Raw genomic sequence first — 57,187 nt, 5'->3', positions numbered from 1 at the left:
GAGCCTCAAGGACGTGCGCGAGATCTATCATCTGCGTGCGATGCTTTACGCGCAGGTGTCGCTCGCGATCGTCGAGCACGCGACCGACGACGACATCGCATCGCTCTGGCGCGCGCACGGCGTGCTGGCGGAGGCCGCCGCGAAAGGCGACGTCGATGCGTATTTCTGGGCCAATGTCGCGTTTCGCGACGAGGAACTGCGCGTGAGCCGCAACGCGATCTTCAAGGAAGTGCTCGACTCCATGCGTATGCGCACGAACCGGATGCGCCATCTGAGCACGTCATTGCCGGGCCGCATGCAGCGTTCGTGCACCGATCATCAGCGGCTGTGCGAAGCGTATGCGGAGCGCGACGGCACGCTCGCCGCCGCGCTCAACCGTTCGATCGTGATGGGCGCGTTGAAGTCGATCGAAAATATCTGGGTGGCTTGACCGATCTGGCGGATCGGCAACTCACTTTGGTGGCGAGGACATCGGGATGAACGTCTGGATCGAACGCACGCTCTTGATCATGCTGGCGCCCGTGCTCGCGATACAGGGCGTTTACACGCGGAAGGTGACACCAAAATTGCCAGAACCGCCGGGCCCGCGCGAAGGTCGAGCGGGGCAGGGTTCTGTGCTGAAACTCCTGATCGTGGGTGATTCGGCAGCCGCAGGTGTCGGCGTGGAGCATCAACACAATGCGTTAGCGGGGCAGCTTGTGGCCGCGCTAGCGCCGCAATTCGAATTGCACTGGAAGGTGATCGCACAAACAGGCTATACGACGCGCGATGTGTTGAGGCGGCTCGAACATGAACCCGGGCAGGCATTCGACCTGGTCGTGCTCTCGCTCGGCGTCAATGACGTCACCAGCGCGGTCCGTACCGGCAAGTGGCTCGCTCAGCAACGGGACTTGCTGGCGCTCCTGCAACAACGCTTCCTTGCGCAGCATGTGATCGTGAATGCCGTCCCGCCGATGGAGCGATTTACCGCGCTTGCGCAACCGCTGCGCGCGATCCTCGGCGCGCGCGCCCATCGCTTCAATGCAAGTCTGGCAAGTGTCGTGGATCAATGGCCTGGCTGCGAGCTGGTGCGCCCAACGCTACCGTCAGGGCGCGAGGCGCTGGCGGACGATGGGTTTCACCCAGGGCGATCGGCGTACCGCGAATGGGCGCGCCACCTCGCCGAAAGAATCGCTGCCTGGGAGCGTGGCAGGCGGGTAACCGATTTGTGACGGGTGCGTTGCCGTCACGGTTAATCGACGATGCCGTCTGCTTGAACCAGCATAACGCGGCAGCCTGCTTCGATGCGATCGAACGCCAGGCTCATGCCGTGCATCGCGGCGACTGCGTTCGCGAGACTCAGACCAAGACCGTTTCCGGGAGTATGGCGGCTAGCCTCACCCCGATAAAATCGTCGCAACACCGCTTGATGCTCGGCTTCAGGAATGCCTGGACCATTGTCATGAACGGATAAATGAACGCGACCTTGAAGACGGATGAGACTGACCGTAACCGTCCCACCGATCGGCGAAAATTTGATCGCATTCTCAATCAGATTCGCCAGCGCTTCAAACAACAGGTTCGGATCTCCTTCCAAAGCGAATTCACCACCGCCTTCAATTTCGCATCGGTAAATCAGTGCTTTTTCTTCAGCCGATGCTTCGTAGTATTCGTACACATCCTTTACGATACCGGCGAGATCGACCGGCACGAACGACTGGCGGCGCACACCGCTTTCGACTTCCGAAATTCGAAGCAGGGCGTTGAACGTGTGACGCATGCCGGTCGCTTCGACGAGCGTATCGTCGAGCGCCTGACGATAATCGTCAATTGTCTGGCCACGCCGCTGCACCCGTTCGAGTCCGGCGATCATCGACGTCAGCGGCGTGCGCAGATCGTGTGCAATGGCATCGCAAACGCCTTTTACCTCATTCATCAAGCGCTCGATTTCGTCGAGCATGCCGTTGACCACGCGTACCAGACTCTCCAGATCGTCGTGCCGCCGATGCGTCGGCAGACGTTGCGAGAGATCGCCTCCCACGATTTGCCTGATTGTCGCCGTGACCGCATCCAGACGCCGAAGCGAACCCAGTCCGATCGCGGCGGCTCCGATCAAGCCAATCGCGAGGGCGAAAAGCGCGCCAATGAGCAGCACCTTGACGAGGCCGATGTTAAAGCTGTCGAGTTCGAGTGTGTTTTGGCATCGCAGGGCGATTTGATCGCCCGGCAGTTTTGCGGCAATACAGCGCGCAGTCTGATTGATCGGCCCGTCGTGCAAGCGGATGGCGAATGGCTTTCCCACATAAGGAATATCGCGCGGCAATGTTGTCAGAGAGCCGGCAATATAGTGGCCGCCGTTTCCGAACAGGCCGTTTGGCCGTTGCTGGTCGGGATCGCTTTGACGAAGCACGTCGAAGAGCGCGGACAGCCGTTGCGGTGAACTGCGCTGCATGGCGACGTATTCGCGACCTAACCAGTCATCCACACGCTGTGTTTCGAAACCGGAGATCGAAAAATACAGATAGGCAAACAGCGGCACCGAAATGCCGCCGAAAATGCCGAGGAATAACACCGAAAGCCGAAAGCTCGTGGTCCGTCGAAGATCAATCAGGCGAACGAAGCACATAGCCGGACCCACGAACGGTATGAATGATGGGCACCGATCCCGTCGGGTCGAGCTTTCTTCTCAGGCGACTGATATGCACGTCGATCACATTGGTGCGCTCGCCGACGCGGTAATTCCAGACCGCTTCAAACAGCATCGTGCGGCTGACCACTTGTCCTTCGCGACGGATCATATATTCCAGAATCCGGTACTCGCGCGGCAACAGTTCGACCTCTTTGCCTGCATAGACCACGGTGCGGTTGACGAGATCGACGTTCAGCTCGCCGATGCGATACGCCGTCTCGTGCGCGGAGGTCTGCGAGCGGCGAACCAGGGAATCGAGCCGCGCTGTCAATTCGATGTATTCAAATGGCTTCACGAGATAGTCGTCGCCGCCCGCGCGCAATCCCTTCACGCGCTCGTCGACCGTCGACAATGCGCTGAGGATCAACACGGGCGTCGTCGTCGCCGCCTCGCGAAGCGCGCTCAGCACGTCGAGGCCTTCCATACCGCCGGGCAGCATGCGGTCGAGAATGATCGCATCGAGCGGGCGCGAAGTCGCCTGCGCGATGCCTTCCGCGCCTGTGGCTGCGGTTTCGACCATGTAGCCGTGGTCCTCCAGCGCGACCTTGATTTCGCGAAGTGTTTTTGCGTCGTCTTCGACGACGAGTACTGTTGGCATAGCGATCGCTCTTCAAAAATCCTGCAGGAAGGCCCGAAAAGCCCCCGTCAAACATTAAATAAAGTTCATTAAACGCAGTTCATGTCATTGATTTTTCGAAGGAATTGCCAAATCTGAATTTTTAAAGTATAAATACGAACCATTCTCATTTTAGCAGCGAGCACGCCTCCATGACAGTTCGTGCAGAGGCGCGCGACCAGAACACGGGGTACCACGCCCGGTCATGTCGTCGCGCATGCGTACCTATGTCGGCAGACATGATGATTAGCATTCCTATTGTGTCAGGTCACATCTCCGCAGTGGAGATCGACCGGAATATTCGCGAGTTGGCCGATAAGCGGGCCGCTCTCCGCGCGGTGCTTTCCGTCATGCACGCTTCCGGCTAATCCGCTACACGCCCGGCCGATATTCGCCTTCGCGCCTGCCTGGGCGGACGTGTCTCCAGTCCTGGCCGAATCCATTTTCTCAATGTGTCGCCCAGTTCGAATGCCCGGCATTCGATGGCGCAGCTTTGCGCGTTACTTTCTCTTCTCTCCGTCATGAATCGATCTTCTCGCCAAATTCGTCGTGCCGCCTCGGTCCGGCAACGCTCCGCCTTGAAACGACGCCGATCCATCGCCGTTGCGCTGACCGTGGTCGCTTACGGTGGTTTCGCCGATGGCCGCGCTTTCGCGGACGAACCTGTCGCGACGCCTGGCGTGGCCGCGTCGTCGCCCGCTGCCGCGAGCGAGCCGGAAGAGGGCGCGACATTGGCGCCGGTTGTGATCAAGACGGCGAAGGAGCCAGCAGCCAGCACGTACGCGCCGAAAACGGTTCAGACGGGCCAATATCGCGGACTCGACGCGCTCGACGTTCCCGCCACCGTGAGCGTCGTCACGAGCGAGGTGCTGAAAGCACAGGCCGCGACGGGCCTGTACGACGCGCTGCGCAATGTCGCGGGCGTCACACGTCAGCAGCTGAGCGGCATTTCGTATGACCAGCTTTCTATTCGTGGCATTGCACTGGACAACCGCCAAAGCTATTACATCGACGGCGTGCTGCCCATCGACAACAACATCTGGATGCCGATGGAGGATAAGGAGCGCGTCGAAGTGCTGAAAGGGGCCTCGGCGTTGTACTACGGCTTCGCGGTGCCGGCCGGGATCGTCAACATGGTGATGAAGCGCGCGGGCGATACGCCGGTGACGTCGGTATCGACGCTGGTCGACTCGCATGGTTCGGTCGGCGCGCACGTCGATATTGCGCGGCGCTTTGGTGTGGACAAGCAGTTCGGTATTCGCGTCAATGCGATGGCCGAGCACGTCGAGACGCCAATCGACGGCGACCGCGGTTATCGCATGTTCGAGAGCGTCGCGCTCGACTGGAAGCCGACGAATCGGTTGACGCTCAAGTACGACCTTGAGCACATCGATCAGCGCGTGGTCGAGCAGGCCGGTATTACGCCGCTCACTGCCGTCAACGGCGTGATCACGCTGCCCTCGCTGCCCGACGCGTCGAAATTGCTGGTGCCGAACGACAAGCCCACCACGTCGACCGCGATCGCACAGATTCTGCGCGCCGATTATCTAATCAACGACAACTGGAGCGCCAACGTTTCGATTGGTCAGTCGATCACGCAACGCAATCGCTGGCTCTGGATTTTCCAGAAGTACAACGTCGATACGGGGACGGGCCAATTGCAGGGCAGCCAGCAGAACGGTCAGTTCTACGAGAACAAGAACGTGCGCGCGGAAATCAACGGCCTTTTCGACACCGGGCCTTTCACGCACGACGTGACGTTCGGCGTCAACGAGAACTGGCTATTCCAGCCTGATTTCACGACTTACTATTACACGGCCACGCAAAGCCTGTATGACCCGGTCAGTATCACGAGTTTGACGCGAGGTTCGTCGAAGGCCTTTTACGCGCAACATATCAGTAACCAGGGCGTCTACCTTTTCGATCGCATCGGACTGACGAAGAACCTCGATTTCACAGCGGGCGTGCGCTATTCGTCGTATCACGCGACGCAAGCGAAAACCGTGACGCAGGATGTGAATCACACGTCGCCGTCGGCGAGCATCGTGTACAAGATCACGCCGCAAACGAGCGTCTATACGAGCTATATCGAAGGTCTGGAGTCGGCTGGCAGCGCACCGGCGACGGCGACCAACGCGTATCAGGTGTTGCCTGCGGCGGTGAGCAAACAAGTAGAAGTCGGACTGAGGCATCGCTTCAACAACGGCGCGCTGGCGTCGATCGCCGCGTTCCAGATTCGTCAGCCCTCGGCGAGCACGGATGCAGACGGCGTCTACGCGCTGAATGGCGTCGGCCGCTATCGCGGCATCGAGTTTTCGTTTCAGGGTGACATCACGCGCGATCTCTCGATCGTCACGACCGGCATGTGGCTCGATGCGACGCTCGTCGACAGCACGGATGCCACGACGCTCGGCAAGCGCCCGGAAAATACGCCGCGTTATACCGGCAGCGTATTTCTGAATTATCGCGTCCCGCATCTTTATGGTTTTTCGATTAACGGCGGCGCGTATTTCGTGGGTCAGCGGCCGATCAACGATGCGAATCAGGCCTATATCCCCGGCTATACGCTGTTTTCGGCGGGCGCTCGCTACGAGACGAGTCTGTTTGGACGCAACGCCACGTTCCAGTTGAATGTCGAGAATGCATTCAATAAACACTACTGGGCATCGGCGGGATCGAGCCAATTGGGCATTGGGCTCGAACGGACCATTTCGCTGACCTCGACAATCGATTTCTGATAGGAAAACCACCATGAATATGAATCTGTCATTGCGTTCGGTCCTCGCGCCGTCGCGCGTGCCGCGTCGCGCACTGCTGTGCATGGCGTCCTTGCTGGCCGCATCCATCGCATTGGGCGGGGCGAGCACCGCCCGCGCGGCTACGCCACGCGTGCAGGATGCGAGCAGCGACGCGGTCACGGCCAGCAAGCATGTGCTGTACGTCACCCGGCTCAAACATCGCGATCGCGAAGAGGACGACAAGGTCGTCGCACATCTGGAACAACGCGGGATGGTCGTCAAACTGGTCGACGAAGATGCGCCGGTTTCGGCGGCGAAGGGTGAAGACCTCGTCATCATCTCGTCGGTGGTGAGTGCGCGCGATATGGTCGGGACGCCGTTTCGCGATGTGCCGGTGCCGCTTTTGACGTGGGAATCGGATCTGTTCGATTCGTTGCGCTTCACCGGTCAGAAAAAGGGCGAGGACTTCGGCGAGATCGCGAAAGAACACTACGTGAACGTTGTGAATGCACCGAGTCCGCTGGCGGGCGGCGTGCCTGCCGGAAAGCGTTGGGTTTATCCGCGAGACGACGAAATGGGTTGGGGCAAACCGGGGCCGGGAGCGACGATCATCGCGACTGTCGCGGGCGAACCGACGCATGCGGTCGTGTTCGCTTACGAGAAGGGCGCGACGATGGACTACGATTTCATTGCGCCGGCACGTCGCGTCGCGCTGTTTCTGGGCAATCGTTCGTTCGAAAATCTGAGCGCCGACGGCAGCGCGATATTCGATGCAGCAGTGAACTGGGCGGTCAGTGAACCCACTGGCGGCGCTCGCTAATCTGGCATCGACGTTTCGCTTGCAGAATTAAAACATTTCGATGCGCTGCCCGGTGCCGCTGACGTGTTCGCCGGCGCCGAGCATCGATCACCGAGCATCGATCGTCGATCGTCGATCGTCGATCGCGCGCATCAGTCGGCATCAAGACGGCTGCCTTTCGTCAGGTCCTGCATGGACCTGTCGCCCATTCCGCGAGCTTGTTCTAGCTCGCCTCCGCCTTTACCGCAACGGACTCTCCCGCTGAGTTCTTGTCGGTTCCCGAATAGAGCCTTGCTGAGCCAGCAAGCGGAAATCATTCACATCCAGTCCCCGGAACATCTGCGCGAATTTCGCTGAGCGCGTCAGGACGTCAAGCGAAGCCGTGAATCCGCGCGGCGGCCCTGCATGGGCTCGTCTCCCCATCATGATGGTTTCGCCGCGCGATACCCGATCGAGCGACAAACGTTCGCATTCGTCTTTTTGTAAGGTGACAATTCGTAGATGGCGGGCTAGCCAGCAGAAAAAAGGGCGGGAAGTAGTGAAAACCCTTGTTTTTGCCGCGCGTTTCGACGATTGGCTCGCGTTATGCCGGCGATCCGAAGCGTATCGGGCCGCGCGCGTCCCGATTGAATAACGCAGCCTTATAAAGAGGGTAACTGGCACTGATGGTGCGTGCCGGGCTTTTTTGCCTCCTTATCGTTCAAACCACAGAGCGTCATTTACATCTTTCGGCGACCCAGGCCGGATCACTATCAAAGAGCGGATCGATGAGCACGTTGCATCCCTATGCAGGCATTTTGACGGCAGTTCCCACCCCTCTCGACGAGAACGGCCGCTTCGTCGGCGCGCCGCTCGCCGCGCTGATCAAACGGCTCGCCGAAGCCGGCGCGGACGGCGTCGTGCCGCTCGGCGGCACGGGCGAGTACACGGCGCTGTCGTTCGCGGAGCGCGTGCGCGTCGTCGAGACCTCCCTCGAAGCCGCGGCGGGCGCGCTGCCGGTCGTGCCGGGCATTCTCTCGCCGGGACTCGGCGACGCCATCGACAACGCCAAGGCCTTCGTCGCGGCCGGTGCCAAAGCGCTGATGGTCGTCACGCCGTATTACTTCCGCCCGACCCAGGAAGGCATCGTCGACTACTACCAGCGTTTCGCCGACGAAGTCGACGCCGACATCATCCTCTACGAGATCCCGTATCGCACGGGCGTCTCGCTCCATTACGAAACGGTCGCGAAACTCGCGGCGCTCACGCGCGTGGTGGGCATCAAGGCCTGCAACCCGGATCTCGCTACGCAGATGCGCGCCGCCGAACTCTGCGCTTCGAAGATCGCGATCCTGAGCGGCGAGGAAGACGTTCTGCCGCTGCACGTTGCGATGGGCGCGGTGGGCGGCATCATCTCCAGCTCGAACCTCGTGCCGAAGCAGTGGGCGCGCGTGCTGGCGCTCGCGTCGAGCGGCCAGCTCGATCAGGCCGTCGCGCTGCACGCGACGCTGCGTCCGCTGATCGACGCCGTTTTCGCCGAGCCGAATCCCGCGCCGATCAAGGCCGCGCTCTCGCTTCAGGGCTTGCCGTTCGGCGACGTGCTGCCGCCGCTCAAGCCGGCTTCGGCGGCGCTGCGTCAGCGTCTGGCCGACGTCATGGCGCCGCTCGTCGCGCGCGAGGACGCGTATTCCCCCGCCGCCGCAGGCGTTTGAGCCGCACAGAGACCATCGCTACCCACCAGAGGATCCCATGTCATCCGATAACAATATCATCCTTCCGCGCCGCCGCTTTCTTCAGGCGGCCGGCGCCACGCTCCTGTCGGGCGCCGTTGCCGCGCCGATGATCGTCACCTCGCGCAAGGCGGCGGCGGCGAGCAATCTCACGGTCGTGAGCTGGGGCGGCAACTATCACCAGGGCGTGGAAGAGGCGCTGGCGAAGCCGTTCGAGAAGGAGTTCGGCGTTCACGTGACGCTCGTCGATACGCCCGATCTCGCCCGCGTCAAGGCGCAGGTGATGACGAACAACGTGCAATGGGACGTGTTCGACGCGGTCGGCCCGATGGCGATGACGGGTGCGAAGAACGGCTATTGGGAACCGCTCGATCCCGCGCTGTTCGACCAGAGCGACCTGATCGCGCCGATGACGAAGTTCGCCGTGCCGTTCTACGGCTTCACCGGCGGCATCTGCTGGGACAACAGCAAGTATCCGGCCGGCAAGCACCCGGAAACCTTCGCCGATTATTTCGATGTGAAGAAATTTCCCGGCCAGCGCACGCTGCGCAATCGTGCGAGCGAGACGCTCGAAATCGCCTTGCTCGCCGACGGCGTGCCGCCGGAAAAGATCTATCCTCTCGACGTGCCGCGTGCATTCCGCGCGCTCGACCGCATCAAGCCGTTTATCGGCAAGTGGGTCGACCAGACGCCGCAAACCGTCTCGCTCGTGGAAACGGGCCAGGTCGATTTCAGCTACACGTATTCGACGCGCGTGAAGGCCGCGCAGGAAGCGGGCAAGCCGATTAACTTCTCGTTCAAGCAGACGCTCACGGGCCTCGAATATCTGGTTGTTCTGAAGAATGCGCCGAACAAGGCGAACGCGATGAAGTTCGTGCAGTTCGCCATGCGCCCCGATCGCCAGGCCGCGCTCATGGACTATCTCGGCAACACGCCGGCCAGCAAGAAGGCGCTGCCGCTCGTCAAGCCGGACGTGCGCAAGTGGCTCTCGGACCCGGGCAACAAGATGAACCTCATCAGCAACGACGTCTGGTGGGCGGAGCACTACGACGAACTCACGCTGCGCTTCAAGGAGTGGGTGCTGTCGTAATGGAGTGTTGAAGATGGCCGTCGCGCAAGCGGCGGCCGTGTGGTTCGCGGTTGCGCATGTCAGTAGTGGGGAGGAGTGATGAAAGGCAGAAAAGAGGGCTTGCTGTACGTCGGCCCAGCAACGGTATTTTTATTTCTCGTGGTGTTCGTACCGCTGATGTACGTGGTCTACACGAGTGTCTGGGTGAATGACGGCCTGTCGCTTTCGGCCTATGAACGCCTGTTCGGCAGCGCACTCTTCCTGCGCACGTTGTGGTCGACGTTCCAGATCAGCATTTGCGCCTCGGTGTGCAGTCTGCTGCTCGGTTATCCCATCGCCATGCATCTCGCGAAGCAGACGCCGAAGAAGCGCGCGCTGTATATGGTGCTCGTGCTGGTGCCGTTCTGGACCAGCATTCTGGTGAAGAGTTACGCGTTCACGGTGCTGCTCGGCCGCGACGGGCTCGTCAATCAACTGCTGTCGTTTGTGTTCAGCACGCAGGTGCAATTGCCGATGCTGTTCAACCGGTTCGGCGTGATGGTCGGCATGACGAACTATCTGATTCCGTTCATTGTGTTCCCGGTGCTCGCGAGCCTGCTCGCCATCGACCCGTCGCTGTATCGCGCCTCGGAGATCATGGGCGCGAAGCCGCCGCGCATCTTCTTTCGCATCACGCTGCCGTTGTCCATGCCCGGCGTGGCGGCGGCGGCGCTGAGCACCACGGTGATGTCGATGGGTTTCTTCGTGATTCCGGCGCTGCTGGGCGGCCGCAAGGACGCGATGATGTCCAACCTCGTGGACTTCTACACACGCGAAACGATGGACTGGAACATGGCCTCGGCCATCGGCGTGATTCTGCTCGGCATTGTCACGCTCGCGGCGCTCGGTGCGGAACGCTTCCAGAAGCGCGATTCGAAAAAGGTGATGGCATGAGCACGTCTGTATCGAGTATGCCGGCAGTCCGGCGCGGTGTCGTCGTCGATGGTCTGGCGCGCCGCTATGCGCGCTTGCGCAACGTCGTCGCGATTCTGGTGTACGCCTTCATTCTGGTGCCGTCGCTGATCGTCATTCCGATTTCGTTCGGCGGCGACGGCGAGCTGACGTTCCCGCCGCGCGTGTGGTCGATGTCGCTTTACGTGCATCTCTTCACCTCGACCAGCTGGGTCGCCCCGATCTTGCAGAGCGTGAAGGTCGCGACGCTCACGATGGTGGTGGCGGTCGTGCTGGGCGTACCCGCCGCGTATGGGCTCGTGCGCCATGAGTTTCCCGGCAAGCGCCTCGTGATGCTGCTGCTCATGAGCCCGATTCTGGTGCCGGTGATCGTGATGTCGCTCGGTCTCTATCTGTATTTTTCGCGGCTGCATCTGGTGGGCTCGACGCTCGGCCTCGTCGTGAGCCACGTCGCCTACGTCACGCCGTTCATGATGATGACGGTAATGGCCGGTGTGAAGAAGCTCGATCCTGCGCTCGAATTCGCGACCACGATCATGGGCGCGAAGCGCAGCACCGTGTTCGTGAAAGTCGTGTTGCCGCAGCTTCGTCCGTCGATTCTCGCCGGTGCCTTGTTCGCGTTTCTGGTGTCGTTCGACGAAGTCGTCATCGCCTGGTTTCTCACGAGCCCGTCAACGACCACGTTGCCGGTGCGGATGTACAGCAGCATTCAATGGGATATTTCGCCCGTCATCGCGGCGGTTTCCGCGTTGCTTACGCTGCTTTCGCTGATTTTCTGTTGCGTGTCGGTTTGGCTTCAGCCGGCTGCGCCCGAGTCGTCGCATTGAGGTTGGAGAAAAACATGTCACACGTTCTACTGGATAACGACGGCCGTCCACAGGCCACCGCCGCGCAGTCAGGCAAGCACGCGAGCCGCGACGCAGCGGGCAGCGCCGCCGCCGCGCAGCGCAGCGCCGACGACATGATCGTCTTTCGCGGCGTGAGCAAGCAATACGGCAGCGCGGTGGCGCTGCACAGCACCGATTTTTCGATCCGCAAGGGCGAATTCCTGAGCCTGCTCGGACCGAGCGGCTCGGGCAAGAGCACGATCCTCAACATCATCGCGGGCGCCGTCGCGCCGAGCGAAGGCACCATCGTGCTCGACGGCAAGGACGTGTCGACCGTGCCGCCGCGCGAGCGCGGTCTCGGCATGGTGTTCCAGAACTACGCGTTGCTGCCGCATCTGAATGTGTTCGACAACGTGGCGTTTCCGCTGCGCATTCGCGGCGTCGCGAAGTCGGAAATTCAGCAGCGCGTGCGTAACGCGCTGGAGCGCGTCGGCCTCACGGGTTATGAGCATCGCAAGCCGCGCGAGATGTCGGGCGGTCAGCAGCAGCGCGTGGGCATCGCGCGCTGCATCGTCTATTCGCCTTCGGTGATCCTGATGGACGAGCCGCTCGGCGCGCTCGACAAGAAGCTGCGCGACCAGTTGCAGGGTGAGATCAAGCGGCTGCATCGCGATCTCGGCACCACGCTCGTCTACGTGACGCACGATCAGGAAGAGGCGCTGAATCTTTCGGATCGCGTGTGTCTGATGAACGGCGGGCGTATCGCCCAGCTCGGCACACCCGACGAACTGTACTTCGAGCCTGTGAACGAGTTCGTCGCGGACTTCGTCGGCGAGTCGAACCTGATCGAAGGCGTGGTGCAGGCCGACGGTGTCGTGCGCGTGTCGGCGAATCGCGTGCTCAAGGTGCGCAGCACGGAAGGTCACGCACTGGGCGCGAAAGTGAAGGTGCTCGTGCGGCCGGAAAAGATCGACGTTGTCGAAGCGATGAATGCCGACGACGACAACACCTGCACGGGCACGATCTCGCAGGTGTCGTTCGTGGGCGGCATGACGCGTTTCGAACTGACGCTCGCCGACGGCGCGACGCTGCTCGTGAAGGGCATTTCGGCGTGTGCATCGGAGCGCGCGAATGTGGGACAGCAGCAGGCCGTGCGCTGGTCGGCGCGCGACGCCGTCGTTTTGAGGAACTGATCGAATCATGAATTCCACCCTGATTGTCGAGGCGATGCACGAACTGGTGGGCGCAACCGGCGTCCTGGACAGCGCTCCCGACATGGCGCCGCATCTGATCGACTGGCGCAAGCGTCATACGGGCCGCGCGGCCTGCGTGGTGCTGCCGCGCGACACCGCGCAGGTATCGAAGGTGCTCGCATGGTGCAACGCGCATGACGTGAAGGTGTTTCCGCAAGGCGGCAACACGAGCGTGTGCGGCGGCTCGGTGCCGGACGCGTCGGGCAACAGCATCCTGCTGCATCTCGCGAAGATGAACCGCATCGTCGAGGTGAATGCCGATAACAATTCGATGACCGTCGAGGCCGGCTGCATTCTCGCTGATATCCAGCAGGCCGCGCTCGACGCGGACCGCATCTTTCCGCTCACGCTCGGCGCGGAAGGCTCGTGCCAGATCGGCGGCAATATCGCGACGAATGCGGGCGGCACCAACGTGCTGCGCTTCGGCAACACGCGCGATCTCGTGCTCGGCCTGGAAGTTGTGCTCGCCGACGGGCGCGTGTGGAACGGCATTCGCACGCTGCGCAAGAACAACAGCGGCTACGACCTGAAGAATCTGTTCGTCGGCTCGGAGGGCACGCTCGGTGTGGTCACGCAGGCGTCGCTGAAGCTGTATCCGCGTCCGCGCGCGACGGCCACCGCCATGATCGGCGTGGACACCGTGCACGCCGCCGTGCAGGAAGGGTTGAAGCTCCAGGCGGCTTTTCCGGGCGAACTGGTCGGGCTCGAACTGATCTCGCGCAGCGAATTCGAGATCTCGCTGCGTCACGCCGCGAAGGGGCGCAATCCGTTCGACGCCACGCCGGAGTGGATGGTGCTCGTCGAACTCGCGGCATCGTCGGGCGACGACGAGGCCATCGCCACGCGCTTGACGGACGCGCTCGCGCCGTCGTTCGAGGCGGGCGTGATCGTCGACGCGGTGGTGGCCGCGAGCGCACAGCAGCGCGCGGATCTCTGGCACATCCGCCATCACGTGACCGAGGCGAACGGCCGCGAGGGCATGGGCCTCACGCACGACATCGCCGTGCCCACGTACCGCATTCCCGATTTCATGGACGCCGCCAACCAGACGCTCGCCGAGCATTATCCGGCGGCCACGCAGGTCGTGGTCGGCCATATGGGCGACGGCAATCTCCACTACATCGCCATGTTTTCGCACGAATACTGGGCGAGCGTGGAGGACAAGGCCGGTACACAGCTCGCGCTGAGCCATCGGCTTTACGACATCGCGGCGGGCATGGGCGGCACGTTCAGTGCGGAGCATGGCATCGGTTCGCTGCATGTGCCCGAAATGTCGCTCTACAAGGACGCCAACGAGATCGCGCTGATGCAGCAGATGAAGCAACTGCTCGATCCGAACGACACGATGAATCCGGGGCGTGTGCTGCCGGCGCGCGCGCCGGTGGCTTCGGCTTCCGCTGCGCACTGATCGCGACGATGGTGCATTCCAACGTTGCCGACTATCGCGAGTCGGCCCGGCGCTATCTGCCGGACTTCGCCTGGTCGTATCTCGAAGGCGGCGCCGAAGACGCGGTCACGATGCGCCGCAATCGCGCCGCCTACGAGGCGATCGCGTTCGCGCCGCAAGTGCTGGTCGACGTCTCGCGCATCAGTACGCAAACGACGCTCGCGGGCAATCCGGCGGCGTGGCCCGCCGTGGTCGGGCCGACGGGTCTGAACGGGCTGTACCGCCGTGGCGCCGAAGAGACGCTCGCGCGTGCGGCGCACGCGGCGGGGCTGCCGTTCGCGCTCTCGACGGCGTCGACGAGTCTGCTCGAAGACGTGCGCGCGGCGTCGGACGGCGATCTCTGGCTGCAACTCTATGTGCAGCAGGATCGCCGTATCGCCGAGGACATCATGGCGCGCGCGCAGGCCGCGCGCTTTTCGACGCTGCTGCTCACGGTGGACACGCCCGTCACCGGGCAGCGCGATCATTACGCGCGCACGGGCTTCACCTTGCCGCTGCGCTGGACGCGGACGCTGCTCTGGGATATCGCCCGGCATCCGCGCTGGCTCGCGACGGTCGGCGTTCACGGCGTGCCGCAACTCGTGAATCTGGCGCGCAGCGCGCAACTCGGCCCCGGCATCGAGGCGCAGGCGGCGGCGCTCGGCAGGCAGATGGATACGTCGCTGGACTGGCGCGATATCGCCTGGCTGCGCCGCCACTGGCGCGGCAAGATCTTCATCAAGGGCATCCAGACCGCTGAGGATGCCGCGCGCGCGTTCGCGCACGAAGCCGATGGCGTCGTGCTCTCGAATCACGGCGGGCGGCAACTCGATGGCGCGCAAAGTCCGCTCGATATCCTCGCGCACACGGCGTCGATTGCGCCGCGCGGCGCGGACATTCTCGTCGACGGCGGCATCCGGCGCGGCAGCGACATTGCCAAAGCCGTGGCGCTGGGCGCGCGCGGCGTGCTGCTCGGCCGCGCGCCGCTCTACGGACTCGCGGCCAACGGCGGCGACGGCGTACGCGGCGTGCTCGCGCTGCTGCGCAACGAACTCGACATCTGCATGCGTTTGCTCGGCTGCACGAGCATGGCCGCGCTGACCGCGGACCGGCTCGCCACGCATGCGGCCTCTCTCAACGTCACCACGACGACTCCCGCATGACTGCTCCGATCTTCGATTTCCGGCCCGGCACGGTGCCGCTGCTCGTTTCCATTCCGCACCTCGGCACCGCGATTCCCGACGAGGTGCGCGCGCAATTGACCGATGTCGCGGGCGAAGTCGCCGATACCGACTGGCATCTCGACCGTCTCTACGCATTCGCGCACAAGCTGGGCGCGTCGGTGCTGGGCGCGCGCGTGTCGCGCTACGTGATCGACCTGAACCGGCCGCCCTCGGGCGAAAGCCTTTATCCCGGACAGACGACCACGGGCCTGTGCCCGACCGAAACGTTTCGCGGCGAGCCGCTTTATCGTCACGGCAGCGGCCCGGACGCCGCCGAGATCGCGCGACGTCTCGACCATTACTGGCACCCGTATCACGCGCAGTTGCGCGCGGAACTCGATCGCTTGAAGGCCGAATTCGGCGCCGTGCTGCTGTGGGAAGCGCATTCGATCGCGAGCGTGCTGCCGCGTCTGTTCGACGGCAAGCTGCCGGACCTGAACCTCGGCACGAACAGCGGGCTCAGTTGCGACGCGAGCGTGCTCGACGCGATCACCGCGACGCTCGGCGATCAGCCGTTCACGTGGATCGCCAACGGGCGCTTCAAGGGCGGTTACAACACGCGTGCGTACGGCGAGCCGCAACAGGGCGTGCACGCGGTGCAGCTCGAAATGTGTCAGTCGACGTATATGAGCGAGACGTCGCCGTTCGCTTACCTGCCCGAAGCGGCGGACGCGGTGGAGCCTGTGGTCGAGCGCATGGTGACAGCGGGATTCGAAGCGGTGCGCAAGCTGGGGCGCTGAACGCGAGCCTTCCTTCAGGTTTCGAAACACAAGCGGGCATGGCCCGCTTTTTTATTGCACCGGGCGATCGCGCATAAAAAAGCCGTCTTCGCGATGACATCGCGAAGACGGCAATCCTGCTTCTGCGTGAGGCAGAGAAACGGAGAAAGAGAAACGGAGAACGAGAAACGCGGCGCGCGGGCCGCGTGATATCAGAGCGCTTGCGCGAGCGCGGGAACGGCTTCGAACAGATCGGCGACGAGGCCGTAATCGGCCACACCGAAGATCGGCGCATCGGCGTCCTTGTTGATGGCGACGATGACCTTCGAGTCCTTCATGCCCGCGAGGTGCTGGATCGCGCCCGAAATGCCGACCGCCACGTACAGTTCCGGCGCGACGATCTTGCCGGTCTGGCCCACTTGCAGATCGTTGGGCGCGTAGCCCGAGTCGACGGCCGCGCGCGACGCACCGATGGCCGCGCCGAGCTTTTCGGCGAGCGGATCAAGGCGTGCGAAGTCCTCGGCGCTGCCGAGTCCGCGTCCGCCTGCCACCACGACGCGCGCCGAGGTCAGGTCGGGCCGGTCGCTCGTGGCGATCTCGCGGCGCACGAACGAGGAGCGGCCGCTATCGGGCAGCGCGGGCGCTTCGGCGACCGTTGCGTTGCCGCCTTCGCTCGCCGCCGCTTCGAACGCGGTCGTGCGGATCGTCGCGACCTTCACGGCGTCGGCGGATTGCACGGTGGCGATGGCGTTGCCCGCGTAGATCGGGCGCTGGAACGTGTCCGGCGAGTCGATCGCGATCACGTCGGAGATCTGCGAGGCGTCGAGCTTCGCGGCCACGCGCGGCGCGACGTTCTTGCCGAACGCGGTCGCGGGAAAGAGCACATGCGTGTAGTCGGGCGCGAGCGCGAGCACCTGCGCGGCGACGTTTTCCGCGAGCGCATCGGCCAGATGCGGCGCGTCGATCAGCACGACCTGGCCGACGCCCGCCACGCGGCTCGCGGCTTGCGCCACGGCGCTGGCGGCGTGACCCGTCACGAGCACGTGCACGCCGTTACCGATCTGTTGTGCGGCCGCGATCGTATGCAACGTCGCGGGCTTGAGCTGGCCTTCGCCGTGTTCGGCGATCACAAGAGTGGTCATTCAAATCACCTTCGCTTCGGTTTTCAGTTTGTCGACGAGCGCCGCCACATCCGGCACGATCACACCGGCCTGGCGCACGGGCGGTTCGACGATCTTGAGCGTCTTCAGACGCGGCGCGGGATCGACGCCGAGCTGCTCGGGCGTCAGCACGTCGAGCGGCTTTTTCTTGGCCTTCATGATGTTGGGCAGCGTGACGTAGCGCGGCTCGTTCAGGCGCAGATCGGTCGTGACGATGGCGGGCAGGCGCAGCGAAACGACTTCGAGGCCGCCGTCGACTTCGCGCGTCACGGTCGCCGTGCCGTCGCCGATTTCGATGGCGCTCGCGAACGTCGCTTGCGGCCAGTCGAGCAGGGCGGCGAGCAACTGGCCGGTCTGGCCCGCGTCGTCGTCGATGGCCTGCTTGCCGAGAATCACCAGTTGCGGCTGCTCTTTCTCGATCACGGCCTTCAGCAGCTTCGCCACGGCGAGCGGCTGGAGTTCCACGGTGGTTTCGACGAGCACGCCGCGATCCGCGCCGATGGCGAGCGCCGTGCGCAGCGTTTCCTGGCTTTGCGCGACGCCGCACGAAACGGCCACGACTTCGCTCGCGTGGCCCGCTTCCTTGAGGCGCGTGGCCGCTTCGGTGGCGATCTCGTCGAAGGGGTTCATCGACATCTTGACGTTGCCGATATCGACGCCGCTGCCGTCCGCCTTCGCGCGAACCTTCACGTTGTAGTCGACGACGCGCTTGACTGCGGTAATCACTTTCATGCTTGTTTCCTCGGAAAACTCAAATGCATTCGTTCATTCATGCGTGGGCGCGAGCGTCACGAGAACGACGCGGGCCTGCGGCGTATCGGGGACGATGTTGAGCGCAGTGGCGAGTTCGGTGAACGTGGCGAAATCGCCGGGCCGAAGCTGCCCGCTCGCGCCGCAACGGCATGCGCCGTCGAGCGCGATCACGAGTGCGGTGAGGCCGGCAGGCACGCGCGCGGGGCCGTCGAGCAGCCGCGCGGCGACGGCGTAACGTCCGGTCGCGCTCATCACGTTCAGCACGCTGACCGCGCCGCCGACGAGACGCGCGTGCCACTCCGCATCGCCCGTGTAGGCCACCGCCTCGTTCGGCGCGAGCGAGACTTCGAGCGCGCCTTCGCGCAGCACGACGCCCGCGCCGCTCAGCACGAGCGACAGGCGCGTCATGCCCGCGAAGCGCGAATAGGGGCCGTCGTGTTCGACGTCGGCGAGGCTCACGCGCCACGCGCCCGCGCGCGCGGCGAGCGTGCGGGTCTTGCCGCGGCCGTTGCGCCACGCTTCCAGCGGAAGCGCCGCGAGCGCGCGCACTGCGGGCTGGGTCATCGCCGCGTCCTTACGAGACGGCGCCGAGGCCGTACTTGCCCGTGAGCAGCGCGCCGGTCGCGAAGCGCTCGATCGAATACGGAGCGAGCGAGACGTCGGTGGGCAGGCCGAGCGCTTCCTGGGCGAGCACGCGGCCCACCGTCGGCGAAAGCTTGAAGCCGTGGCCCGAGAAGCCATAGCCGACCACGAGGCCCTCGATGCCGGGCAGGCGGCCGAGCACGGGATTCCAGTCGGGCGTGACGTCGTAGACGCCGGTCCACGACGAGGCGATGCCCGCCGTCTCGTAGGCGGGAAAGCGCTCGGCCACCTGAGCGCCGACTTCGACGACGTAGTCCATCGGAATGTCGCCTTGTTCGGTTTCGGCGGCGCCGAGCTTTTCGCCGACGATGCCTTCGCTCACCAGCATCTGGCTGCCGCCGTAGCTGCGGTAATAGAGCATGCCGGGCGAGGCCAGATCCTTGAAGACGGGCATCGAGAACGTGTACTTCGCCGCGTCGCATTCGAGCGCGAGCACGGCATGGCGCTCGGGCATCACCGGCAGGTCGCGGCCGGTCCAGCCTGCGAGTTCCGGCGTCCAGATGTTCTGCGTGCTGATGACGGTGCCTGCCGCGAAGTCGCCCGCGCTCGTCGACACGCCGACCACGCGATTGCCTTCGAACAGGATCTTGTTGACGCTGACGTTTTCGCGAATGGTCACGCCGCCGCGCCGCGCGGCGCGCGCGAAGCTGGTGGCGACGAGGTAGGCATCGGCGAAACCGGCTTCGGGCTCGTAGCCGATCAGCGCCGCGTCGTCGAAACGGGCGATCGGCAGCAGCTCGTGCGCGGCCTTCGCATCGAGCAGTTCGAGCGGCACGCCCTGGGCCTTTTGCTGGTCGAGCGACGCGCGCAGCGGCTCCAGCTTGTCGCCCTCGCTCGCCACGATCATGTAGCCGCACTTGACGAGTCCGCAGGACGCTTCCTCGTCGCCGAGATAGGCGGAGAAGTTGTTGAAGACGTCCCAGCTCTTGAGCGCGAGTTCCACGTTCTCCTTGACGGAGTAATGGGTGCGCAGGATGCCGGACGACTGCGACGTCGTTCCCGCCCCGATCGTGCCGCGATCGAGCACGAGCACGTTTTTCGCGCCGAGCTTCGCGAGTTGAAATGCAACGGAGCTGCCGATCACGCCAGCGCCGATCACGACCACATCATATTTGTCCACGGTTTCCTGTCCTTTTCTGACAAAAGCGTATGGGCGAAGTGTGGAGCGCCATAAACCGCGGGCCGGGAATATAAGCAGGATCGATGATTAGTAAAAGTGGGCGTCGAGCTGGCGGGGAGAAAGGGGCGTTTTTCGGGCGTTGCGGGCCGTTTCCGTGGTCGCGAGACTAACGTCAGCTTGATTGCTGCATAAGCGATGGTGATGCCGCGCGCATCCGGCACCCGGCGACGTACGATGGATTGCAGTCCGGCCGTGCCGTTTCGCGCGGCGCGTGCCGGGACATCCACAAGGCCGCGGCGCGCGTGTCGATGCGCGTGTCGCGGCTGTCCCGCACAGTCACATATCGGTCGAAATGAACACGAATAACTTCGCAGCGCAGTTTGGCCCGCGCGAATCGATGGAGTACGACGTCGTCATCGTCGGTGGAGGGCCGGCCGGTTTGTCCGCCGCCATTCGTCTCAAGCAGATGGCGCAGGAACGCAACGCCGAAGTGAGCGTGTGCGTGCTCGAAAAGGGCTCGGCCATCGGCGCGCATACGCTCTCGGGCGCGGTCATGGACCCGCGCGCGCTCGACGAACTGATTCCCGACTGGAAGGAACGCGGCGCGCCGCTCGACGTGCCCGTGACCGAAGACCGCTTTCTCTTTCTCTCCGAAGGCGGCGCGAAGCCGGTGCCCAACTGGCTGCTGCCCGACAACTTCAAGAATCACGGCAATTATGTCGTGAGCCTCGGCAATGTCACGCGCTGGCTCGCGGAGCAGGCCGAAGCGCTGGGCGTGGAAATCTTCGCGGGCTTCGCGGCGGCGGAAGTGCTGTACGGCGAAAACGGCGCAGTGCGCGGCGTGGCCACGGGCAACATGGGCGTGGGCAAGGACGGCGAGCCGACCGGCAATTTCCAGCTCGGCATGGAACTGCATGCGCGCTACACGCTGTTCGCGGAAGGCGCGCGCGGCCATCTCGGGCGCGAACTCATCGCGCGTTTCAAGCTCGACGAAGATGCCGATCCGCAGGTCTATGGACTCGGCATCAAGGAACTCTGGGAGATCGATCCGGCTTTGCACAAGCCGGGACTCGTGATTCACACGGCGGGCTGGCCGCTCGAAAGCGATACCTATGGCGGCTCGTTTCTCTACCACCTGAACGACAATCAGGTCGTGGTGGGCTTCGTCGTCGGGCTTGGGTATACGAATCCGTATCTGTCGCCGTTCGAGGAATTTCAGCGCTACAAGACGCATCCCGCGATCCGGCGTTTTCTCGAAGGCGGGCGGCGTCTATCGTATGGTGCGCGCGCGATTGCGGCGGGCGGGATCATGTCGATGCCGAAGCTCGCGTTCGCGGGCGGCGCGCTGATCGGCTGCGAGGCGGGCATGCTCAACGCCTCGCGCATCAAGGGCAGTCATGCCGCCATCGCCTCGGGCAAGATGGCCGCGCAAGCCGCGTTCGACGCACTGCAAGCGGGCCGCAGCCACGACACGCTCGACGCGTATCCGCAAGCCTTCGAACAATCGTGGCTCAAGGAAGAACTGCATCGCGCACGCAATTTCAAGCAGTGGATGAGCAAAGGGCTGTACGTCGGCAGCTTGATGGTCGGTGTCGAGCAGAAGCTGCTGGGCGGACGCGTGCCCTGGACGCTTCATCATCGTCATTCGGATAACGAAACATTGCTTCCCGCAGCGCAATGCAAACCGATCGAGTATCCGAAGCCCGACGGCAAGATCACATTCGACCGGCTCTCCTCGGTGTTTCTCTCGAATACGAATCACGAAGAGAATCAGCCCGCGCATCTCACGCTCAAGAATGCGGCCATTCCCGTGAGCGTGAACCTCGCGCGCTATGCCGGGCCGGAAGCGCGCTTTTGCCCGGCGGGCGTGTATGAGTTCACGCAGGAGCAAAACGGCGAGAGCGCGCTCGTGATCAACGCGCAGAACTGCATTCACTGCAAGACCTGCGATATCAAGGACCCGACGCAGAATATCGTCTGGGTCACGCCCGAAGGCGGCGGCGGTCCCAACTATCCGAACATGTAATGCAAAAGGGCTCATCGCACGATGAGCCCTTTTTTTCAGGTGTCCCGGCGAGGCCGGGACATCGAGGCTAGCGCACGATCACGCGCCGAAGCGCCACTCGCGCGTGGGCAGATACGTTTCCTTGACGACGCGCGGCGACGCCCAGCGCAGCAGGTTCAGATACGAACCGGCCTTGTCGTTCGTGCCGCTCGCGCGGCCGCCGCCGAACGGCTGCTGGCCGATCATGGCGCCCGTGGGCTTGTCGTTGAGATACAGGTTGCCCGCCGCGTTGACCAGCACGTCTTCGGCCTGATGCAGCGCGAAGCGGTCGGTGCAGAAGATCGAGCCGGTGAGCGCGTAGGGGCTCGTCGAATCGATCAGCGCGAGCGTGTCGCTCCACGCGTTGTCTTCGTAGACGAACACCGAGAGAATCGGCCCGAACAGTTCTTCGGTCATCAGCGCGTGCTTCGGATCGCTCACTTCGAGCACGGTCGGCTCGACGAAGTAGCCCGGCTCCGACCAGGTCTTGCCGCCGCTCACGAAGCTCACGCCCGTATCGTCCTTCGCGGCGGCCAGCACGCGGCTCAGCTTCTGGTGCGAGGCTTCGGAAATCACCGCGCCCATGAACGTGCTGAAATCGGCGACGTCGCCGACTTTCAGTTCCGCGAGACGCGCGCGCAGTTCCTCGCGCACCGCGGACCAGAGGCTGCGCGGAATGTAGGCGCGCGAGGCGGCGCTGCACTTTTGGCCTTGATAGCCGAATGCGCCGCGAATCAGCGCGATGGCCACTTCGGACGGATGCGCAGAGGCGTGCGCGAGCACGAAGTCCTTGCCGCCCGTTTCGCCGACGAGACGCGGAATCGTGCGGAACGAATCGACCTTCGAGGCCACGCCTTTCCAGAGCGACTGGAACACCGCCGACGAACCGGTGAAGTGAATGCCCGCGAGATCCGGCGAGGCCATCGCCACGCGCGTGGTGAGTTCCGCTTCGCCCGGCACGAAGTTGATGACGCCCGGCGGCAGGCCCGCTTCTTCGAGCGCTTCGAAGAAGATGTAGTTGGCGAGCGCCGACTTTTCCGAGGGCTTCCACAGCACGGTATTGCCCATGATCGCGGGCGCCGTGGTCAGATTGCCGCCGATGGCCGTGAAGTTGAACGGCGACACCGCGTAGACGAAGCCTTCGAGCGGACGCCAGTCGGCGCGGTTCGCGGCGGTCGCCACCGACATCGGCTGCTCCGCGTACACGCGCTGGGCGTTATAGGCGTTGAAGCGCAGGAAGTCGATCAGTTCGCAGGCGCTGTCGGGCTCGGCTTCCTCGACCGTCTTGCTCTGGCCGAGCATCGTCGCGGCGTTGATCTTCATGCGCGAGCGCGTCGCGATGATATCGGCGGCGCGGTGCAGGATGGTCGCGCGGCTGGCGTGCGTGAGTCGGGCCCAGTCTTTCGCCACGCGCTTGCCGCTCGCGATCGCTTCCTGAATCTGCGATTCGGTCGGGCGGTGGATACGGGCGAGCAGGCGTTGCGTGTCGTGCGGCGCGCGCACTTCGACGACATCGTTCGAGTAATAGCGCTTGCCGTCGATCACGGTCGGAATCTCGACGACGTCGCGCTGTTCGAGCGCCTTGCGCAGTTCCGCTTGTGCCTGCGTGCCCGTGCCGAAATGCACTTCGGCTTCGTTCGCGGGCAGCGGGAATTGAGGACCTGAAATCACACTGGCTCCTTAAGGAAGGGGATTCGAAAACACCGCCGGCGCTGGGTTGCTCGACCGGTGCCACGCTGGGCGCCGGTTTCCGCCGAAGGCGAGGCTCAGTGTCCAGACTAGTGGCCAGGCGGCAAACCGGGCGTTGCTAAACCGCGACTTATGCTTTGGATCGGCGCGTGTTATGGAACGGCCATGCGCCGGGCGACTGCGCGGCGCGCGGCGCGTCTCACTCGTCGTCGGCGATACAGACTTCTTCGGGGGTGAGCGCGAGCGCCTTGGCGATGTCGCGCGAGACCTGGCGCTCGAAGGCGCGCTTGAGCAGATCGTAGAGATCGGCGGGCAGATGCCCGAGTTCATTCTCGCGCGAGGCGAGAAAGAACGAGCGGCTCAAGCCCTGATACGGCCGTCCGTGCCGCGAGAACGACGAGAGCGCGACCACGCGCAGATCGGGCACGTAATGGCGCGACTGCCACAGGCAGAGCGGTGTGGTCACCGCGAAGCCGAGCCCGGCCGCGACGAGACTCAGCATCGGATCGGTGGCGTCGAATTCGCAGGTGCGCTCGATGTTTTCGGCATTGCCCGCGAGATAGGCGTCGACGTGCTGGCCAATGACCGAACGCGCGCTATAGCGGATCAGCGGGAGCTGGCGGCTCAGTTCCGTGAGCGTCGTGAAGCGGTCCACTTCGAAGCTGCGCGGCAGCACGACCACATACGGCTCCGAAAACAGCTTCTGGCGGCGGATACCCGGCGCCTGCGAAAGCTCGGTGGTCGTCACCGCCATGTCGAGCTGGCGCGCTTCGAGCTGCGCGTCGAGCGTGGGCGTGATGCCCGACCACAAACGGATTTGATGCGAGGTGCCTGCAAGCGCCTTGATGATGATCGGACCGATGGTGGCCGCGAACGAATCAACGCAGCCGAGGCGCACGACGACGCGCTTCGCGCGCGTGACGTTGCGCACGGCCTCGACCATCTGGTCGGCGCCTTGCAGCAGCACCGTTGCGTGTTCGAACAGACGCTGACCGGCGGCGGTGGGGCGCGCGGGGCGCGTGGCGCGATCGAGCAGCGTCGTGTCGAGAATGTTTTCGAGCGCCTTGATCCGCTGCGAAACGCCGGCTTGCGAGATGGCGAGGCGGCTGGCCGCGTCCGAGATGGAACCCGATTCGACGACGGCAACCCAGCTCGCGAGCAGGTCCCAGTCAGGGTAGTGTTCAGGTGCGCTTTCTTTCATGGTCGCCTGCGACGTGACAGCCAAAATGTTAACACGGGCGCTCGGGCGTCCCTATTAGGAATGGTACGCGTGCGTCACCTCGAAAAGCGGTCGGCCTGCACCGGATCCAGCCGCGCAGACGGGGCGGAACGCGTGGCCGGCAAGCGCGCGACGGCGCGCTCCAGCGCGTCGAGCAAGGCGTCGAGCGTGGCCGTGGCCTCGGCGGTCTCCGGTTGCTCGCTCTCGTATTCGAGCGCGGTGCGCCAGCGGCCCGCGATCTCCATTTCGATGGCGTGGATGCCGTCGCCGGGCGCGCCGTAGTGCTGCGCGGCGAACACGTCCGCGACCTTGCCGTTGACGACCCACGAGCGCCCGTGCTCGCCGACGGTATCGGTGAGCGCGGAAACGAGCTGCCGGTCGCACGAATGGCCGCGATGGCTGCCGATGTTGCAGTCGAGCGCGCCACTCTGGTTGCGGTACGGCGAGAGCCAGTAGCTCGCATGCGAGACGAGCAGCAGCACGTTCGCGTGCAAGCCGCGCAGGCGCGCGACTTCCTCGGCGACGGCCGCATGAAAGGGCTGCCAGTATTGGTCGACGCGGGCTTCCACTTCACGCTCGGACGGCGGATGCGCGCCGTCGTACAGCGGCTCGCCGCGCGACGTATGCGTGCGGCACAGCCCGCTGCGGCTCAGTCGCAGCGAGAGCGGCCGGTTTTCCGTCGCCACGTTGAAGTCGATGACGCAAGGGTGATAACGCGCGCCGATCGTCGTGATGCCGCGCTTCGCGGCCAGGGCTTCGAGCGCGAGCCCGGCCGGATCGGCCCTGCGTCCCTCGACGGCCGCCCATGCCGCGTGGGACAGCAGGTCGGCGGGAATGCGCGTGCCGCTATGCGGCGTGACGAGAACAACGGGAGAATCGGCACGAAAAACGTGCCCGAAAGCCTGGCTCTGCATGTTCAATACCCTCGGGTTCGCTTGTGCGATTGATTCGCCTCGCGGCGCGCGCCAGCCGTGGGCGCGGCGCGCGTTAGCCCACGGTAGCTCAACCCGATGCAAAACGCCGGTGCCTAAGCGCGCCTGTTCCTATCCATAAGCGTTGCTTACGCAAATGCGCCGACGTTCGCGCCGCGACTAGAAACGGTGACGCATGCCGACGATCGCCATGACCTGGTTTTGCGTCGTCGAGGCCGTGAGGAAGTTGATGTTCGCCACGGCTTTCCCGCCCGTGGAATCGGTGCCGGATGCGTGCTGGTAGACGGCATCCGCGTAGACGTCGGTGCGCTTCGACAGGAAGTAATCCGCGCCGATCACGCCTTGCTGATATTGCGCGTCGTTCACGCCATAGCCCTTGGTGTAGTCGTAGGCGGCGCCGAGCAGCAGCGTCGGCGTGAGTTGATAGCGGAAGTTCGCTTCGACGTTGTGGAACTTCGCCGTGCCGCCTGCGCCCGTGGCGGGCAGGCCGGCCAGCGTGCCGATGTCCTTGAACTGCGTGTTGCTGTACACGACGCCGAAGGTCGCCGACTGATACGTGTACTGCGCGCCGGCGACGATGACCTGTTGCGACTTCGCCGAAGCGTAGCCGGAATACACGCGGCTGGCGGTCATGTTCGAGCCGGTGGTGCTCGACGTCGAGTTGTTGCCGAAGTACGAATAGTTCGGGTCCTGCACGTTGAGGTAGGAGACGCCGAGCACGAGCGGCCCGTGCGCATAGTTCGCGCCGAGCGACCAGATCTGGTTGCGGTTGAACTGGCCCGCCACGCCGCCGAGGCTATAGAGGCCGCCGAACGTCAGGCCGCCATACGAGAGGCTCTTGTACTTGATCGCATTGTTGACGCGGTTGGTGCCGTTGAGGTTGTCGAGATCGCCGGGGTGGGCGCCGAAATAGGGCGACCAGACGTTGGCGGCTTCGAACATGTACGTGAAGTCCGTGACGGAATCGTACTGGCGGCCGAACGTGAGCGTGCCGAGTTTCGAGGAAGACAGGCCCACGTACGCCTGGCGTCCGAATTCATCGCCGCCTTGACCCAGTTTGCCCGTGGTGATGCTGAAGCCGTTTTCGAGCACGAACAGCGCCTTGAGTCCACCGCCGAGATCTTCGCTGCCGCGCAGGCCCCAGCGGCTGCCCTGGATATTGCCGCTGCTCATCTGATACTGGCTGTGTCCGCCCGCATTGTTGGTATAGGCGATACCGACGTCGATCAGGCCGTACAGCGTGACGGAGCTTTGGGCGTGTGCGGCCGTCGCGAAGGCGAGCGAAATAGCCGCTGCAAATAGGGTTCTTTGCATGTGTTGGTCTCTGCGATTGAAGTGGAAGGACGCCGGCGACGCCATGGGCGAGGTCAGCCGATCGCAGAGTAGGGAAGTCAAAATAGTGCGCCGTTCAAGGCCGCGTGACACTTATTCTGAAGATAAGCGCGTGTGATATTCGCGTGACAGTGCGTCTTCTCGACGAATCTCGCGAAGGGCGACGCAGCGCGAAACACCGCGCGGCGCAGCGCTCTATTCCGCGGGGCGCGTGCGCCCATTCGCATCAGCACGACGGACGGGGACGATGAGGGAAGCAAAAACGGACGCCGATGCGTTATCGCATCGCGCGTCCTTCGATCTGGCGGAAAACGCGGTGTCCGACGCAAGCGGCGCGGTGATCGCCACACTGGACGGGCGCGCTGCGCCACGAACCGATGCGCCGCCGAAAACGCCTGATGAATACCGCACGCTCGCAGGACTGCTGATTGGCGCGGCGCTGCTCATTCTCGGCAACGGGCTGTTTCAAACGCTGATTCCGCTGCGGCTGGTTCAGCATGGCGCGTCGACGCTTGCCGTCGGGCTCATCCAGTCCTGCTATTACCTCGGCTTTCTGCTCGGCGCATTCACGGCACGCCGCTTGATTGACCGCTTCGGTCAGCACCGCGTGTTTATCGCCTTCGCCGCCACGGCCACCATTCTCACGCAGGCGTTCGGTGCCTTCGATTTCGTGCCCGTACTCGCGATGATTCGCCTCGCGACGGGTTTCGCATTCATGGGCCTGTTTTCGTCGATCGAAAGCTGGATTCAAGGCACGGCGTCGAATCTCAATCGAGGACGGATATTCGGTACGTATTCGACGATCAATTATTTTTCATTGTGCACGGGGCAATTGCTGCTCAATATCTCGGACTCGGGCGGCACGACGCGATTCGCCCTGGCATCGGTGTTGTTTGCCGCCGCCATCATTCCAGTGGCGCTGCTCTCCGATTGGCCCAAAACCCAAAGTCACGATGCGATCAATCCCTCGCGCGAGCACACCTGGTTCGAAATCCTGAAGTCGTTGACGAAGGCGACGCCGCTCGCGGTCCCCGGTTGCATCCTCACGGGCTTTCTTTATAGCGGCTTTTACTCGCTGATGCCTGTTTTCCTCGTTCGTGCGGGATTTTCGACATCGCATCTCTCGCTGTTCATGGGCGCATGCCTGCTGGGCGCGTTGATGACGCAACGGCCGATGGGACGGTTTTCCGACCGCTACCATCGGCGCGTGCTCGTGTCACGCCTCGCGCTTATGTCGACGGCATTGAGTCTGGCGCTTGTCATCTTTCATGAGGGCGTGTTTCTCTGGATCGGCGCGATTGCGTATGTCGCGGTGACGTTCACGCAATATGGACTCGTGGCCGCCGATACCAACGACCGCATCGACCCGACATTGCGCGTGGCGATTTCGTCGCTTCTGCTTGTGATGTTTTCGATTGGCGGCATGACCGGACCGGCGATCGCGTCGGTATTCATGACCGTGCTTGGCACGAAGGGGATTTTCGTTTTCAACGCGTTGTCGTGCCTGATGTTGGCATGGGCCGGTAGATGGGGCGAAAGATCCGTATGACGCTGGCAAGCTGGCGATGGACAATTGCACCACGTGCGTAGACGACAAATCGCGCACTTTGCGAAATACATATTCTCTGACCGTACCGAAATCTCTCTCTCGCAATGGCCCGCGGGCACGATGAAGTACCACAAATGTGCACTGGTTGCGTATGCACCAGACGTACCAGCCGCATCCGTCACGGTTCTTTCTGTCGATCCGCAGAAGATGCATGGCGGCACAGACGAATATTTTGGCGACATTGACAAACTGTCGCGAGCTATATTTTGTTCGACGAAAGCGCATCCTGTCTGGTTGGGAATATGACTTTCAGCTATCCGAAATAGATGAGTCATGGGAGTGAGGCGTTTATCGTCTCTTCGAGACAAAATTCATTTTGCATGAATGGTTTCTACACAATCAGATATCCATCTAGTGTGAAAGAATGAAATATAAGATCTCTACCGCCGCGCTAATCTATGTCACCTTCGTGACAGTGTCCCATGCGCAAAGCAGCGTCACTTTGTATGGCTTAATCGACGCAGGTATCACGTACGTGCGCGGGGGCGACGAGAATGCCTGGCAAATGAGAAGCGGGGCCGTCAACGGCAGCCGCTGGGGGTTGCGTGGTTCGGAGGATCTTGGCGGTGGGTTGAAGGCCATCTTTACACTGGAGAATGGCTTTAGTATCACAAACGGCAGTGCATCCCAATCCGGTCGTATGTTCGGCAGACAGGCCTTTGTGGGCGTCGCGAGTGATCGATATGGCGCGCTTACACTTGGTCGGCAGTACGATAGCGTGGTTGACTACCTCGCGCCGCTCTCGATTACCGGTACCCAGTTCGGTGGCACGACCGCAGCACACCCTTTTGATAACGATAATCTCAACAATTCAATCAGATTCAACAATACGGTCAAATACGCGAGCATCGACTATGCAGGATTGAGATTCGGCGCTACGTATTCGTTTTCAAACAGCACCGAATTCGCGAACAATCGGGCCTATAGTTTCGGTGCGTCGTACGTCTGGAGCGGTTTCACGGTGGCAGCCGGCTACCTGCAACTGAACAACGACATCACCTCGACGGTATTCTCGAATAACGGGCCGAGTTCAAGCGCAAGCGGTGCGCAAACCGGGGAGTGGACCTTTCTCGCTGGGCGGCAGCGTACTTTCGGCGGCGGATTGAGCTACGTCTACGGACCCTTGACGGCTGGCCTTGTCTACACGCAGACGAATTTATCGGATGCGCTTGGCGGTGGGGTTTCTTCGGGGGCATCCGGCACGTCGGCAGGTATAGCCTTTCGCGCCAATAGCGCACGTTTCCAGAATTTCGAGGGTAACGTCAGATACGCATTGACACCGGCTATCACGCTTGCCGCAGCATACACCTATACGCGATCTGACTTCGGAGGAGGCGTCGCCCCGATTTTCAATACTGTCTCCGCGCAAGCTGACTACGTGGTGTCAAAGCGTACGGATGTCTATTTGCAAGGCAATTATCAGCATGTGAGCCGAAATTTCGGCAACGTGCCCGCTTATCTGAACGGTCTACCCGCCACATCAAATACCACTCCGGAAAAGCAGGGCGCGGTGACGATCGGCATGCGGCATCGATTCTGAGTCGGGTAGTTGCGAGAAAGAATCCGCGAGCAAAATGCGGTGATCTTCTCATTGACCTTGATTGAGTATCCAGACGCGCCACGTATCCCTTGCGAATTCTAATGCGCAAGTGAGGCGAGTGCGTCGCGCAGCGGCTGACTGGATACGACGATTATTCCTCGAAAGAGCGTGTCGAGGTCCACAATCACATAGGCGACTGAGGCGATCGAAATTGCCCCCAGAGTGATGGAGACCAGCACTAAGGGGTTGCGCGGCGCCATCAATCCGAAGCTCAGAAAGATCACAAACAGCCAGAACGCAAGCGTCATGAAAAACGGCATTGAAATCGAGCTGTGGACTTCCTGTATGAGTTTCCAGTGTGCCTGCACAATGCGCCCAAACTGATCCCGGCCTTCGTCGAGTAGGTCCTGATGGCTGCGGTCGTGCGCGACCAGCCGTCGCCAGGCGACGCCCGCTGACCTGAGCATCCGGTCCAGATCGACATCATCGAGATTTTCGCTCACGTCCTTGGCGGGCAGGCTCTGCGGGTAGTCGTTGCCGGGCGGTGGCGTTTCATGGCGCCAGGTGCTGGCGATAGTCGCCGCGAGATAGGCCTTCATCAGGTGACGGATAGGGTCGGCTTCGGCACCGTACTCATACGCAGTGGCGTCGAATTGAACGATGTCGGCGGCAAGCGCCCTGAAATCATCGGACGCGTTGTCGAACGTGCCCTTCGCCGAAGCGGTCATCAGACCGAGCACGAGTGCAGCGAAGGTCACGAGCATGCCGTCGACGAGTTGTACGAGCTGGACGGTCTGCTGGGCCTTGTGCTCCTCGGGCAGGAGCGGTCGCGCGAGCACACCGAGCAGCGTGCCAAGCAGCAGGAGCGACAGGACCATGATTGCGGAAGAAAACGGATACATGGCACTCCTTCCGAAAGATGCAGCATTCCCTTACTTTCACTGATTCGTACGCATTGACCATCATTGCGCTGGGCGGATCATCACGCTGTGCCGGGACGCGCTAATACCCCCTCGTATAGATATTCAGATGGTTATTCACCGACGTGACACCCGGCACGCGCATCGCAACATCCGAAGCCTGCTGAATCTGAGGGCCGTCCGGCACGCTGCCGGACAAGGTTACGACACCGCCGCGCGCCGTGACGAACACGTTCGAGACGGCGAAGTGGGGGGCTTTCGACAATGCCTTGCGTACATCGCGCGCCAGTTGCTTGTTCGTTGGCGCGGGCTGGCCTGGGGTAACAACTGAACTCGACGTCATTGGCCCGGCACTGGCAGCTTGTGCGTGGACGTTTGGCGCCGACGTCACGCATCCCACGACGACAATCAGACTCGTGAAGCTGCACGCTTTCATAATCGTCCCTCCTGTTCGGCAGCGCCAGGTGTGAGTCAAAGATAGTCAACACTGCGCTTCAAGCAAAGTACCCTTGGTCGATTTGATATGAGCGTTTAACTACGATCCTGCTCCGCGATGAAGCACGTACATAGCGAGAAGCGGTACTACGTTTCGACCTGTCGCGACGACTGCTCAGCACTATTGGACCAAGGTCCAATATCCCGCTTTGAATGCGCGGCATATGATGGATTTGACGCTTTTCCTGCTAGGGGATTGCAGGGAGAAAGCTGATCGCGTCGCAATGGATGCTTTCGACGCGATTACGCGTCCCGCACGACGAAGTCTGCTGCCGGACGACCGGGTTCAAACGTACGAAGTATCGGGATGCGGAAGGGGCACACCATGCACCAACCGAAAATCGTCATTGTCGGCGCGGGACTGGTTGGCGGGTCCGCTGCACTGTTTGTGGCCGTGACCATCCCCAGTGCGGAAATCGTCATCATCGACGTCGCGCGAGTGCGGGCGGAAGGGCAGGTCATGGACCTCGCTCATGCCGCTGCGTTCTGGGGGCATAACCGCTTCCATGCCGGAGACTATGACGATGCACGCGACGCGGATGTCGTCGTCATCACGGCTGGCGTCGGCGTGAAACCCGGGCAGACGCGCCTCGATCTCGCGCGTATCAATGCGGATATCGCGACGGAGATCGTGGATCGCATCGCGCCACATGCACCTCACGCGATCTACATCATCGCCAGCAACCCTTGCGACGTATTGGCGGGCATCGTCCTCGACCGCCTTCGCTGCGCGAAGGAGCGGGTAATCAGCACGGGCACTTCGCTCGACACGGGGCGATTGCGCTCGCTCCTGTCCGAAAGACTGGGCGTCGTGCCGCCTGCGATTCACGCCTACGTGCTCGGCGAACATGGCGAATCGGCACTGATCCACTGGTCGGGCGCGGCCGTGTCCGGCATGCCGCTTGAACTGTTCCTGACAAGGAGCGGCAAGGAGCTTGGACCTGCCAGTCGCGATCTGATCCTGCGTTCGGTGCATGAAGCGGCGCGACTGATCAAGGAAGGCAAGGGCGCCACCCATTACGGGATTGCCAGCGCGATTGGCCGGATCTGCGAAGCGATTGTGCACAACACCGATCTGATTCTGACCGTCGGCGTCGTGCACCCTGAAGTCGAAGGCGTGGCCGACGTATGTCTATCGCTGCCGATGGTGATCAATGGCCGTGGCGCGCATCTGCTGGCGTATCCCGAACTCGCTTCAGAGGAGCGCGAAGCCTTGCGGCGTAGCGCGCAGATCGTCAAGGAAGCAACTGACAGCGTGCTCCTCGCCCGGTAGGAGTACCTCGCCTGTTCCGCATCGAGCGGACGACAACGGCAGCAGGAGGTTCATCATGGCCAAGGTCTCGCCACCCGCAAGCCCGCGGACGTCCAGTCCGATGCCGCCCGTTGGGCATCTCGGCGTCGTCTGGAAGTTTGCCGTTCCCGTGGCCCTCGGCATCGTGCTGTGGTTTCTTCCCACGCCTCCTGGGCTGTCTGTGAAGGCATGGCACATGTTCGCCGTGTTCGTCGCCACCATTGCGGGCATCATGACGGCGCCGCTGCCGATGGCCGCTGTGGCGATCATCGGCGCCACCGTGGGCGTCCTCGTCGGTGTCGTGACCTTCGCCGACGTCACCAGATCGACAGGCACCGATCTTGTGTGGCTGGTGATGCTCGCTTTCTTCATTTCGCGTGGCGTGATCAAGACAGGGCTCGGGCGCCGCATCGCGCTTTTGTTCATGCGATTGCTGGGTAAGCGAACGGTGGGTTTGGGTTACGGCCTTGTCCTGACCGAACTCATCATCTCGCCCGCGATGCCAAGCATTACCGCCCGCGCCGGCGGCGTGATGTTGCCAATTACCCGAGCGATCGCGGAAGTGCTCGGCAGTCATCCTGACGATCCGCAAACACGCGGCAAGGTGGGCAGTTACCTGATTCTCTGCGCATTCCACGCGAATATCGTCGCCGCGGGCATGTTCATTACCGCGATGGCGGGCAATCCGCTTGCCGTCAAACTGGCGGCCGATCAGGGCGTCTCGATCAGCTGGCTGGATTGGGCGGTGGCCGCGTCCGTCCCTGGCTTGCTGTGCCTCGCCATCATTCCGCTCGCGATGTTGTGGATTGCGCCGCCTCAGGTTCGCAGCACGCCCGATGCAACGGCCCTTGCGCAAAAAGAGCTACTGGCGATGGGATCGATCTCCGCCAAGGAGATCATCATGGCCGTCATTTTCGTCGGCTTGCTGGTTCTGTGGATCTTCGGCGAAGACCTGGCCATTGGCGCGACGCTGGCCGCGGCGCTCGGCGTGTCGCTGCTGTTCATCACGGGTGTCCTCACGTGGCAGGACGCATTGAACGAGAAGTCCGCCTGGGACACGATGATCTGGATTGGCCTGCTGATCATGCTTGCATCGAAGCTCAACGAATACGGCATGGTGTCGTGGTTCGGCAAGGAGGTCGGCGCACACCTGGCGGGTTTCCCAAGGCTAGCCGTCTATATGCTGGTGGCGGCCCTCTACTGCTACATCCACTATTTCTTTGCCAGCGCGACGGCGCATATCAGCGCGCTGTTTCCCCTCTCCATGGCGTTGATGGTGGCCGCCGGCATCCCGCCATTCACGGCGGCAGTTTCGCTCGGTATCCTAAGTAATATCAACGGTTGCCTGACCCAGTATGGGATCGGTTCGGGGCCGGTCATGTTCGGAGCGGGTTACGTCCCGCAGGGCCAGTGGTGGAAGGCGGGCTTTCTGATGAGCCTCCTCTATATGTTCATCTGGCTGGTGGTCGGCCCGCTATGGTGGAAGCTGCTCGGTCACGTTTGAGAGCTATGAGCGGCGCGACCGGGCGAGTGAAATCCGCCACATCTCGCGGCGCGCATGCCTGGCGCGGAACAGAGGCGCGCGGATCTATGCGATGGGGATCTTCATTTTCCAAACGAGGTGAGCCATGAAATTCTGCCTGTCGAGTTCGTTAGCGGCGGCTGTGGCGCTCGGTGTCGTTGTCCACGCGAACGCGTACGCGAAGACCGAAGCTTGCCATCCTGCAACGGAAAAACAGATAGCGTCACTCTTCGATCGCTGGAACGACTCGCTGAAGACCGGCGACGCGGCGAAGGTCGTAGCGAACTATGCGCCGCGTTCGATCCTGCTGCCGACCGTATCGAACAAGCCACGCTTGACCGCCGAAGAAAAGGAAGACTATTTCAAGCACTTCCTCGAACACAAACCCGTCGGTGCCATCGATTTCCGTTTCGTCATGATTGAATGCAACAGCGCTATCGACGCGGGGCTGTACACCTTCAAGTACGCGGACGGTACCGTGGTCAAGGCTCGTTATACGTTTACCTACGGCTGGAACGGCCACCGCTGGCTGATCACCAGCCATCATTCGTCGGCGATGCCCGAAGGGAATTGATCACGATTCGCGGCCTGAAACTGATCTCCGCAGAGCGATGGGCAACCACATCGGTTGAAGGGTTGGAGAAGAACAAGTCCAGCAGCGGCGCTGTTGAGATGAGTGCTTGTTTCGCTGCACGCTGACAAATCGTATGACGGGCCGGTCGGGGTATCGGCGAACGGACAACGACCGGGCATCGTCGGGAGCGCCCGTGTCGACGCTCTCGTTCGTATCCACACTTGCATATCATCGACGGCAGCTAGCCGCTTCACTTCAACTAGGGCCGCCCCTCGCTCGGTACTTCCGATGCCTTGCTGAGTTCTGCCATGAGGATTCTTGCGATCTCGTTCGCGGGCGCGTGGCCATCGGGCGCCGACGCCGTCGTCGCCCACGTGACGATCGTCGTTTTCGTCGCCGGATCGTAGCCCATGAACGTATTGAATCCAGGTATCTCGCCCGTGTGTCCGTAAAACGTCCCGAATTTGGCAAGGCCGAGGCAGTAACTGGCGGCCGTCGGATCCGACGGCTCGACCGACACGCAACTGGCGAGCCGTTGTGCTTGCAGATCGGCGTTCAGATAGCCACCGCCCACCATCCGTTGTACGTAAGCCGCGAGTTCCTTCACGGTCGAGATTCCTGAGCCGGCCGTCCAGGCCCAGGAGGTGTTCACGGACGTGACATCGGTGGGTTGCAGCGTCCCGTTCTTCGCGGCCGCCTGACGTTCAGGGGAGAGCGCCTCGCTGTTAGTCGTCTCGGCATTGGTGCCCCACTGGTAGCCATGCGGTGCCGGCGTGGGCAGCGATGTATCGTCCTGCGGCGGAAGAAACGTATCGGTCAAACCCAGTGGCGTAAAAAGACGCGCCTTCATTGCATCTGCGGCGCTCATGCCGGTTAGCTGCTCGATGATGAGTCCGAGCAACACCGTGTTCGTGTTCGAGTAGCGAAATTCGGCACCCGGCGCGAAGTACACCGGCTGGCTGAACCCGATGTCCAGCAGTTCCGTGGTGGTCCACACTTTGCCCGGCTGCGCATCGAGCGTCTGATTGAACGCGAGACTCGTCGAGTAGTTGTAGAGGCCGCTGCGCATCGTCAGCAACTGCTCGATCGTGATCTCGTCGCCGTTAGGCACGTTCGCGATGTATTTGCTGACGGGATCGCTCAGGCTCAGCTTGCCTTCCTGCACGAGTTGCAGAATCACCGTGCCAGTCCAGGTTTTCGTCACGCTGCCGACGCGAAAGTGAGCGGTCGTCGGTATCGGCGTGTTCGTGCCTCGCACTGCCGTTCCGAACGATTCGAGCCAGTCGCCGTTTGGCGATTGCACATACACGACGGCACCCGGCGTCATCGTGTCTGCGAGCAAGGCGTTGATCTCGGGGCGCGCTGCGGTGGCAAATGCCGGCTCGCTCGATGTTGACGTGACGTTGCCACCGCAACCGGGAACCGTCACGCCGATTCCGGTTGCCAGTGCAACTGCGCACAAGCCACGCGAAAGCGCACGCGCGGAATACGTAGTAAAGGGCGGCATTGTCATTGCTTTTTTCCCTTCCTGATCGTGACGCTATGTCATGGTGGCCAGTCGAGAGGCTGGTTCAGCATCGCTGAATATCGGCTGCTTCACGGGCGCGCACAAACCGGACTGGGCGATGTCAGGAGATCCCGCTGCACTTCGATCTTCTTTGCGGCCGTGCTGAAGAACTATAGGAGGTGAATTGCGTATCTGGCGTGCTATTTGCAGAATCAGCTGACGCGTGCGCCGCCGTCACTCTGCAGCAGAAACTTAAGATGGCATCGTACGTGAGCGAGGGAGATACAAGAGATAGTCGCAGACGTAAAACATTCGGTTGCGATCGCATCCGGGCAGTACTGGCCCGATCCGAACGTCCCGATCTCCCCGTTAAACGCGGCCCCAAATTCAGGATCCGATGCGATGCATGTTGTGCCTTCCAAAGCACACCTTGCTTATCGGCAGCGTTCAGCTCGCCTGAGCCCACGTCCCCCTCACCACGCACCATCCCTGTCGCGCCCCGACCTCGCAGGCCAATTGCCCGCCGCCGGATCGGCGCTGGTAAACCCGCAAATTGAAACCTTTGACACGCTTTTTTTTGATCTATAGCATGTATTTCATAGAAGACAGCGTCTTCTAATAGAAGACAAAAGGAGAAAGCAAGCATGGCAGTGCGTGCGTTGTCGTCAGTGCTGAAGTCCCTGGACGTGCTCGATGCGGTCGCCGCCGCTTCGCGTCCCATGTCGTTGTCCGAGATCGCGCGCGTCGTCGGCGAAGCGCGCGGCGCGACGTTGCAGCGGCTCGTCACCCTCGCGGAAGGCGGGCTCGTCGAGCAGACCGAAGCCGGCGGTTATCGGCTCACGCTGCGCATGGTCCGCTATGCGAATGCGGCGATGGAGCAGGCCAACCTCGGCGCGCGCGTCGCCGATGTGCTTCAGGACCTGGTGTCCGACAGCAACGAAACGGCCTCGCTCGCGGTGCTCGACGGCCCCGAAGCGGTGATCGTGCGGCGCGTGGAATCGCGCGGCGTGCTGCGTGCCGATCTGCGCGTGGGTGCGCATCTGAATCTCGAACTGACCGCGATGGGGCGCGTCCTCGCGACCTATGCATCGCCCGCGCAGCGCGAACGCTGGCGCGAAGCGGGCACGGCGCTGCCCGACGACGCAATGATGGAGCAGATCCGCGCCGACGGCTACGCCATCAACGGCATGACCGGCCCGCGCAGCGTGTCGGCGGTGGCGGCGCCCGTGTTCGACGAACGCGGCGACTGCGTCGCGACGGTCGCGCTTTCGGGTCCGACCGCCGGTTTCGAAATGGACGATTGCGCCGCGCTCGTCACGGCGGCCGCGCAGAACATCAATGCACGTTTGAAAGGAGACGCACAATGAGCCTCGTGCTCGATCCGCCCGCGCCGACCGGGCTGCAAGACCTCGTCAGGCAGATGCGCGCACCCGCTGAACTGATGCTGCCCGAGCGGCTGGCCGCCATTCAGCCCTCGCGCGTGAGTGCGTCGCGCTCGCTGATGACGCGCGCGCTTCGCGAACGCTGGTCGATTGTCTGCACGCGCTTCGACATCGACGCACGCGGCAACGGCATCGCACGCTACCGCATCGACATCGGCAGTTGGCGCTTCACGTTTCCGGTGTTCTCGAAAGAGCCGTCGGCGGCGGGGCGGACGGGCCGCATCATCGGCCGCTCGTGGGACATGATGGCCGCGCTCGTCGAAGGCGACATGAGCGACGCCGCGCTGGCCGAAACGCAGCAGGAAATGCCGAAGCTTTACGAAGGGCGCGCCACGCCCGGCACGCTGATCTGGTGCCGCTCGAATCGCAGCGGGCGTTTCTTCGATCACGCGTTGCAGGCGCTGGCGTCGGGCCGTCAGCCCGATGTCGCCGAGCTGGCGCAGACCTGCTATCTCATGCGCAACACGGGGCTGGATGGCAACGGCACCTTCGGCACGCGCTCGTTTCTTTCGCTGGAGGCCGATCATCCGCTGCGTGCGTCGCTGTCCGCGCAGATGCTGTGCGCCTACATGATGCGCGTGTTCGCGCAGGATCTGCTTGCGCATCTCGCGCGTGCGGCGTCGTCGAGCGCCGTCGAACTGGCCGCGCCGCTGCGTCGTTTCCTTGGCGTCGGCAACGGCTCGGCGCTGGGTCTCATGCTGTTCGTGAACAACCATCCGCGGCTCATCGACCGCTGGCTGTGGATACGCGAAGAAGCGCTGGCGCGTGCGCGTGTGCTGAAGCCGGACGCCGCGCAAATCGAAACGCTGCTGCGCCTGATCGACAAGGCGATCGTATTCCGCCGCGAAGATCGCGCCGCTTACGAACAGGTGGCGTCGAGCGACGTGGTGGCGGACGCGCTCGTCACGATACGCGCCGAGGTGCAGTTGCTGCTCGATCGCGCGCGCGCCAACGCACCGCTCGGCGCCGCGCCTTTCGCCACGCTGTGCGCGTCGCTGGCGGGCCGCGTTCATCAGGAAGGGCTGGAAACGCTGCATTCGCTGCTGATCGAACTCGTGCCCGACGAAGCGGACGCGCTCGCGCAAACGCTCGTGATCGACGAGGAGCTGCGGCTCGAACCGGCCATGCGCGTAGGCCGCCTGCGCGAGATGCTGCGTCACGACTACGCCTGGGCATTCTCGATGGATCTCGACGACGAAGCCGCGCGCTACGTCTGGTACAAGTCGGTGACGGCGGAGGAACCGCGCCGCGGCCCGCGCGAGGAAGTCGGCGACGCGATCAATCTCGCGCTCGATCTGCCGCGCCAGGTCGTGCGCCTCGACGCGGAACTCGCACGCTTCGACGCGACGGCCAGCACGGCATCGTTTCTCGCCCAGCAGCCGTGGCACCGCGCCATCGTCACGCGCGTGCAGGCGCTGCACGGCACGCATTTCCATTCGCCGCACGCCGACATCATGAGCGAAGGCTTCGTGCCCGCGCACATCACGCGGCTTCTGAACGTGGGCGTGCACGGCATCGACAAGACGCGTGACTTCCTCAACCGGAACCTGCGCGGCGTGCTGTTTCATGGCGCTCCGACGCCCGAAGATCTCCAGTCCGGCCACGCCGATCCGCACTGGTTTTATCCCGCCGAACCGACTTTGTGAGCGACCCCGTGAGTAGCGAACCGATGCAATCCGATCTCATCACCGTCAGTCTGCGCGAGAGCCGCATGGTGCTCGAACGTCTCATGCAGGTGGCGCGCGTGGACGAAGGCCTGGTGCCCGCGCTGCGCGACTGCGCTCTGTATTCGACCGCGCTGGCCGACGACGGTTTTATTCATTTGACAAAACATTTAGGACAGCTTTCAAACGAGAAGGTGTCCGCTGTTTCAATCGACACGCTGAATGATGGTGTGAGGCGAGTGCGCTGCGCGGGGCTGCATGCGTGGATCGTGGCGCTCACGCTCGTCGATCTCGCCGTCGATGCGGCTCAGGCAGGCCGCGATGCCTGCTTCGTCGTGGAAGGCGCGAGCGAAGCCGGGGAGCTTCGTGTAGCCATAGCGCTCGCCCAGCCGCATGGACTCGAAGCCACGGTCGAGGCCAATGGCGACGCACAGCGCGTGTCGTTTCGCACGGTGTTGTCGCCGGGCCAAAGCACACTCGCACGCATCGTGCAGGAAGGTCTGCGCGTCGAGCGCGCGTATTGGTGGACGCTCTTTCATCGCGCCAACGATGCGCTTGCGCCTGACTCGTACGAATCGCGCCGTCACGCGGGACCGATCATCGTCGATGCTCAAGGCCGCGTGATCGGCCGCACCGACGAGGACGAAACCGATCTCTCATTGCTCTACACCGGCGCGGCGCAGGCTGGACCGGACGCCACGTCCACTCAGGAAAACAAGGAAATCTCATGCTGATCGACGCCCTGCAATGCGGCCATTTCACGCGCGAAGTCTTCGAAGACCTGCGCGCCAGCGGCTATACCTGCGTCACGCCCACGCTCGGCTTCTGGGAAGGCACGCTCGAATCGATGGATGCGATCGGACGCTGGCGCGACTTCGAGCGTGAATGCGCGGATCTCATCGTCATCGCACGCAAGAGCGCGGATATCCGTCGCGCCGATGAAGAGGGCAAGCTCGCCGTCGTGCTCGGCTATCAGAACAGCAATCTGTTCGAGGACCGACTCGCGTATGTCGAACTGTTCGCGGACATGGGCGTGCGCGTCGTGCAGCTCACCTATAACAACCAGAACGAACTGGGCGGCAGTTGCTACGAGGCGCAGGACAGCGGGCTTGCGCGCTTCGGCCGCGAAGTCGTGCGCGAGATGAATCGCGCTGGCATCGTGATCGATTGTTCGCATGTGGGCGATCGCACGACGCTCGACGCCATCGAATGGTCGGAAAAGCCGGTCGCGATCACGCACGCCAATGCGCGCTCGATTTTCGATCACAAGCGCAACAAGAGCGACGCCGTGCTGCGCGCGCTGGTGCAGAACGGCGGCGTGATCGGCTGCGTGGCGTATCGCAACATCACGCCGCAGGACGCCTGCACGACCGTCGATGCGTGGTGCCAGATGGTCGCGCGCACGGTCGAGCTTACGTCGATCGACAGCGTGGGGATCGGCACCGACTACAGCCACAACACGGGTCAGCCCGATCTCGACTGGATGCGCAAGGGCCGCTGGACGCGTTCGGTGCAGTACGGCGCGGGGTCGGCGGCGAATCCGGGCAAGACGCCGAAGCCCGACTGGCTCAAGAGCGCGGGCGAACTGAACAAGGTGCATGACGGTTTGCGCCGCGTCGGCTTCAACGCCGAGGAAGTGCACAAGCTCACGGCAGGCAACTGGCTGCGTCTCTATCAGGCCGTGTTCGGCTGAACGCAACACGATCCACCTTCCAATCAAGGGGTTTCAGCATGAAGAGTGACGACGACAAGGCGTTCGATCCGACCATCTCGCGGCGCGGTTTTCTGCGCGCCGCCGCCGCGGGCTCGGCGCTCGTGGCCGCGCCGTGGGTGGGCCGCGCGGCAGCCGCCGACGACAACATGCTCTACGTGAACACGTGGGGCGGAAACTGGGAAGCGGCCGCGCGCCAATACCTGTTCGACCCGTTCACGAAGGACACGGGCGTGCAGATTCGCACGGTTTCGCCGATTTCGTTTGCGAAGCTCGCGGCGCAGGTGCGCAACGGCACGTATCAGTTCGATGTGACGACGCTCGGCGTCACCGACACCGCGCGCGCCAATGCCGCGAAACTGATCGAACCGGCCCAGGGCAATCTCGACGAACACGCGCTGTGGCCCGGCGCGATCTACGAAAACGGGCTGGCCACGCATGCGTTCGCGAACCAGATCGCGTATCAGAAGGATGCGTTCGGCGGCGGGGCGATCCGCAACTGGACGGACTTCTGGAACCTCAAGGCGTACCCCGGCGCACGTAGTCTGCAACGCTATCCGACGCGCGTGCTGGCCTACGCGCTTCTCGCCGACGGCGTGCCGCCCGAACATCTCTTTCCCTACGATCTCGACCGTGCGTTCCGCGCGCTCGACCGGCTCAAGCCTGCGATTCGCGTGTGGTGGACCGAAGGCCCGCAATCGCAGCAGTTGCTGCGCGACGGCGAGGTGAGGGCCATCGCCATCTGGAACGACTACGCGAAGACGGTGAAGGACACCTCGAAGACGCCGATCGAAATCGTCTGGAATCAGGCCGTGATCGACAAGGGCTGCTGGGTGGTGGCGAAGGGCACGCCGCGCGCGAAGAACGCGTGGCGTCTCGTGCAGCACATCGCCAACAATCCCTCGGGTCTTGCGCATTTCAATGCGACGGATGGCTCGGGGCCGCTCAACCCGAAGGCGTTCGACTACATGGATGCCGCGACGAAGCAAAACGCGCCGACGCTGCCCGAGCATATGCAGCAGGCCGTCGTGCTCGACGGCGTGAAGCTGCTGCCGCAACTCGATCAGATCGCGTCGCGCTTCGACCGCTGGATGACGCTCTGACGCCGGCCTGGCCTTTCCTTGCGCGCGCGTCACGCGTCGCGCGCGCAATCTTGATCCTGGAGTTCAACCTTGGCTGACTCGACCCTTTCGACCATGCCGATCGTCGACGAAGCGGCGCAGGCCGCCGCCACGCAAGCGCAGCGCGAGCACGCGGACCGTCGGCCCAATCCGTGGCTGCTGTACGTGCCCGCGCTGGTGTTTCTTGCCGTGTTCTTCGTCGTGCCGCTCGGCTATGTGATTTATATGAGCGTGAGCGAGCCGACTTTCGGCTTCGGCAATTTCGTCGATCTGCTGGGCTCCGCGCATTTTCGCAGCGTGCTTGTGCATACCTTCCTCACGTCGGCGTTCGTGACGGTGTGCGCGCTCGTCTGCGCGTATCCGCTCGCCTATGTCGCGGCGACGGGCTCGGCCTTCGTTTCGCGGCTCATGCTGACCGTGCTCGCGCTCAGTTTCTGGACGAGCTTTCTCGTCAAGACCTACGCGTGGATGGTGATTCTCGGCGTGAGCGGGCCGCTCTCCGCAATACTCGAAACCTTCGGCTGGCGGCCCGCGCCGCACATGCTGTTCACCTCGTTCAGTTCGACGCTGGCGATGACGCATGCGCTCGTGCCGTTCATGGCCATGGCGCTCTACGCGGTGATGAAGCGCATCGACGTGCGACTCATGCGTGCTGCCGAAAGCCTCGGTGCACGACCGTGGCGCGCGTTTCGCGAGGTGTGGCTGCCGCTGAGCGCGCCCGGCATCGTCAACGGCTGCACGCTCGTGTTCATCACGTCGCTGGGTTTCTATGTGATGCCCGCGTTGCTCGGCAGTCCGCACGACCAGATGATCTCGGGCGTGGTGGGCGACCAGATCGAACAGGTGCTTGATTTCGGCATGGCGTCGGCGATGTCGATCGTGCTGCTCGTGGTCACGCTCGCCGTGTTCGCGTTGTACCACCGTTTTGTCGGCCTCGACCGGCTCTGGAAGTGACGCCATGAAAAAGCCTGTGCAGATTCTCGCCTGCCTCATCGCGCTCGTGCTGCTTGCACCGCTCGCGATCGTCGTGCCGATGTCGTTCAGTTCGGCGCCGTCGCTCGAATTCCCGCCGCCGGGCTGGTCGGCGGCCAGCTACGCGCGCTTCTTCGCATCGCCCGACTGGATGGGCTCGCTGTGGCACAGCGTGTTCATCGCGACTTGCGCGACGCTGATCGCACTGACGCTCGCGATTCCCGCTTCGTTTGCACTCGTGCGCCACACGTTTTTCGGGCGCGGCGCGTTCAATCTGTTGCTCATGATGCCGATGATCGTCCCGCAGATCGTCATGGCGCTCGGCTATTACACCTATTTCGGAGAACTGCGCATGAGCCAGAGTTTCGCGGCGCTGATCGTCGCGCATGCGTGCCTGGCGCTGCCGGTCGCGACGCTGATCCTGACGGCCGCCATTAAATCGTTCGATCGCAATCTCGAACGCGCGGCGATGAATCTCGGCGCGCGACCGCTGCGCACATTCTTTCTCGTGACGCTGCCCGTGCTGCGTCCTGCTGTGCTGGTCGCCGCGTTGTTCTCGTTCATCCAGTCGTTCGACGAAGCCGTGATCGCCGTGTTTCTCTCCGGCCCCGACACCGGTACGCTGCCGCGCCAGATGTTCAACAGCTTCCGCATGGAAGCCGATCCGGTGATCTCCGCGGCGTCGTCGTTTCTGCTCGCGCTCGTGTGCGCCGCAATTTTCGCGCCGCTCGCAGTGCGGCTCGTGCGCCGCCGCCTGCCAGGCGCGGTGGCCGTGCCGCAAGCCGCACGCTCCTGAAGCGCCGATTCGAAGCTCGCTCCAAAGACTGATTCAAAGCTGTTTGCCCTTTATTCGTTGAGGTCCCCATGCAAGCCCGCTCCCTCACGCTCGATCAGGTCAGCAAGACCTACGATGGTCAGCATCGCGCCGTCGATCGCGTATCGCTCGACATTCAGCCCGGCGAGTTCGTGTCTTTTCTCGGGCCGTCCGGCTCGGGCAAGACCACCACGCTGATGATGATCGCCGGCTTCGAGCACGCCAGTTCCGGTGCTATCCGCATCGCCGGACGCGCGATCGACAACGTGCCGGCCTATGCGCGCAACATCGGCATGGTGTTCCAGAACTACGCGCTGTTTCCGCACCTGAGCGTGGCCGATAACGTCGCGTTTCCGCTGCGCATGCGCGGCGTGGCGAAGGCCGAGAAAAAGCGCCGCGTGATGACCGCGCTGGAGATGGTCGGTCTGGGCGCTTACGCGTCGCGTCATCCTGCGGCGCTGTCGGGCGGCCAGCAGCAGCGCGTGGCGCTCGCTCGCGCGCTCGTGTTCGAACCCGACGTGGTGCTGCTCGACGAACCGCTCGGCGCGCTCGACAAGGCGATGCGCGAGCACATGCAGATCGAACTCAAACGCATCCACCGAGATCTTGGCGTGACGATGATCTACGTGACGCACGATCAAACCGAAGCGATGACGATGTCCGACCGCATCGCGGTCTTCAACGCGGGCCGTATCGAGCAGATCGGCACGCCCGACGAAGTCTATTTCGAACCGGCGACGCGCTTCGTTGCGTCGTTCGTCGGCGACAGCAATCTGTTCGAGGGCCACGCGCTCGGCGAAGGGCGCTTCGCGCTGCCGGGCGGCGACTTCACCGGCCGCAAGCGCTTCGACGCCGCGCCGGGCGCGAAGGTCGACGTGCTGTTACGTCCCGAGATGATTCATTGCGGCGAAGCGGTCACGCGCAATCAGTGCGACGTGCAGCGCCAGTTGCTGATCGAAACGATGGTCAATTATGGCGACAGCGTGCTGCTGAGCGGCCGTTGCGACGACACCGCCTTGCGCGTGCGCGTGCGGGGTCCTGAGGCGCGCGAACTGGCACCCGGCGCGCGCTGCGCGGTGGGCTGGAAGTCATCGGATCTGCACGTGGTGGTGTGACGCCACTGGCGCGTGCTGTCCGCATCGATCGAATCTCCCTGTTTTAGCGAAGTAAAAAAGGAATTGCGTATGAACGCCCCTCACGAAACGCTCGCGCAAAGCGCGCTCCAACGCAGCGACGCCGCGCACCTGCTGCATCCCTACACGAACCTGAGCCTGCACGAAACCGTGGGCGCGCACGTCATCACCGGCGGCGACGGCATTCATGTGATCGACGAGCAGGGCAACCGCTATATCGAAGGCCTGGCCGGTCTCTTTTGCGCGGGCCTGGGTTTCAGCGAGGAACGTCTCGTGGAAGCCGCCGTGCGCCAGATGCGCGCGATGCCGTTCTATCATTCGTTCGCGCACAAATCGACGGCGCCGACGATCGAACTCGCCGAAAAGCTGCTGGCGCTCGCGCCCGTGCCAATGGCGAAAGCCTTCTTCGCGAACTCCGGTTCCGAAGCCAACGACACCGCCGTGAAGCTGATCTGGTATTACCACAACGCGATCGGCCGTCCCCAAAAGAAGAAAATCATTTCGCGGCTGCGTGCCTATCACGGCGTGACCGTGGCATCGGCGAGTCTCACGGGGCTGCCGCTCAATCATCGCGATTTCGATCTGCCGATTCAGGGCGTTCTGCACACGCTGTGCCCGCATTACTATCGCAACGGTCTGCCGGGCGAGAGCGAGGAGGCCTTTGCGAGCCGCTGCGCCGACGAGCTCGAAGCGCTGATTCTGCGCGAAGGCCCGGACACCGTGGCGGCGTTTTTCGCGGAGCCAGTGATGGTGTCGGGCGGCGTGATCGTGCCGCCGAAGACCTACTTCGAAAAAGTGCAGGCGGTGCTGCGCAAGTACGACATCCTGTTGGTCGCCGACGAAGTGATTTGCGGCTTCGGGCGCACGGGCAACTGGTTCGGCTCGCAGACGTTCGGCATCGAACCGGACATGATCAGCGTGGCCAAGCAGCTTTCGGCCGCTTATATGCCGATCTCGGCGCTGCTCATCAACGAGAAGATCGAGCGTGTGCTCGTCGCGCAGAGTGCGAAGCTCGGTTCGTTCTCGCACGGCTTCACGTATGGCGGTCATCCGGTTGCGGCGGCCGTGGCGCTCGAAGCGCTGAAGATTTACGAGGAGCGCGATATCGTCGGCCACGTCCGGCGAGTGACGCCGCGTTTCGAGCGGGGCATTGCGCGGCTGGGCGCGCATCCGCTGATCGGCGAAGCGCGCGTGAGCGGACTCGTGGCAGGGCTCGAATTCGTGCGCAACAAGGACACGCGCGAGAACTTCGCGCCGGAGGCGGGCGTGGCCGCGTTCGCGGGCCAGCGCGCGCGCACGCACGGCGTCATCACGCGCGCGCTCGGCGACACGCTGAGCCTGTGCCCCGCGATGATCATCGGCGAAACGCAGATCGACGATCTGATCGGACGTATCGAACGCGCGCTCGACGACGCGCTGGTCTACGCACGCGAGCGCGGCCATGTCGACTTCTGAACGCGTGCTTCACCCATCGCCCTACGAAACGCTCGCGCTGTTTATCGACGGGCAATGGAAGACGGACGCGCGCGAAGGCGAGGAGGTGTTCGATCCCGCGACGGAGCGCGCGATCGGCTGGCTGCCGCACGCCGACGATGCCGACGTGAGCGCTGCGCTCGCCGCAGCGCAACGGGCATTCGCGCCGTGGCGGGACACTTCGGCCTACGAACGATCGCGTGTGCTGCGCCGATTCGGCGAGCGCGTACTCGAAACCGCCGCGGACATCGCGGTGAACATCGTGCGCGATCAAGGCAAGCCGCTCGACGAGGCGCTGGCTGAAGTGCGCTTCGCCGCCGATCACATCTTCTGGCATGCGGAGGAGTGCCGCCGCATTTACGGACGCGAGATTCCCTCGCGCGACGTGCGTGTGCATCAGCGCGTCGTGCGCGAGCCTGTGGGCGTGTGCGTCGCCTTTACGCCATGGAATTTTCCGTTCAGCCAGGCGGTGCGCAAGGTGTGCGCGGCGCTTGGCGCGGGCTGCACGCTCGTGCTCAAGGGGCCGGAGGAGGCGCCTTCGGCCGTGGTGGCGCTCGCCCGCGCATTGCAGGAAGCGGGCTTGCCCGACGGCTGTCTGAACCTGCTGTGGGGACGGCCGCCGGTATTGTCCGCGCGGCTGATTGCCGACGACGTGGTGCGCAAGGTCTCGTTCACCGGCTCGGTCGAAGTCGGCAAGCAGCTTGCGGCGCTCGCGGGCCGTCACATGAAGCGCTCGACGATGGAACTGGGCGGGCATGCCCCCGTGCTCGTGTTCGCCGATGCCGACATCGACGTCTGCGCACGCGCGCTCGCGGTGCAGAAGCTGCGCAACGCGGGGCAGGTCTGCATTTCGCCGACGCGCTTTTACGTCGAGCGGCCTGCGTATGCGCGGTTCGTCGACGTCTTCACCGAGGCGATGCGGAGCACGCGCGTAGGTGTTGGCGACGAATTTGGCGTACAGATGGGCCCGCTGTGCCATGCGCGCCGCGTGCACGCAATGCAGAGTCTCGTCGACGACGCGCTCGCTGAAGGCGCCACGCTTGCGACGGGCGGCACGCGACTGCGCGAGCGCGGCCATTTCTATGCGCCGACCGTGCTGTGCGGCGACTTGAGCCGGGCGCGCGTCATGCGAGAGGAGCCGTTCGGCCCGCTCGCGGCCGTGGTGCCATTCGACAGCGTCGACGGCGTGATCGAGGCGGCGAACGCGCTGCCGTTCGGCCTTGCCTCCTATGTGTTCACGCGATCGGCGGCGCATGCGCAACATACGGCGCGTCGGCTGAAAGCGGGCATGGTGAGCGTGAATCACTTCGGCCTGGCCTTGCCGGAAACGCCGTTCGGCGGCCTGCACGACAGCGGCTACGGCAGTGAAGGCGGTAGCGAAACGTTCGATGGCTATCTCGCTACGCGCTTTATCACGCAGTTCGAATCCTTGCCGTAATTTTTTTGCCGACACTATTCAGGTATCCGAATTTAATGAAAGCCTTCTATTCGCCAAGGCAGACGGGTCATATGCCGAGCCGCTCGTTTTATCGCGGGCGCTTTACTCCAGCGCATGAAAACCCTGAGCGCGTTGCGTGCCTGCTGCGTGCGCTGGAGCGCGCAAGCTGCATCGCCAGCGAACCCACGGACGCCGGACTCGCGCCGATTCTCGCCATACACGACGCCGACTACGTCGAGTTCGTGCGGGATGCGTGGTTGCGCTGGCGTACCGACGACGCAAGCGGCGACGTGATTCCCAATGTGTTTCCGCCGTCGCGCGCCAGCGTGCGCGAGCGCGCCGCACTGCCGGTGCTCGCCCAGGCCGGCATCTTCATGGGCGACCTGAGTTGTCCGATTGGAAAGGGGACATTCGAGGGCGCGTACTGGTCGGCGCAGACCGCCGTCGCTGCCGCCGATGCCGTGCTCGCGGGCGAGACGCTCGCGCTCGCGCTGTGCCGACCGCCCGGTCATCACGCGCAGCGCGACCGCGCATCGGGCTACTGCTTCTTCAACAACGCGGCGATCGCGGCGGCGCGCCTGCGCGAGCGCGTCGAGCGTGTGGCGATCATCGACTTCGACATGCATCACGGCGACGGTACGCAGTCGATCTTCTACGCGCGCGGCGATGTGCTCACGGCTTCGGCCCACGCCGATCCGCGCGACACGTTTCCGTTCTTCAGCGGCGCGGCGGATGAATGCGGCGAAGGCGCGGGCCTCGGCGCGAATCTGAACATTCCACTGCCTGCGGGCGCAGACGACGACACCTTCGTCGCGGCCGTCGCCGCCTTGTTCGAGCGCGCGCGGACATTCGGTGCGCAGGCGCTCGTCATCGCGGCGGGCTGGGACGCACACGGCGACGACCCGCTCTCGCCATTCGACGTGACGAGCGCGGCTTACGCGCGGATCGCGCGGCTCGTGAAGGCGCAGGCGTTGCCCACCGTGATCGTGCAGGAGGGCGGCTATCACCCCGGCGCGATCGAGGACGCACTGCTCGCATTTCTGGATGCCCTCGCCTGAGAGGCGCACACACTTTTTACAACAGCGAAGGGGAAGGCAATGAGAGGCAAGATGGCGTTCGCCGCGGCAGCCGCGGCGTCGATGACGGGGCTCGCCCATGCGCAGGGCTCGGTGACGTTGTACGGCATCCTCGACGAAGGCATCACGGTCGTGAATAACGAGGGCGGAGCGCATAACGTCCGCATGGAAAGCGGGGTGTATCGCGGCAGCCGTTGGGGGCTCGACGGCTCGGAGGATCTCGGCGGCGGGATGAAAGCGGTATTCAAACTCGAAAACGGCTTCAGCCTCGACAACGGTTCGCTCGGGCAGGGCGGCCTGATGTTCGGGCGGCAAGCCTATGTGGGCCTGAGCTCGTCTTACGGCACGCTCACGTTCGGCCGCCAGTACGACGCGACGACCGACTTTGCCTGGGACTATAACGTGGCCGCGATCGCGTCAGGCTACGGGTTCCACCAGGGCGATCTCGACCGGACACTCGGCGACCGTCTCGACAATTCGGTGAAATACCGCTCGCCCGACTTTCATGGCTTGTCGGCGATCGCGATGTACGCGTTCAGCAATACGGCGGGTGAATTCCACAAGGGCAGTGCGTGGAGCAGCGGCGTCTTCTACGATCACGGGCCGTTCACGGCGGCGGTGACCTATACGTATCTCGCGGGCACGACCTTCGATCCTTACGCGGCGATGGGCTTGCGCAGCTTCATGGGCCGGACCGTCGTGACGCGCGAGGGCGACGTGGTGACGCCGGTGCAGGAGTCGTTCGCGATCGACTCGCTGGGGACCTTGGGTATCGGCGCGAGCTACGCGATCGGCAATGTTTCGCTGATTGCGAACATGACGAATACGCGCCTCAAGTATCAGGGCGACGCGACGGTGATGCAGGTGTACGAGGGCGGGGCGACGTGGCAGGCGACGCCCGCGCTGCTGACCGCGCTGGCTTATCAACATACGCGCTTCGAGGGCCACAAGTGGCATCAGGTGAGCCTCGGCGCGTATTACAGCTTGTCGAAGCGCACGCAGGTTTATGCGTCGGTCGACTATCTGAAGGCATCGTCGGGCGTCGATCCCGTCACGGCTTACGACTTCGCGCCCTCGCAGGTGAGCTGGCAGGGGAATGCGCGCATCGGCCTGCTGCATAACTTTTAAGCGGCGGCATGGCGGCGTCGTGGATCGCGGACGTTGCTATGCCAGCGAAGCCTCAGGCGTTCGCCATGAGGGTGGCGTGCAAGGCGACGATGCTTCCCGCACCCGCTCCGCGCGCCGCCCGTATCGCTTTCACTGCCGCATCAGCGCCATCATCGCGCCGAAGCCGACGAACACGCCGCCCGTCACGCGATTGAACGCCTTCGCCACGCGGCGGCTCTTGAGCGTCGCGCCGATGCGCGTGCCGAAGCCCGCATAGACGAGATACCAGCTCACCTCGCAGACCGCGAAGGTCGCCACCAGCACGCCGAACTGCGGCAGCGTCGGGCGGCTCGCGTCGATGAATTGCGGCAGCAGCGCGGCCGCGAACAGGATCGCCTTGGGATTGCTGCTGGCGACGAGAAAGCCGTTGCGGAACAGCGCGCCCGGCGAGCGCGCGGGGCGGGCGGCGAGCGCCTCGGCTTCGGCCTCGTCGGCGGCGTTTTGCTCGACCGGCGCGCCCCAGGCCTTCACGCCCAGATACACGAGGTAAGCCGCGCCGATGAAGCGCAGCACGTTGAACATCGTCGGCCACGCTTGCAGGAACACGCCGAGCCCGGCGGCGGAGACCGCGAGCATCAGCACGAGCGCGGACAGGCAGCCGCCCATCGTCGCGCTGGTGCGGCGCAGCCCGTACTGGGCGCCGTGCGACATGATCAGCAGCATGTTGGGACCGGGGATGGCACAGACGACGAAGACCGTGGCGAGAAACAGCCACCAGGTATGCAGGTTCATTGCGAAGGCGGACGTAAGAATTGAGCAGGCGAAACGTCGATTATGCCAGTGCGCGTGCGTCACGCGGGTCCGGCTTCGCGCGGCGATTCCCGAGCGGGCGGCCCAAAAGAAAAAAGCCCGCGATCAAGGCGGGCTTGAACCATGTCGATGGAGACATAGAGGAGACGAATCCAGTATAGGCATCACTTTGACGGCGGGCAATATTTCGTATGCAGATTGAACCGTTAACCATTGTTAAACAAGGCGATTTATGATTGCTATGCCGGTTGGCCGCGCCCAGAATGCATCAAACCGCCGACGCTTGGCGAGTGCGGTGCGAGCAACGAGAGAAAGGTGCGGCGGCAACGGAGTGCGTGTGCGGCCCGCGCCTCGACAGGCAAGAAGCAGGGATCGGCAATCGAGCAAACCGGAGGGGTCAAATGGGCATTCTGGACAAGTTGGGTGAAGTGGCGGGTGCGGTGGCCGCGGTTGAAGCGGCTGAGAAGGTCGATCCGGACGCGGGCTTTCTGACGAAGGCGGCAGCCGCGGTCGCGGGCTTCGAGGGCGCGGGGGCGCTTGAGAACCTCGTCGAAAAGAAGGAAGACGAGAAGGCCGCCGACGACGGCACGCAGCAGGCCGACGCCGGCGACACGCCCGCGGCTTGATGTTTGGCGTGATCTGTTCAGCGTGCGCTTTCGGGTGTGAAAGCGAGTGACAGGTCGCGACGCGTGATGATGAGCGCTCATGAACCGCGGTCTTTGGACCGCGGTTTTTTTATGGGCGCGGGCCGCATCGGCGCTTCACGACTTCACGCCTTCACGCCTTCAAGACTTCACGAACACGAAATCGCACTGCCGCGCCGTGGTTCGCTGACCGCTGCCGGACGCCGCGTCGAAATGCGCGCTGACCTGGTACGAATACGGCGTGCGCGGCGACGGATGCCCGAGCGCATGCTCAGGCGAATTCGTCAGCCCATTCGCCACGAGCGTGGCGACGCCGTCGGGTTCGATCTTGCCGTCGAGCGCGAGCCAGCCGCCTTGCTCCTTCGCGCCATGTTCGCCGTGCAGCACGCCTTCCACCACCGTGGCGGGAAATTGATACGTATAACTAACTGCGTGATCGGGCGTGGGCGTCGTCGCGCAGTTGAGTGTGACGTGCCAGGCGCCGTCGAATTTCCCGGCGGCGTGCGCATCGAGTGCGCCGCCGAACGACGCCGCGCAGGCGGTCATCATCGCGATGCCAATCCGCGCCCTGCGCATGATTACGACACGCCGCCCGTCCATCGCCGTCCTCCGGTTTCGCGCAACATCGCGCTGCCACCGTATCGAACGCAAGGCGCATACCCGCGTGCGCCCACGCGCGTGCGGGCCAATCGTGTCAGCCGGCGGTGCTGCCGATCGCGTCGAGTTTCGCCAGCACGTCCGCGCTGAGTACGAGGTCTTGCGCGCGCAAATTCTCACGCAGATGCGCGCGCGACGACGTGCCCGGAATCAGCAGGATATTCGGCGCGCGATGCAGCAGCCAGGCGAGCGCGACGTTCATCGGCGTGGCGTCGAGCGATTGCGCGATGTCCGAGAGCGCCGTCGACTGGATCGGCGAGAAACCGCCGAGCGGAAAGAACGGCACCCACGCGATGCCGCGTGCGGCGAGCGCGTCGAGGAAGGCGTCGTCGGCGCGATTGACCAGGTTGTAGTGGTTCTGCACGCAGACGATGGGCGCGATGCGCTCGGCGTCGGCGACCTGTTTCGCCGTCGCGTTCGACAGGCCGATATGGCGCACGAGGCCGCGTTCGCGCAGGCTCGCGAGCATTTCCATCTGCGGCTCGACGGGGCCTTCGGCGGGCTTGTGCACGTCGCCCATGATGCGCAGGTTCACGACGTCGATCGCGTCGAGGCCCAGATTGCGCAGATTGTCGTGCACGGCGCGCTCGATATCGGCGGGCGCGTGCGCGGGCAGCCAGTTGCCCTGATCGTCGCGCACGGCGCCGACCTTCGTGACGATCGTCAGATCGGCGGGATACGGATGCAGCGCCTCGCGGATGATCTGGTTCGTCACGTGCGGGCCGTAGAAGTCGCTCGTGTCGATATGGTTCACGCCGCGTTCCAGCGCCTCGCGCAGCACCGCGACGGCTTCCGCGCGGTCCTTCGGCGGCCCGAACACGCCGGGACCGGCGAGCTGCATCGCGCCGTAGCCCATGCGGTTGACGGTGCGGCCGGCGAATTCGAAGGTGCGGCTGGGGGTGCTCTGCGGGGCGGTCTGCTGGGTCATGGTGTTTTCCTCGAATTTCCTCGAAAAGGGATGGCGCCAGTATGGACTGCGGCGCGTTATTGGATAATCCCGTCAGATCCGCACGGGTTGTGCAAAATTTTGCACAATGATGCCGTGGCGGAGACATCACACTGTCCCATCCGATTGCCTCGTATTTTCGACCCGAATCGATCCGACTCGACCTCACCATGACGCGCGAAACCCGTCCGCAAGGCCATCAGTCCCTGGAAATGAACGATCTGGCCACCTTCGTCGCGGTGGCGCGCGCGGGCGGTTTCCGCGACGCCGCGCGCGTCGGCGGCGTCTCGCCGTCGAGCCTGAGCACGGCGGTGCGGCGGCTCGAAACGAAGCTCGGCCTGCGCCTGCTGAACCGCACCACGCGCAGCGTCGCGCCGACGGAGGCAGGGCAGCGTCTGCTCGAAACCATCACGCCGCTGTTCGCCGAGATGAAGGCCGCGCTCGACGTGCTCAACGGCTATCGCGACCGGCCCGCGGGCGTGCTGCGGCTGAACGTGCCGGCCAACGTCGCGCGCAGCGTGCTGCCGCCGATACTCGCGGGGTTCGCGCGCGCCTATCCCGAGATTCGCGTGGAAGTGGTGGTGGAAGATGGTTTCGTCGACGTGCTGGAGGCGGGCTGCCATGCGGGCATCCGTTACGACGAGCGGCTCGAACAGGACATGATCGCGATTCCGATCGGTCCGCGCGTGCAGCGCTTCGCCACGGCGGCCGCGCCGGAATACCTGGCGGCGCGCGGCGCGCCCGCGCATCCGCGCGAGCTACTCGATCACGCCTGCCTGCGCGTGCAGTTCTCGGGTGGCGCGATGGCGATCTGGGAATACGAGCGCGACGGCGAGACCGTGCGGCTCGATCCGCCGGGACCGCTGGTGGTGAAGCCCGCGGCGGCGCTCGATCTGGCGATTGGCATGGCGTTGCACGGGGCGGGCGTGATCGCGATGTTCGAGGACACGCTCAAGCCGCATTTCGCGAGCGGCGCGCTGGTGCCGCTGCTGGAGGACTGGTGGCCGCAGTTTTCCGGGCCGTTTCTCTACTATCCGGGGCGGCGGCATCCGCCCGCGCCGCTGCGGGCGTTCGTCGACTTTCTGAAGTCGGGCGAGGGGGCGGATGCGGAGCCAGGCGCGGATACTTCGTCATCCTGACGATGCATCCGCGCGGGTGAAACGCGGCGTTTATCGCGCGGCTTGCTTCCAGCCGAATTCGATGAACACGCGGCACAGTTCGGCCATGCCCTTGGCGTCTTCGTCGTCGAAGCGCGCGAGATGCGGGCTGTCCACATCCCACACGCCGATCAGCGTGCCGTCGGCAGCCACGAGCGGCACCACGATTTCCGACTGCGACGCCGAATCGCAGGCGATGTGGCCCGCAAACGCGTGCACGTCGGGGACGAGTTGGGTTTCGCGCGTCTGCGCCGCCGTGCCGCACACGCCCTTGCCGAGCGGAATGCGCACGCAGGCGGGCTTGCCCTGGAACGGGCCGACCACGAGTTCCTTGCCGTCGAAGAAGTAGAAACCGGCCCAGTTCAGGCCTTCGAGCGAGTTGTAGACGAGCGAGGAGAAGTTCGCCGCGTTCGCGATCGCATCGGTCTCGCCTTCGATTAGCGCGCGCGCCTGGGCGGCGAGCGTGGCGTAGAGCGCGGGTTTGTCGGCGGGCAGGGAGTCGGAGAGCGAAAACATGGTGTGTCGAGCCTGGTGAATCTGGGGGTGAATCCGGGAATGAAGCGGCGCAAGGCGCCTTCGAGGGCGCCAGTTTAGGCCAGATCGGGCGTTCTTGCTCGTTTGGGCCCGATTACCGGCGACCGCCGTGGGGCCTTTTAGCCCGTTGCCGCGCACGCGCTGGCGCAACCGGTAGTCCATCGACAATAATCGCTCTCGTCTTTTTCAGCGACGGGAGTGGCATCGACGTGACGATTTCCAGAACGCGCAGACAGTTGAGCATCGGCTTGCCGCTCCTGCTCGGACTCGGCGGCATGACGCGCGCGGCGCGCGCCGCCGATGTGCCGCTTACCGACGCGCCGCTTGCCGAAATCGAGCGCCGCAACGGCGGGCGGCTCGGCGTGTTTGCGCTCGATACCGCGTCGGGCCGCACGCTCGCGCATCGCGCCGACGAGCGTTTTCTGATGTGCAGCACCTTCAAGGGGCTGCTGGCCGCGCAGGTGCTCGCGCGCGTCGATGCGGGCAAGGAAACGCTGGAGCGTCCCGTGCCGTACAGCGAGCACGATCTGATTTTCACCTCGCCGGTGACGAAGGCGCATGTCGCGCAAGGCGCGCTGCCGGTACGCGCGCTGTGCCAGGCCGCCGTCGAAGTCAGCGACAACACGGCGGCGATTCTGCTGATGCGCAGCGTGGGCGGCCCGTCCGCGCTCACGCAGTTCATGCGCTCGATCGGCGATGACGTCACGCGTTCCGATCGCTACGAGCCGGCCTCGAATCAGGCGAGCGGCGTGCTCGACACCACGTCGCCGCGCGCCGTCGTGCACTCGGTGCGGACGATTCTGCTCGGCGACGTGCTGAGCCGCGCGGCGCGCGAGCAACTCGAAAGCTGGATGGTCGCGAGCACGCCGGGACGAAAGCGCATCCGCGCGGCCTTGCCCGCCGGCTGGCACGCGGGCGACCGTCCGGGTACGAGCGTGGAAGCGCAGACGAACGACTACGCGATCGTGCGTCCGCCGGGCCGCGCGCCGTTGCTCGTCGCGGCGTACTACGAAGCGCCGGGGCTCGATATGCCGCATCGCGAAGCCGTGCTGCGCGAGGCGGGCGCGGCGTTCGTCGCGTGGGCGCGGGACGGCGTGGCTTGAGGCGCGTTTCGCGATCGAGCGAGGATCGATCGGTGATCGGGCAACGATCAGTCGGCGTTCAAGCGGCGGCCTGCGCTTCCAGCGTCGACGCGAGGTGGTGGGCGAAGGCGCGTACGCGCGCGCTCATATCGCGCCGCGACGGATAGACGATAAAGAGTCCGGTTTCTTCGGCCGTATCGCCGTCCGTTGTCACTTCGATCAGCGTGCCTTGTGCGATCTCCCGCTCGCACAAATGCGCGGGCAAAGCGGCCACGCCCGCGCCGCGCAGCGCAAGTTCCTTGAGCAGCGCGAAGCTGTTGGCCTGTACGCGCGAGGACTGACGCGCGGTCTGCGCCGCCACGCGCTGGCCCGCCTCCACGCGCAAACCCGCGTCATGGCCCGCGCCGGGCAACTGCGTGACGAAGGCGAGCGTGTCGGTGTTCGCGTGCGCGGCAAGATAAGCGGGGCTCGCGTAGCGCCGGATCGTGAAGCCCGCGATGCGTCGCGCCACGGCTTCGTTGCTGCCCGGCGCGCCGCCGCGAATCGCGAGATCGAACTGCCCATTGACGAAATCGACGACGGCATTGCTCACATGCACGTCGATGCGCACGCGCTCATGCGCGGCGAGGAAGCTCGCGATGGCGTCGGCGAGCAGCGCATCGGGGAAGTCGAGCGGCACCGAAACGCGGATCGTGCCGCTCAACACCCCGGCGTCCGGCAGGCCGCGCCGCTCGGCTTCGCGCAGGGTGGCGATCGCGCCGCCGACGGTGGCGTACCACGTCTCGCCTTCGGCGGTGAGCGCGAGGCTGCGCGTGGAGCGCCGCAACAGACGCACGCCCAGCCGCGTTTCGAGCGCCGCGACGCGCGCGCTCACGGTCGAGCGCGGCACGCCCAGTTCGCGTGCCGCCGCGGCGAACGAGCCGCTTTCCACGACGGCCGCAAAGGCCAGACAGCCGTTGATATCCATTGTCCATCTCGTTGGCGGGAGCCGCCATTCTAGCGGGCTTATCGGCGGCGGGTCGGGCGCGCACACTGGCGCTTCGCGTGGCGTCGATCAAG

Annotated in this window: 51 protein-coding genes (1 of these 51 running past the window's edge); 33 read left to right on the top strand and 18 right to left on the bottom strand. The window is 63.8% G+C overall.

Annotation, left to right across the window (positions count from 1 at the left end; genetic code table 11):
- Together LDO54_RS18775 and LDO54_RS18770 are read left to right on the top strand one after the other, a co-directional pair.
- On the top strand, positions 1–430 hold the 3' portion of the coding sequence (locus LDO54_RS18775; RefSeq protein WP_224012180.1) for a GntR family transcriptional regulator. The gene continues 263 nt to the left of window position 1, outside the view; the window shows 430 of its 693 coding nt (coding positions 264–693); the start codon falls outside the window, past its left edge; it ends in the stop codon at positions 428–430.
- Between the two features lie 46 nt (positions 431–476).
- Positions 477–1,211, top strand: coding sequence for an SGNH/GDSL hydrolase family protein (locus LDO54_RS18770; RefSeq protein ID WP_224012179.1), 735 nt, complete (start codon positions 477–479; stop codon positions 1,209–1,211).
- A gap of 20 nt (positions 1,212–1,231) precedes the next feature.
- On the opposite strand, the gene LDO54_RS18765 is transcribed toward LDO54_RS18770, so the two are convergent.
- Together LDO54_RS18765 and LDO54_RS18760 are read right to left on the bottom strand one after the other, a co-directional pair.
- Positions 1,232–2,551, bottom strand: a complete 1,320-nt coding sequence (locus LDO54_RS18765) for a sensor histidine kinase (protein ID WP_224012178.1) — start codon at positions 2,549–2,551, stop codon at positions 1,232–1,234.
- Between the two features lie 31 nt (positions 2,552–2,582).
- Complete coding sequence (locus tag LDO54_RS18760; RefSeq protein WP_224012177.1) at positions 2,583–3,266, bottom strand: response regulator transcription factor; 684 nt, start codon at positions 3,264–3,266, stop codon at positions 2,583–2,585.
- Between the two features lie 596 nt (positions 3,267–3,862).
- Here LDO54_RS18760 and LDO54_RS18755 point away from each other — a divergent pair.
- The 10 genes from LDO54_RS18755 (at position 3,863) to hutG (ending at position 16,019) form a co-directional block, all read left to right on the top strand.
- Positions 3,863–6,022, top strand: a complete 2,160-nt coding sequence (locus LDO54_RS18755) for a TonB-dependent siderophore receptor (RefSeq protein ID WP_224012176.1) — start codon at positions 3,863–3,865, stop codon at positions 6,020–6,022.
- A 13-nt stretch (positions 6,023–6,035) separates the two neighbouring features.
- The gene (locus tag LDO54_RS18750; RefSeq protein ID WP_224012175.1) at positions 6,036–6,842 is read left to right on the top strand and encodes a hypothetical protein; all 807 of its coding nucleotides are present in this window, start codon (positions 6,036–6,038) and stop codon (positions 6,840–6,842) included.
- A 746-nt stretch (positions 6,843–7,588) separates the two neighbouring features.
- Positions 7,589–8,512 (top strand): 4-hydroxy-tetrahydrodipicolinate synthase, encoded by a 924-nt coding sequence (gene dapA, locus LDO54_RS18745; protein ID WP_224012174.1) that lies wholly within the window; start codon positions 7,589–7,591, stop codon positions 8,510–8,512.
- A gap of 37 nt (positions 8,513–8,549) precedes the next feature.
- Positions 8,550–9,620 (top strand): ABC transporter substrate-binding protein, encoded by a 1,071-nt coding sequence (locus LDO54_RS18740; protein ID WP_224012173.1) that lies wholly within the window; start codon positions 8,550–8,552, stop codon positions 9,618–9,620.
- A 78-nt stretch (positions 9,621–9,698) separates the two neighbouring features.
- Positions 9,699–10,532 (top strand): ABC transporter permease, encoded by an 834-nt coding sequence (locus LDO54_RS18735; protein ID WP_224012172.1) that lies wholly within the window; start codon positions 9,699–9,701, stop codon positions 10,530–10,532.
- Positions 10,529–11,377, top strand: coding sequence for an ABC transporter permease (locus tag LDO54_RS18730; RefSeq protein WP_224012171.1), 849 nt, complete (start codon positions 10,529–10,531; stop codon positions 11,375–11,377). The genes LDO54_RS18735 and LDO54_RS18730 overlap by 4 nt, the downstream gene beginning before the upstream one ends.
- A 134-nt stretch (positions 11,378–11,511) precedes the next feature.
- On the top strand, positions 11,512–12,570 hold the full coding sequence (locus LDO54_RS18725; RefSeq protein WP_436975624.1) for an ABC transporter ATP-binding protein: 1,059 nt from the start codon (positions 11,512–11,514) through the stop codon (positions 12,568–12,570).
- Positions 12,571–12,577: 7 nt separating this feature from the next.
- The gene (locus tag LDO54_RS18720; RefSeq protein ID WP_224012169.1) at positions 12,578–14,038 is read left to right on the top strand and encodes an FAD-binding oxidoreductase; all 1,461 of its coding nucleotides are present in this window, start codon (positions 12,578–12,580) and stop codon (positions 14,036–14,038) included.
- An 8-nt stretch (positions 14,039–14,046) separates the two neighbouring features.
- Positions 14,047–15,219, top strand: a complete 1,173-nt coding sequence (locus LDO54_RS18715) for an alpha-hydroxy acid oxidase (RefSeq protein WP_224012168.1) — start codon at positions 14,047–14,049, stop codon at positions 15,217–15,219.
- Positions 15,216–16,019 carry an N-formylglutamate deformylase gene (hutG, locus tag LDO54_RS18710; RefSeq protein ID WP_224012167.1) on the top strand — a complete coding sequence of 268 codons (804 nt, stop codon included), beginning with the start codon at positions 15,216–15,218 and terminating at the stop codon, positions 16,017–16,019. The genes LDO54_RS18715 and hutG overlap by 4 nt, the downstream gene beginning before the upstream one ends.
- A 191-nt stretch (positions 16,020–16,210) precedes the next feature.
- On the opposite strand, the gene LDO54_RS18705 is transcribed toward hutG, so the two are convergent.
- Genes LDO54_RS18705 through LDO54_RS18690 form a run of 4 tightly spaced genes read right to left on the bottom strand, consistent with a single transcriptional unit; the run spans position 16,211 to position 19,673 of the window.
- Positions 16,211–17,140 carry an electron transfer flavoprotein subunit alpha/FixB family protein gene (locus LDO54_RS18705; RefSeq protein ID WP_224012166.1) on the bottom strand — a complete coding sequence of 310 codons (930 nt, stop codon included), beginning with the start codon at positions 17,138–17,140 and terminating at the stop codon, positions 16,211–16,213.
- On the bottom strand, positions 17,141–17,890 hold the full coding sequence (locus LDO54_RS18700; RefSeq protein WP_224012165.1) for an electron transfer flavoprotein subunit beta/FixA family protein: 750 nt from the start codon (positions 17,888–17,890) through the stop codon (positions 17,141–17,143).
- 33 nt (positions 17,891–17,923) lie between these two features.
- Positions 17,924–18,475: a HutD/Ves family protein gene (locus LDO54_RS18695; protein WP_224012164.1), complete on the bottom strand. Its 552-nt coding sequence runs from the start codon at positions 18,473–18,475 to the stop codon at positions 17,924–17,926.
- 10 nt (positions 18,476–18,485) lie between these two features.
- A complete protein-coding gene (locus LDO54_RS18690) occupies positions 18,486–19,673 on the bottom strand; it encodes an NAD(P)/FAD-dependent oxidoreductase (RefSeq protein WP_253074405.1) in 1,188 nt (395 codons plus the stop codon).
- 352 nt (positions 19,674–20,025) lie between these two features.
- Between LDO54_RS18690 and LDO54_RS18685 the strand changes: the two genes are divergently transcribed.
- Positions 20,026–21,699, top strand: a complete 1,674-nt coding sequence (locus LDO54_RS18685; RefSeq protein ID WP_224012163.1) for an electron transfer flavoprotein-ubiquinone oxidoreductase — start codon at positions 20,026–20,028, stop codon at positions 21,697–21,699.
- A 78-nt stretch (positions 21,700–21,777) separates the two neighbouring features.
- Here LDO54_RS18685 and pruA read toward each other — a convergent pair whose 3' ends face one another.
- The 4 genes from pruA to LDO54_RS18665 all read right to left on the bottom strand — a co-directional run bounded on the left by pruA (position 21,778) and on the right by LDO54_RS18665 (position 26,871).
- The gene (pruA, locus tag LDO54_RS18680; protein WP_224012162.1) at positions 21,778–23,388 is read right to left on the bottom strand and encodes an L-glutamate gamma-semialdehyde dehydrogenase; all 1,611 of its coding nucleotides are present in this window, start codon (positions 23,386–23,388) and stop codon (positions 21,778–21,780) included.
- 217 nt (positions 23,389–23,605) lie between these two features.
- The gene (locus tag LDO54_RS18675; RefSeq protein ID WP_224012161.1) at positions 23,606–24,607 is read right to left on the bottom strand and encodes a LysR family transcriptional regulator; all 1,002 of its coding nucleotides are present in this window, start codon (positions 24,605–24,607) and stop codon (positions 23,606–23,608) included.
- A 74-nt stretch (positions 24,608–24,681) separates the two neighbouring features.
- Entirely contained in the window at positions 24,682–25,539 is an 858-nt protein-coding gene (locus LDO54_RS18670) for an N-formylglutamate amidohydrolase (RefSeq protein ID WP_224012160.1), read from the bottom strand.
- A gap of 177 nt (positions 25,540–25,716) precedes the next feature.
- Positions 25,717–26,871 (bottom strand): porin, encoded by a 1,155-nt coding sequence (locus LDO54_RS18665; RefSeq protein WP_224012159.1) that lies wholly within the window; start codon positions 26,869–26,871, stop codon positions 25,717–25,719.
- 265 nt (positions 26,872–27,136) lie between these two features.
- Here LDO54_RS18665 and LDO54_RS18660 point away from each other — a divergent pair, with 265 nt between their 5' ends.
- Both LDO54_RS18660 and LDO54_RS18655 read left to right on the top strand, forming a co-directional pair.
- Complete coding sequence (locus LDO54_RS18660) at positions 27,137–28,438, top strand: MFS transporter (protein ID WP_224012158.1); 1,302 nt, start codon at positions 27,137–27,139, stop codon at positions 28,436–28,438.
- A 424-nt stretch (positions 28,439–28,862) separates the two neighbouring features.
- Positions 28,863–30,038: a porin gene (locus LDO54_RS18655; RefSeq protein WP_224012157.1), complete on the top strand. Its 1,176-nt coding sequence runs from the start codon at positions 28,863–28,865 to the stop codon at positions 30,036–30,038.
- Positions 30,039–30,136: 98 nt separating this feature from the next.
- On the opposite strand, the gene LDO54_RS18650 is transcribed toward LDO54_RS18655, so the two are convergent.
- The gene (locus tag LDO54_RS18650; RefSeq protein ID WP_224012156.1) at positions 30,137–30,940 is read right to left on the bottom strand and encodes a hypothetical protein; all 804 of its coding nucleotides are present in this window, start codon (positions 30,938–30,940) and stop codon (positions 30,137–30,139) included.
- A gap of 100 nt (positions 30,941–31,040) precedes the next feature.
- Positions 31,041–31,394, bottom strand: coding sequence for a BON domain-containing protein (locus LDO54_RS18645; RefSeq protein ID WP_224012155.1), 354 nt, complete (start codon positions 31,392–31,394; stop codon positions 31,041–31,043).
- A gap of 384 nt (positions 31,395–31,778) precedes the next feature.
- Between LDO54_RS18645 and LDO54_RS18640 the strand changes: the two genes are divergently transcribed.
- The 3 genes from LDO54_RS18640 to LDO54_RS18630 all read left to right on the top strand — a co-directional run bounded on the left by LDO54_RS18640 (position 31,779) and on the right by LDO54_RS18630 (position 34,840).
- Positions 31,779–32,726 carry a lactate/malate family dehydrogenase gene (locus LDO54_RS18640; RefSeq protein ID WP_224012154.1) on the top strand — a complete coding sequence of 316 codons (948 nt, stop codon included), beginning with the start codon at positions 31,779–31,781 and terminating at the stop codon, positions 32,724–32,726.
- A gap of 55 nt (positions 32,727–32,781) precedes the next feature.
- Positions 32,782–34,248 carry a DASS family sodium-coupled anion symporter gene (locus LDO54_RS18635; RefSeq protein WP_224012153.1) on the top strand — a complete coding sequence of 489 codons (1,467 nt, stop codon included), beginning with the start codon at positions 32,782–32,784 and terminating at the stop codon, positions 34,246–34,248.
- Positions 34,249–34,372: 124 nt separating this feature from the next.
- Positions 34,373–34,840 carry a nuclear transport factor 2 family protein gene (locus LDO54_RS18630; RefSeq protein WP_224012152.1) on the top strand — a complete coding sequence of 156 codons (468 nt, stop codon included), beginning with the start codon at positions 34,373–34,375 and terminating at the stop codon, positions 34,838–34,840.
- Positions 34,841–35,099: 259 nt separating this feature from the next.
- On the opposite strand, the gene LDO54_RS18625 is transcribed toward LDO54_RS18630, so the two are convergent.
- Positions 35,100–36,269, bottom strand: a complete 1,170-nt coding sequence (locus tag LDO54_RS18625; RefSeq protein WP_224012151.1) for a serine hydrolase domain-containing protein — start codon at positions 36,267–36,269, stop codon at positions 35,100–35,102.
- A gap of 722 nt (positions 36,270–36,991) precedes the next feature.
- Here LDO54_RS18625 and LDO54_RS18620 point away from each other — a divergent pair.
- From LDO54_RS18620 to LDO54_RS18565, 12 genes are all read left to right on the top strand, one after another.
- Positions 36,992–37,714 carry an IclR family transcriptional regulator gene (locus LDO54_RS18620; protein WP_224012150.1) on the top strand — a complete coding sequence of 241 codons (723 nt, stop codon included), beginning with the start codon at positions 36,992–36,994 and terminating at the stop codon, positions 37,712–37,714.
- The gene (locus LDO54_RS18615) at positions 37,711–39,435 is read left to right on the top strand and encodes a hypothetical protein (RefSeq protein ID WP_224012149.1); all 1,725 of its coding nucleotides are present in this window, start codon (positions 37,711–37,713) and stop codon (positions 39,433–39,435) included. The genes LDO54_RS18620 and LDO54_RS18615 overlap by 4 nt, the downstream gene beginning before the upstream one ends.
- A 23-nt stretch (positions 39,436–39,458) precedes the next feature.
- A complete protein-coding gene (locus LDO54_RS18610) occupies positions 39,459–40,187 on the top strand; it encodes a hypothetical protein (RefSeq protein ID WP_224012148.1) in 729 nt (242 codons plus the stop codon).
- Positions 40,181–41,146, top strand: a complete 966-nt coding sequence (locus LDO54_RS18605) for a membrane dipeptidase (RefSeq protein ID WP_224012147.1) — start codon at positions 40,181–40,183, stop codon at positions 41,144–41,146. Before LDO54_RS18610 ends, LDO54_RS18605 begins: the two co-directional genes overlap by 7 nt.
- Before the next feature lie 38 nt (positions 41,147–41,184).
- Complete coding sequence (locus LDO54_RS18600; RefSeq protein WP_224012146.1) at positions 41,185–42,267, top strand: extracellular solute-binding protein; 1,083 nt, start codon at positions 41,185–41,187, stop codon at positions 42,265–42,267.
- A 69-nt stretch (positions 42,268–42,336) separates the two neighbouring features.
- Positions 42,337–43,239: an ABC transporter permease gene (locus LDO54_RS18595; RefSeq protein ID WP_224012145.1), complete on the top strand. Its 903-nt coding sequence runs from the start codon at positions 42,337–42,339 to the stop codon at positions 43,237–43,239.
- A 4-nt stretch (positions 43,240–43,243) separates the two neighbouring features.
- Positions 43,244–44,053, top strand: a complete 810-nt coding sequence (locus tag LDO54_RS18590) for an ABC transporter permease (protein WP_224012144.1) — start codon at positions 43,244–43,246, stop codon at positions 44,051–44,053.
- 68 nt (positions 44,054–44,121) lie between these two features.
- On the top strand, positions 44,122–45,186 hold the full coding sequence (locus LDO54_RS18585) for an ABC transporter ATP-binding protein (protein WP_224012143.1): 1,065 nt from the start codon (positions 44,122–44,124) through the stop codon (positions 45,184–45,186).
- Positions 45,187–45,255: 69 nt separating this feature from the next.
- On the top strand, positions 45,256–46,659 hold the full coding sequence (locus LDO54_RS18580) for an aspartate aminotransferase family protein (protein ID WP_224012142.1): 1,404 nt from the start codon (positions 45,256–45,258) through the stop codon (positions 46,657–46,659).
- Positions 46,646–48,115, top strand: coding sequence for an NAD-dependent succinate-semialdehyde dehydrogenase (locus LDO54_RS18575; RefSeq protein WP_224012141.1), 1,470 nt, complete (start codon positions 46,646–46,648; stop codon positions 48,113–48,115). The genes LDO54_RS18580 and LDO54_RS18575 overlap by 14 nt, the downstream gene beginning before the upstream one ends.
- Before the next feature lie 35 nt (positions 48,116–48,150).
- A complete protein-coding gene (locus LDO54_RS18570; RefSeq protein ID WP_224012140.1) occupies positions 48,151–49,173 on the top strand; it encodes a histone deacetylase family protein in 1,023 nt (340 codons plus the stop codon).
- 39 nt (positions 49,174–49,212) lie between these two features.
- Entirely contained in the window at positions 49,213–50,319 is a 1,107-nt protein-coding gene (locus LDO54_RS18565; protein WP_224012139.1) for a porin, read from the top strand.
- Between the two features lie 129 nt (positions 50,320–50,448).
- Here LDO54_RS18565 and LDO54_RS18560 read toward each other — a convergent pair whose 3' ends face one another.
- The gene (locus tag LDO54_RS18560) at positions 50,449–51,090 is read right to left on the bottom strand and encodes a LysE family translocator (protein WP_224012138.1); all 642 of its coding nucleotides are present in this window, start codon (positions 51,088–51,090) and stop codon (positions 50,449–50,451) included.
- A 419-nt stretch (positions 51,091–51,509) separates the two neighbouring features.
- On the opposite strand from LDO54_RS18560, the gene LDO54_RS18555 reads away from it, so the two are divergent.
- Positions 51,510–51,734, top strand: coding sequence for a hypothetical protein (locus LDO54_RS18555; RefSeq protein ID WP_224012137.1), 225 nt, complete (start codon positions 51,510–51,512; stop codon positions 51,732–51,734).
- A 159-nt stretch (positions 51,735–51,893) separates the two neighbouring features.
- Here LDO54_RS18555 and LDO54_RS18550 read toward each other — a convergent pair whose 3' ends face one another.
- Both LDO54_RS18550 and LDO54_RS18545 read right to left on the bottom strand, forming a co-directional pair.
- The gene (locus LDO54_RS18550) at positions 51,894–52,301 is read right to left on the bottom strand and encodes a hypothetical protein (RefSeq protein WP_224012136.1); all 408 of its coding nucleotides are present in this window, start codon (positions 52,299–52,301) and stop codon (positions 51,894–51,896) included.
- Positions 52,302–52,446: 145 nt separating this feature from the next.
- Positions 52,447–53,337, bottom strand: a complete 891-nt coding sequence (locus tag LDO54_RS18545; RefSeq protein WP_224012135.1) for an aldo/keto reductase family oxidoreductase — start codon at positions 53,335–53,337, stop codon at positions 52,447–52,449.
- A gap of 224 nt (positions 53,338–53,561) precedes the next feature.
- On the opposite strand from LDO54_RS18545, the gene LDO54_RS18540 reads away from it, so the two are divergent.
- Positions 53,562–54,494: a LysR family transcriptional regulator gene (locus LDO54_RS18540; RefSeq protein ID WP_224012196.1), complete on the top strand. Its 933-nt coding sequence runs from the start codon at positions 53,562–53,564 to the stop codon at positions 54,492–54,494.
- Positions 54,495–54,524: 30 nt separating this feature from the next.
- Here LDO54_RS18540 and LDO54_RS18535 read toward each other — a convergent pair whose 3' ends face one another.
- Positions 54,525–55,028: a GAF domain-containing protein gene (locus LDO54_RS18535; RefSeq protein ID WP_224012134.1), complete on the bottom strand. Its 504-nt coding sequence runs from the start codon at positions 55,026–55,028 to the stop codon at positions 54,525–54,527.
- A gap of 227 nt (positions 55,029–55,255) precedes the next feature.
- Here LDO54_RS18535 and bla point away from each other — a divergent pair, with 227 nt between their 5' ends.
- Positions 55,256–56,149 carry a class A beta-lactamase gene (gene bla / locus LDO54_RS18530; protein ID WP_224012133.1) on the top strand — a complete coding sequence of 298 codons (894 nt, stop codon included), beginning with the start codon at positions 55,256–55,258 and terminating at the stop codon, positions 56,147–56,149.
- A 58-nt stretch (positions 56,150–56,207) separates the two neighbouring features.
- On the opposite strand, the gene LDO54_RS18525 is transcribed toward bla, so the two are convergent.
- The gene (locus LDO54_RS18525; RefSeq protein ID WP_224012132.1) at positions 56,208–57,095 is read right to left on the bottom strand and encodes a LysR family transcriptional regulator; all 888 of its coding nucleotides are present in this window, start codon (positions 57,093–57,095) and stop codon (positions 56,208–56,210) included.
- Positions 57,096–57,187 lie beyond the last annotated feature (92 nt).

Origin of the sequence: Paraburkholderia tropica (genome assembly GCF_914484835.1) — a bacterium.
Taxonomy (GTDB): domain Bacteria; phylum Pseudomonadota; class Gammaproteobacteria; order Burkholderiales; family Burkholderiaceae; genus Paraburkholderia; species Paraburkholderia tropica_A.
The sequence above is the reverse complement of the archived record's forward strand: the minus strand, read 5'-3'. Positions and strand labels throughout refer to the sequence as shown.

What these genes read in the sequence shown, in the direction of transcription:
- LDO54_RS18770 (WP_224012179.1), top strand. Translation starts at nt 477, where the DNA reads ATGAACGTCTGGATCGAACGCACGCTCTTGATCATGCTGGCGCCCGTG.
- LDO54_RS18760 (WP_224012177.1), bottom strand. Translation starts at nt 3,266, where the DNA reads ATGCCAACAGTACTCGTCGTCGAAGACGACGCAAAAACACTTCGCGAA.
- LDO54_RS18750 (WP_224012175.1), top strand. Translation starts at nt 6,036, where the DNA reads ATGAATATGAATCTGTCATTGCGTTCGGTCCTCGCGCCGTCGCGCGTG.
- dapA (WP_224012174.1), top strand. Translation starts at nt 7,589, where the DNA reads ATGAGCACGTTGCATCCCTATGCAGGCATTTTGACGGCAGTTCCCACC.
- LDO54_RS18740 (WP_224012173.1), top strand. Translation starts at nt 8,550, where the DNA reads ATGTCATCCGATAACAATATCATCCTTCCGCGCCGCCGCTTTCTTCAG.
- LDO54_RS18735 (WP_224012172.1), top strand. Translation starts at nt 9,699, where the DNA reads ATGAAAGGCAGAAAAGAGGGCTTGCTGTACGTCGGCCCAGCAACGGTA.
- LDO54_RS18730 (WP_224012171.1), top strand. Translation starts at nt 10,529, where the DNA reads ATGAGCACGTCTGTATCGAGTATGCCGGCAGTCCGGCGCGGTGTCGTC.
- LDO54_RS18725 (WP_436975624.1), top strand. Translation starts at nt 11,512, where the DNA reads ATGATCGTCTTTCGCGGCGTGAGCAAGCAATACGGCAGCGCGGTGGCG.
- LDO54_RS18720 (WP_224012169.1), top strand. Translation starts at nt 12,578, where the DNA reads ATGAATTCCACCCTGATTGTCGAGGCGATGCACGAACTGGTGGGCGCA.
- LDO54_RS18715 (WP_224012168.1), top strand. Translation starts at nt 14,047, where the DNA reads ATGGTGCATTCCAACGTTGCCGACTATCGCGAGTCGGCCCGGCGCTAT.
- hutG (WP_224012167.1), top strand. Translation starts at nt 15,216, where the DNA reads ATGACTGCTCCGATCTTCGATTTCCGGCCCGGCACGGTGCCGCTGCTC.
- LDO54_RS18705 (WP_224012166.1), bottom strand. Translation starts at nt 17,140, where the DNA reads ATGACCACTCTTGTGATCGCCGAACACGGCGAAGGCCAGCTCAAGCCC.
- LDO54_RS18700 (WP_224012165.1), bottom strand. Translation starts at nt 17,890, where the DNA reads ATGAAAGTGATTACCGCAGTCAAGCGCGTCGTCGACTACAACGTGAAG.
- LDO54_RS18695 (WP_224012164.1), bottom strand. Translation starts at nt 18,475, where the DNA reads ATGACCCAGCCCGCAGTGCGCGCGCTCGCGGCGCTTCCGCTGGAAGCG.
- LDO54_RS18685 (WP_224012163.1), top strand. Translation starts at nt 20,026, where the DNA reads ATGAACACGAATAACTTCGCAGCGCAGTTTGGCCCGCGCGAATCGATG.
- LDO54_RS18675 (WP_224012161.1), bottom strand. Translation starts at nt 24,607, where the DNA reads ATGAAAGAAAGCGCACCTGAACACTACCCTGACTGGGACCTGCTCGCG.
- LDO54_RS18670 (WP_224012160.1), bottom strand. Translation starts at nt 25,539, where the DNA reads ATGCAGAGCCAGGCTTTCGGGCACGTTTTTCGTGCCGATTCTCCCGTT.
- LDO54_RS18665 (WP_224012159.1), bottom strand. Translation starts at nt 26,871, where the DNA reads ATGCAAAGAACCCTATTTGCAGCGGCTATTTCGCTCGCCTTCGCGACG.
- LDO54_RS18660 (WP_224012158.1), top strand. Translation starts at nt 27,137, where the DNA reads ATGAGGGAAGCAAAAACGGACGCCGATGCGTTATCGCATCGCGCGTCC.
- LDO54_RS18655 (WP_224012157.1), top strand. Translation starts at nt 28,863, where the DNA reads ATGAAATATAAGATCTCTACCGCCGCGCTAATCTATGTCACCTTCGTG.
- LDO54_RS18650 (WP_224012156.1), bottom strand. Translation starts at nt 30,940, where the DNA reads ATGTATCCGTTTTCTTCCGCAATCATGGTCCTGTCGCTCCTGCTGCTT.
- LDO54_RS18645 (WP_224012155.1), bottom strand. Translation starts at nt 31,394, where the DNA reads ATGAAAGCGTGCAGCTTCACGAGTCTGATTGTCGTCGTGGGATGCGTG.
- LDO54_RS18640 (WP_224012154.1), top strand. Translation starts at nt 31,779, where the DNA reads ATGCACCAACCGAAAATCGTCATTGTCGGCGCGGGACTGGTTGGCGGG.
- LDO54_RS18635 (WP_224012153.1), top strand. Translation starts at nt 32,782, where the DNA reads ATGGCCAAGGTCTCGCCACCCGCAAGCCCGCGGACGTCCAGTCCGATG.
- LDO54_RS18630 (WP_224012152.1), top strand. Translation starts at nt 34,373, where the DNA reads ATGAAATTCTGCCTGTCGAGTTCGTTAGCGGCGGCTGTGGCGCTCGGT.
- LDO54_RS18620 (WP_224012150.1), top strand. Translation starts at nt 36,992, where the DNA reads ATGGCAGTGCGTGCGTTGTCGTCAGTGCTGAAGTCCCTGGACGTGCTC.
- LDO54_RS18615 (WP_224012149.1), top strand. Translation starts at nt 37,711, where the DNA reads ATGAGCCTCGTGCTCGATCCGCCCGCGCCGACCGGGCTGCAAGACCTC.
- LDO54_RS18610 (WP_224012148.1), top strand. Translation starts at nt 39,459, where the DNA reads ATGCAATCCGATCTCATCACCGTCAGTCTGCGCGAGAGCCGCATGGTG.
- LDO54_RS18605 (WP_224012147.1), top strand. Translation starts at nt 40,181, where the DNA reads ATGCTGATCGACGCCCTGCAATGCGGCCATTTCACGCGCGAAGTCTTC.
- LDO54_RS18600 (WP_224012146.1), top strand. Translation starts at nt 41,185, where the DNA reads ATGAAGAGTGACGACGACAAGGCGTTCGATCCGACCATCTCGCGGCGC.
- LDO54_RS18590 (WP_224012144.1), top strand. Translation starts at nt 43,244, where the DNA reads ATGAAAAAGCCTGTGCAGATTCTCGCCTGCCTCATCGCGCTCGTGCTG.
- LDO54_RS18585 (WP_224012143.1), top strand. Translation starts at nt 44,122, where the DNA reads ATGCAAGCCCGCTCCCTCACGCTCGATCAGGTCAGCAAGACCTACGAT.
- LDO54_RS18580 (WP_224012142.1), top strand. Translation starts at nt 45,256, where the DNA reads ATGAACGCCCCTCACGAAACGCTCGCGCAAAGCGCGCTCCAACGCAGC.
- LDO54_RS18575 (WP_224012141.1), top strand. Translation starts at nt 46,646, where the DNA reads ATGTCGACTTCTGAACGCGTGCTTCACCCATCGCCCTACGAAACGCTC.
- LDO54_RS18570 (WP_224012140.1), top strand. Translation starts at nt 48,151, where the DNA reads ATGAAAGCCTTCTATTCGCCAAGGCAGACGGGTCATATGCCGAGCCGC.
- LDO54_RS18565 (WP_224012139.1), top strand. Translation starts at nt 49,213, where the DNA reads ATGAGAGGCAAGATGGCGTTCGCCGCGGCAGCCGCGGCGTCGATGACG.
- LDO54_RS18560 (WP_224012138.1), bottom strand. Translation starts at nt 51,090, where the DNA reads ATGAACCTGCATACCTGGTGGCTGTTTCTCGCCACGGTCTTCGTCGTC.
- LDO54_RS18555 (WP_224012137.1), top strand. Translation starts at nt 51,510, where the DNA reads ATGGGCATTCTGGACAAGTTGGGTGAAGTGGCGGGTGCGGTGGCCGCG.
- LDO54_RS18550 (WP_224012136.1), bottom strand. Translation starts at nt 52,301, where the DNA reads ATGATGACCGCCTGCGCGGCGTCGTTCGGCGGCGCACTCGATGCGCAC.
- LDO54_RS18545 (WP_224012135.1), bottom strand. Translation starts at nt 53,337, where the DNA reads ATGACCCAGCAGACCGCCCCGCAGAGCACCCCCAGCCGCACCTTCGAA.
- LDO54_RS18535 (WP_224012134.1), bottom strand. Translation starts at nt 55,028, where the DNA reads ATGTTTTCGCTCTCCGACTCCCTGCCCGCCGACAAACCCGCGCTCTAC.
- LDO54_RS18525 (WP_224012132.1), bottom strand. Translation starts at nt 57,095, where the DNA reads ATGGATATCAACGGCTGTCTGGCCTTTGCGGCCGTCGTGGAAAGCGGC.